54 protein-coding genes, 1 tRNA gene and 8 pseudogenes (2 of these 63 cut by a window edge) are annotated in these 57,671 nt (G+C 31.5%); 43 read left to right on the top strand and 20 right to left on the bottom strand.

Going from position 1 to position 57,671, the window contains the following annotated elements; all coding sequences use genetic code 11:
- The 3 genes and pseudogenes from MOV50_RS13425 to MOV50_RS13420 all read left to right on the top strand — a co-directional run.
- Nucleotides 1–92 carry the final stretch of a hypothetical protein gene (locus tag MOV50_RS13425; RefSeq protein ID WP_321778394.1) on the top strand. 301 nt of this gene lie to the left of the window's left edge, so only the last 92 of its 393 coding nucleotides appear in the window; its start codon lies beyond the left edge, outside the window; the stop codon is at nt 90–92.
- Between the two features lie 158 nt (nt 93–250).
- A pseudogene (locus MOV50_RS13555) lies at nt 251–454 on the top strand (RHS repeat-associated core domain-containing protein); the annotation flags it as partial.
- 24 nt (nt 455–478) lie between these two features.
- The gene (locus tag MOV50_RS13420) at nt 479–793 is read left to right on the top strand and encodes a phospholipase A2 (protein ID WP_321778393.1); all 315 of its coding nucleotides are present in this window, start codon (nt 479–481) and stop codon (nt 791–793) included.
- Nucleotides 794–878: 85 nt separating this feature from the next.
- Here MOV50_RS13420 and MOV50_RS13415 read toward each other — a convergent pair whose 3' ends face one another.
- The 3 genes from MOV50_RS13415 to MOV50_RS13405 form a co-directional block, all read right to left on the bottom strand.
- Nucleotides 879–2,084 (bottom strand): IS3 family transposase, encoded by a 1,206-nt coding sequence (locus MOV50_RS13415; RefSeq protein WP_321777475.1) that lies wholly within the window; start codon nt 2,082–2,084, stop codon nt 879–881.
- A 555-nt stretch (nt 2,085–2,639) separates the two neighbouring features.
- Nucleotides 2,640–2,867: a hypothetical protein gene (locus tag MOV50_RS13410; protein WP_321778392.1), complete on the bottom strand. Its 228-nt coding sequence runs from the start codon at nt 2,865–2,867 to the stop codon at nt 2,640–2,642.
- A gap of 14 nt (nt 2,868–2,881) precedes the next feature.
- The gene (locus MOV50_RS13405; protein WP_415846388.1) at nt 2,882–3,034 is read right to left on the bottom strand and encodes an IS3 family transposase; all 153 of its coding nucleotides are present in this window, start codon (nt 3,032–3,034) and stop codon (nt 2,882–2,884) included.
- 959 nt (nt 3,035–3,993) lie between these two features.
- Between MOV50_RS13405 and accD the strand changes: the two are divergent.
- From accD to MOV50_RS13365, 8 genes and pseudogenes are all read left to right on the top strand, one after another.
- Nucleotides 3,994–4,840, top strand: a pseudogene (accD, locus tag MOV50_RS13400) (acetyl-CoA carboxylase, carboxyltransferase subunit beta).
- Nucleotides 4,840–5,022: a hypothetical protein gene (locus MOV50_RS13395; RefSeq protein ID WP_321778391.1), complete on the top strand. Its 183-nt coding sequence runs from the start codon at nt 4,840–4,842 to the stop codon at nt 5,020–5,022. Before accD ends, MOV50_RS13395 begins: the two are co-directional and overlap by 1 nt.
- On the top strand, nt 4,995–5,402 hold the full coding sequence (locus MOV50_RS13390; protein WP_321779681.1) for a thiamine phosphate synthase: 408 nt from the start codon (nt 4,995–4,997) through the stop codon (nt 5,400–5,402). The genes MOV50_RS13395 and MOV50_RS13390 overlap by 28 nt, the downstream gene beginning before the upstream one ends.
- Nucleotides 5,399–5,857 (top strand): 23S rRNA (pseudouridine(1915)-N(3))-methyltransferase RlmH, encoded by a 459-nt coding sequence (locus MOV50_RS13385; RefSeq protein WP_321778390.1) that lies wholly within the window; start codon nt 5,399–5,401, stop codon nt 5,855–5,857. The genes MOV50_RS13390 and MOV50_RS13385 overlap by 4 nt, the downstream gene beginning before the upstream one ends.
- Nucleotides 5,858–5,866: 9 nt before the next feature.
- Nucleotides 5,867–6,217 (top strand): RNA polymerase-binding protein DksA, encoded by a 351-nt coding sequence (gene dksA, locus MOV50_RS13380; protein WP_321778389.1) that lies wholly within the window; start codon nt 5,867–5,869, stop codon nt 6,215–6,217.
- Between the two features lie 13 nt (nt 6,218–6,230).
- The gene (locus tag MOV50_RS13375) at nt 6,231–7,247 is read left to right on the top strand and encodes a hypothetical protein (protein WP_321778388.1); all 1,017 of its coding nucleotides are present in this window, start codon (nt 6,231–6,233) and stop codon (nt 7,245–7,247) included.
- Entirely contained in the window at nt 7,247–8,200 is a 954-nt protein-coding gene (dusB, locus tag MOV50_RS13370; protein ID WP_321778387.1) for a tRNA dihydrouridine synthase DusB, read from the top strand. The genes MOV50_RS13375 and dusB overlap by 1 nt, the downstream gene beginning before the upstream one ends.
- 10 nt (nt 8,201–8,210) lie before the next feature.
- A complete protein-coding gene (locus MOV50_RS13365) occupies nt 8,211–9,359 on the top strand; it encodes a hypothetical protein (protein ID WP_321778386.1) in 1,149 nt (382 codons plus the stop codon).
- Here the strand turns inward: MOV50_RS13365 and MOV50_RS13360 are convergent.
- Genes MOV50_RS13360 through MOV50_RS13350 form a run of 3 tightly spaced genes read right to left on the bottom strand, consistent with a single transcriptional unit; the run spans nt 9,356 to nt 10,988 of the window.
- Nucleotides 9,356–10,234, bottom strand: a complete 879-nt coding sequence (locus MOV50_RS13360) for an LPXTG cell wall anchor domain-containing protein (RefSeq protein WP_321778385.1) — start codon at nt 10,232–10,234, stop codon at nt 9,356–9,358. The two genes, MOV50_RS13365 and MOV50_RS13360, sit on opposite strands and share 4 nt — an antisense overlap.
- On the bottom strand, nt 10,231–10,569 hold the full coding sequence (fliN, locus tag MOV50_RS13355; RefSeq protein WP_415846387.1) for a flagellar motor switch protein FliN: 339 nt from the start codon (nt 10,567–10,569) through the stop codon (nt 10,231–10,233). The genes MOV50_RS13360 and fliN overlap by 4 nt, the downstream gene beginning before the upstream one ends.
- A complete protein-coding gene (locus tag MOV50_RS13350; RefSeq protein WP_321778384.1) occupies nt 10,566–10,988 on the bottom strand; it encodes a chemotaxis protein CheX in 423 nt (140 codons plus the stop codon). The genes fliN and MOV50_RS13350 overlap by 4 nt, the downstream gene beginning before the upstream one ends.
- Nucleotides 10,989–11,130: 142 nt before the next feature.
- Here MOV50_RS13350 and MOV50_RS13550 point away from each other — a divergent pair.
- From MOV50_RS13550 to MOV50_RS13315, 6 genes and pseudogenes are all read left to right on the top strand, one after another.
- A pseudogene (locus tag MOV50_RS13550) lies at nt 11,131–11,861 on the top strand (sulfite exporter TauE/SafE family protein).
- A 10-nt stretch (nt 11,862–11,871) separates the two neighbouring features.
- Nucleotides 11,872–14,709: an excinuclease ABC subunit UvrA gene (gene uvrA, locus MOV50_RS13335; protein ID WP_321778382.1), complete on the top strand. Its 2,838-nt coding sequence runs from the start codon at nt 11,872–11,874 to the stop codon at nt 14,707–14,709.
- Nucleotides 14,690–15,322, top strand: coding sequence for an NAD(P)H-dependent oxidoreductase (locus tag MOV50_RS13330; protein ID WP_321778381.1), 633 nt, complete (start codon nt 14,690–14,692; stop codon nt 15,320–15,322). Before uvrA ends, MOV50_RS13330 begins: the two co-directional genes overlap by 20 nt.
- Before the next feature lie 40 nt (nt 15,323–15,362).
- Nucleotides 15,363–16,430, top strand: coding sequence for an HD domain-containing phosphohydrolase (locus MOV50_RS13325; protein WP_321778380.1), 1,068 nt, complete (start codon nt 15,363–15,365; stop codon nt 16,428–16,430).
- On the top strand, nt 16,430–18,181 hold the full coding sequence (locus tag MOV50_RS13320; RefSeq protein WP_321778379.1) for an ATP-binding protein: 1,752 nt from the start codon (nt 16,430–16,432) through the stop codon (nt 18,179–18,181). The genes MOV50_RS13325 and MOV50_RS13320 overlap by 1 nt, the downstream gene beginning before the upstream one ends.
- A gap of 31 nt (nt 18,182–18,212) precedes the next feature.
- Nucleotides 18,213–19,129: pseudogene (locus MOV50_RS13315) on the top strand (manganese-dependent inorganic pyrophosphatase).
- Here the strand turns inward: MOV50_RS13315 and MOV50_RS13310 are convergent.
- Together MOV50_RS13310 and MOV50_RS13305 are read right to left on the bottom strand one after the other, a co-directional pair.
- Nucleotides 19,126–19,650: a flagellar basal body-associated FliL family protein gene (locus MOV50_RS13310; protein ID WP_321778378.1), complete on the bottom strand. Its 525-nt coding sequence runs from the start codon at nt 19,648–19,650 to the stop codon at nt 19,126–19,128. The pseudogene MOV50_RS13315 and the gene MOV50_RS13310 sit on opposite strands and share 4 nt — an antisense overlap.
- 8 nt (nt 19,651–19,658) lie before the next feature.
- A complete protein-coding gene (locus MOV50_RS13305; RefSeq protein ID WP_321778377.1) occupies nt 19,659–21,326 on the bottom strand; it encodes an AMP-binding protein in 1,668 nt (555 codons plus the stop codon).
- Nucleotides 21,327–21,424: 98 nt separating this feature from the next.
- Between MOV50_RS13305 and MOV50_RS13300 the strand changes: the two genes are divergently transcribed.
- Complete coding sequence (locus MOV50_RS13300) at nt 21,425–23,158, top strand: YgiQ family radical SAM protein (protein WP_321779678.1); 1,734 nt, start codon at nt 21,425–21,427, stop codon at nt 23,156–23,158.
- A 187-nt stretch (nt 23,159–23,345) separates the two neighbouring features.
- Here the strand turns inward: MOV50_RS13300 and MOV50_RS13295 are convergent, their stop codons facing one another.
- Complete coding sequence (locus MOV50_RS13295; protein WP_321778376.1) at nt 23,346–23,747, bottom strand: PAS domain-containing protein; 402 nt, start codon at nt 23,745–23,747, stop codon at nt 23,346–23,348.
- Nucleotides 23,748–23,879: 132 nt separating this feature from the next.
- Here MOV50_RS13295 and MOV50_RS13290 point away from each other — a divergent pair, with 132 nt between their 5' ends.
- The 17 genes and pseudogenes from MOV50_RS13290 (at nt 23,880) to MOV50_RS13215 (ending at nt 35,527) form a co-directional block, all read left to right on the top strand.
- On the top strand, nt 23,880–24,128 hold the full coding sequence (locus tag MOV50_RS13290) for an RNA-binding S4 domain-containing protein (protein ID WP_321778375.1): 249 nt from the start codon (nt 23,880–23,882) through the stop codon (nt 24,126–24,128).
- Nucleotides 24,125–25,111: an anthranilate phosphoribosyltransferase gene (gene trpD, locus MOV50_RS13285; protein WP_321778374.1), complete on the top strand. Its 987-nt coding sequence runs from the start codon at nt 24,125–24,127 to the stop codon at nt 25,109–25,111. Before MOV50_RS13290 ends, trpD begins: the two co-directional genes overlap by 4 nt.
- Nucleotides 25,108–25,527, top strand: a complete 420-nt coding sequence (gene tsaE, locus MOV50_RS13280; protein WP_321778373.1) for a tRNA (adenosine(37)-N6)-threonylcarbamoyltransferase complex ATPase subunit type 1 TsaE — start codon at nt 25,108–25,110, stop codon at nt 25,525–25,527. Before trpD ends, tsaE begins: the two co-directional genes overlap by 4 nt.
- Complete coding sequence (gene lptB, locus MOV50_RS13275) at nt 25,514–26,236, top strand: LPS export ABC transporter ATP-binding protein (RefSeq protein WP_321778372.1); 723 nt, start codon at nt 25,514–25,516, stop codon at nt 26,234–26,236. The genes tsaE and lptB overlap by 14 nt, the downstream gene beginning before the upstream one ends.
- Before the next feature lie 15 nt (nt 26,237–26,251).
- Nucleotides 26,252–27,520, top strand: a complete 1,269-nt coding sequence (locus MOV50_RS13270) for an RNA polymerase factor sigma-54 (protein ID WP_321778371.1) — start codon at nt 26,252–26,254, stop codon at nt 27,518–27,520.
- Nucleotides 27,502–27,945, top strand: a complete 444-nt coding sequence (locus MOV50_RS13265; RefSeq protein WP_321779677.1) for a DUF2400 family protein — start codon at nt 27,502–27,504, stop codon at nt 27,943–27,945. The genes MOV50_RS13270 and MOV50_RS13265 overlap by 19 nt, the downstream gene beginning before the upstream one ends.
- 53 nt (nt 27,946–27,998) lie before the next feature.
- Nucleotides 27,999–28,253: a DUF2400 family protein gene (locus tag MOV50_RS13260; RefSeq protein ID WP_321778370.1), complete on the top strand. Its 255-nt coding sequence runs from the start codon at nt 27,999–28,001 to the stop codon at nt 28,251–28,253.
- A gap of 58 nt (nt 28,254–28,311) precedes the next feature.
- On the top strand, nt 28,312–28,737 hold the full coding sequence (locus MOV50_RS13255; RefSeq protein WP_321778369.1) for a CoA-binding protein: 426 nt from the start codon (nt 28,312–28,314) through the stop codon (nt 28,735–28,737).
- An 8-nt stretch (nt 28,738–28,745) separates the two neighbouring features.
- A pseudogene (ilvA, locus tag MOV50_RS13250) lies at nt 28,746–29,947 on the top strand (threonine ammonia-lyase).
- 3 nt (nt 29,948–29,950) lie between these two features.
- A complete protein-coding gene (locus MOV50_RS13245) occupies nt 29,951–30,223 on the top strand; it encodes a hypothetical protein (RefSeq protein WP_321778368.1) in 273 nt (90 codons plus the stop codon).
- Nucleotides 30,220–30,279: pseudogene (locus tag MOV50_RS13545) on the top strand (hypothetical protein); the annotation flags it as partial. The gene MOV50_RS13245 and the pseudogene MOV50_RS13545, both read left to right, overlap by 4 nt.
- A gap of 6 nt (nt 30,280–30,285) precedes the next feature.
- Nucleotides 30,286–31,053: a hypothetical protein gene (locus tag MOV50_RS13240; RefSeq protein ID WP_321778367.1), complete on the top strand. Its 768-nt coding sequence runs from the start codon at nt 30,286–30,288 to the stop codon at nt 31,051–31,053.
- A gap of 55 nt (nt 31,054–31,108) precedes the next feature.
- Complete coding sequence (locus MOV50_RS13235) at nt 31,109–32,077, top strand: hypothetical protein (protein WP_321778366.1); 969 nt, start codon at nt 31,109–31,111, stop codon at nt 32,075–32,077.
- Between the two features lie 100 nt (nt 32,078–32,177).
- Entirely contained in the window at nt 32,178–33,872 is a 1,695-nt protein-coding gene (locus MOV50_RS13230) for an acetolactate synthase large subunit (protein WP_321778365.1), read from the top strand.
- Nucleotides 33,872–34,345, top strand: coding sequence for an acetolactate synthase small subunit (gene ilvN / locus MOV50_RS13225; RefSeq protein WP_415846373.1), 474 nt, complete (start codon nt 33,872–33,874; stop codon nt 34,343–34,345). Before MOV50_RS13230 ends, ilvN begins: the two co-directional genes overlap by 1 nt.
- Nucleotides 34,346–34,347: 2 nt before the next feature.
- Complete coding sequence (gene lpxD, locus MOV50_RS13220; protein ID WP_321778364.1) at nt 34,348–35,298, top strand: UDP-3-O-(3-hydroxymyristoyl)glucosamine N-acyltransferase; 951 nt, start codon at nt 34,348–34,350, stop codon at nt 35,296–35,298.
- Between the two features lie 25 nt (nt 35,299–35,323).
- Nucleotides 35,324–35,527 (top strand): hypothetical protein, encoded by a 204-nt coding sequence (locus MOV50_RS13215; RefSeq protein ID WP_321778363.1) that lies wholly within the window; start codon nt 35,324–35,326, stop codon nt 35,525–35,527.
- A gap of 21 nt (nt 35,528–35,548) precedes the next feature.
- Here MOV50_RS13215 and MOV50_RS13210 read toward each other — a convergent pair whose 3' ends face one another.
- The 10 genes and pseudogenes from MOV50_RS13210 to MOV50_RS13165 form a co-directional block, all read right to left on the bottom strand.
- Complete coding sequence (locus MOV50_RS13210; protein ID WP_321778362.1) at nt 35,549–36,718, bottom strand: pyridoxal phosphate-dependent aminotransferase; 1,170 nt, start codon at nt 36,716–36,718, stop codon at nt 35,549–35,551.
- A gap of 335 nt (nt 36,719–37,053) precedes the next feature.
- Nucleotides 37,054–37,755, bottom strand: coding sequence for a serine O-acetyltransferase (gene cysE, locus MOV50_RS13205; RefSeq protein WP_321778361.1), 702 nt, complete (start codon nt 37,753–37,755; stop codon nt 37,054–37,056).
- A gap of 20 nt (nt 37,756–37,775) precedes the next feature.
- Complete coding sequence (gene speA, locus MOV50_RS13200) at nt 37,776–39,605, bottom strand: biosynthetic arginine decarboxylase (RefSeq protein WP_321778360.1); 1,830 nt, start codon at nt 39,603–39,605, stop codon at nt 37,776–37,778.
- Nucleotides 39,606–39,613: 8 nt separating this feature from the next.
- Nucleotides 39,614–41,187: pseudogene (locus MOV50_RS13195) on the bottom strand (glutamate synthase-related protein).
- 152 nt (nt 41,188–41,339) lie between these two features.
- Nucleotides 41,340–42,554: a histidine--tRNA ligase gene (hisS, locus tag MOV50_RS13190; protein ID WP_321778359.1), complete on the bottom strand. Its 1,215-nt coding sequence runs from the start codon at nt 42,552–42,554 to the stop codon at nt 41,340–41,342.
- A complete protein-coding gene (gene tmk / locus MOV50_RS13185) occupies nt 42,547–43,131 on the bottom strand; it encodes a dTMP kinase (protein ID WP_321778358.1) in 585 nt (194 codons plus the stop codon). Before tmk ends, hisS begins: the two co-directional genes overlap by 8 nt.
- The gene (gene coaD, locus MOV50_RS13180) at nt 43,116–43,613 is read right to left on the bottom strand and encodes a pantetheine-phosphate adenylyltransferase (protein ID WP_321778357.1); all 498 of its coding nucleotides are present in this window, start codon (nt 43,611–43,613) and stop codon (nt 43,116–43,118) included. Before coaD ends, tmk begins: the two co-directional genes overlap by 16 nt.
- A 1-nt stretch (nt 43,614) precedes the next feature.
- Nucleotides 43,615–44,136, bottom strand: coding sequence for a UbiX family flavin prenyltransferase (locus MOV50_RS13175; protein WP_321778356.1), 522 nt, complete (start codon nt 44,134–44,136; stop codon nt 43,615–43,617).
- A complete protein-coding gene (flgA, locus tag MOV50_RS13170) occupies nt 44,133–45,002 on the bottom strand; it encodes a flagellar basal body P-ring formation chaperone FlgA (RefSeq protein WP_321778355.1) in 870 nt (289 codons plus the stop codon). The genes MOV50_RS13175 and flgA overlap by 4 nt, the downstream gene beginning before the upstream one ends.
- Before the next feature lie 291 nt (nt 45,003–45,293).
- Nucleotides 45,294–45,380: transfer RNA gene (locus tag MOV50_RS13165), tRNA-Leu, on the bottom strand.
- 191 nt (nt 45,381–45,571) lie between these two features.
- On the opposite strand from MOV50_RS13165, the gene MOV50_RS13160 reads away from it, so the two are divergent.
- From MOV50_RS13160 to acnB, 7 genes and pseudogenes are all read left to right on the top strand, one after another.
- Entirely contained in the window at nt 45,572–46,516 is a 945-nt protein-coding gene (locus MOV50_RS13160; RefSeq protein ID WP_321778354.1) for a CBASS cGAMP-activated phospholipase, read from the top strand.
- Between the two features lies 1 nt (nt 46,517).
- Complete coding sequence (locus MOV50_RS13155) at nt 46,518–47,843, top strand: nucleotide-binding domain-containing protein (protein ID WP_321778353.1); 1,326 nt, start codon at nt 46,518–46,520, stop codon at nt 47,841–47,843.
- Between the two features lie 3 nt (nt 47,844–47,846).
- Complete coding sequence (locus MOV50_RS13150) at nt 47,847–48,917, top strand: Fic family protein (RefSeq protein ID WP_321778352.1); 1,071 nt, start codon at nt 47,847–47,849, stop codon at nt 48,915–48,917.
- A 449-nt stretch (nt 48,918–49,366) separates the two neighbouring features.
- Nucleotides 49,367–50,071 carry a hypothetical protein gene (locus MOV50_RS13145; protein ID WP_321778351.1) on the top strand — a complete coding sequence of 235 codons (705 nt, stop codon included), beginning with the start codon at nt 49,367–49,369 and terminating at the stop codon, nt 50,069–50,071.
- 77 nt (nt 50,072–50,148) lie between these two features.
- Nucleotides 50,149–51,432 (top strand): hypothetical protein, encoded by a 1,284-nt coding sequence (locus MOV50_RS13140; protein ID WP_321778350.1) that lies wholly within the window; start codon nt 50,149–50,151, stop codon nt 51,430–51,432.
- A 124-nt stretch (nt 51,433–51,556) separates the two neighbouring features.
- Nucleotides 51,557–53,696 (top strand): annotated as a pseudogene (locus tag MOV50_RS13135) (DNA translocase FtsK 4TM domain-containing protein).
- Nucleotides 53,697–53,836: 140 nt separating this feature from the next.
- A complete protein-coding gene (gene acnB / locus MOV50_RS13130) occupies nt 53,837–56,404 on the top strand; it encodes a bifunctional aconitate hydratase 2/2-methylisocitrate dehydratase (RefSeq protein WP_321778349.1) in 2,568 nt (855 codons plus the stop codon).
- A 71-nt stretch (nt 56,405–56,475) separates the two neighbouring features.
- Here acnB and lolA read toward each other — a convergent pair whose 3' ends face one another.
- Nucleotides 56,476–56,991, bottom strand: coding sequence for a LolA-like outer membrane lipoprotein chaperone (lolA, locus tag MOV50_RS13125; RefSeq protein ID WP_321778348.1), 516 nt, complete (start codon nt 56,989–56,991; stop codon nt 56,476–56,478).
- Between the two features lie 93 nt (nt 56,992–57,084).
- Here lolA and secA point away from each other — a divergent pair, with 93 nt between their 5' ends.
- A protein-coding gene (secA, locus tag MOV50_RS13120; RefSeq protein WP_321778347.1) for a preprotein translocase subunit SecA crosses the window boundary here: on the top strand, nt 57,085–57,671 show its 5' end (the start). Its footprint extends 1,993 nt past the window's final position; 587 of the gene's 2,580 nt are visible here — the first part of the coding sequence; the start codon lies at nt 57,085–57,087; the stop codon falls past the right edge of the window.

Raw genomic sequence — 57,671 nt, 5'->3', positions numbered from 1 at the left:
CTTTTGAAGAATCGCATGATTATGTAGATTTAGATGAATATGTAGTTTTAGAAGATGCTAATTTTATTATTAGTTCAGATATTAATAATTAAATTACATTCAGTTGCCACTTCTTATAAAAATCCGGGGACAGTAAATTACACCCCGAGTGTTGAATATCCACTTTCTACCTACACTACGACCAAGTAGGAAGTCTAAGAGCAGTAAGTAACCAACAACACCAAATAGTAAAAGAAGTAACTTATGATACATTCAAGACACAAACCAAAACCTAAAAGTACCGTTTGGTTTCGCAGGTGGACTACAAGACCAAGACACAAACTTAGTTCACTTTGGATATAGAGAGTACGACCCACAAACAGGAAAGTGGACTGCTAAAGACCCGATAGACTTCGAGGGTGGAGATGCTAATCTTTATGGGTATGTACTGAATAATCCGGTTGGGTTTATTGATCCTAGTGGGTTGTTTTGGGGTGATATGTCTAATGCCGGAGATTTTACTTTCCCTTGTAGTAGTTGTGGTGCGAATGGAGGGCAAAGATTTCCAAATGGATATTTTGGAAATTGGAGTTTTGAAGAATCTTGTCAACGACACGATGAATGTTATAGTTTTCCAAATTCCAAAAAAAGTCAATGTGATAATAATTTTTTAGATCATATGAAATGGCAATGTAAAAATATAAAAGACCCTGGATTAAAGCAAATGTGTTTAAATCAAGCAAGTGCTTATTATTTTGCTGTTGATAGATTTGGAACTTCTGCACATAATAATGCTCAGGGAGGAGTAAAATAATGAATTATATACACTTTTTAGTGCATACAAGTATAATGGTTCCCTTTTTCAAGACCAGTAAAACAAGTTTTCTTATTTTACCTCTTTACGATACCAGTGGTAACAGTTTTGCTCCTTTAGGATCTAAATTATTGACAGCTTTATAATAAACTTCATTTGGAGTTTTATATCCAATCGCCGAATGTAATCTTTTTTTGTTGTAAGAGTTCATATATATTTTTATTGCTCGATTGAGAGATTTTATATTCTTATATTCATTCAGATAAATTTCTTCATACTTAATACTTCGCCAGAATCTTTCGATGCAAATATTATCAGTAGCTCTACCTTTTCCATCCATTGAAATTTTAATGTTGTGTTTTTTGAGAATATCAACATGAACTTTTGAAGTATATTGACTTCCCTGGTCTGTGTTAAATATCTCTGGTTTAGGATAAAATGCGAGTGCTTCATTTAACACACTTTTAACTAAGGAAATATCCATTGTGTTAGAAAGTTTCCATGAGAGTATTTTTTTACTATGCCAATCTATTATTGCGGCTAAATATACAAAGCCTTTTTCCAGTTTGATATAAGTAATATCTGTACTCCAGACTTGATTAGTTTTTTCAATTACAACACGTCCAGCATAATCTCTAAAATCTTTTAGGAGATATGGATACTTATAATGTTCTTTGTTTGCTGTAGTGGTCTTAGGCTTAGGATACAAGGCTTCTATACCCATATACTTCATAGCTTTCTTAACGAACTTTTTCCCTATGCTATACCCATCTCTTAAAAGTTGAGCATGAATTCTTCTACTTCCATATGATGGAAAGTCTGAATATATATTATTTATAGCATCTAATATTTTCAAGTCTTTACCTCTACTAAACGGTTTAGTTGGAGTATAGTACAAACTCGACTTACTTACCTGTAGCAATTGACACTGCTTATTCTGTGATAATTTATGCTTAGCATCAAGTAGAGTTTTTCTCTCTTTAGATGAGGCCAAGCTTTTTAGCTTTTCCACAAGAAAATCCTTCTCAACAATTGTCTCTCCAAGTTTTTTTGCAATTGCATCTTTTTCATATTTAAGAGTATCAATTTCATCTTTGTATTCTTTTACAACAGTACTTTTATCAAATGCTAATGACATATTCTCAAGAAACTGTTTTTTCCAATTTCTTAAACTTAGAGGTAGGACTTCATATCCACTAGCTATTTCATTAACAGTTTTTTCACCCTCTAAAACTTCCAGTACTACTTTTGCTTTAAAATTTGCACTATAACTTTTTCTTTTTGCATTCATATTTAATTCCTATATTCTCTATTTCAATTTTATCATTTTTGAAATAAGAAAACAAATTTTACTGGTTCAGTTTTAGGGGTTCATTATACAAGTGCTATTTTATTTATTGTTATATACATGTTGATTTCTTCAATAGGTTTTTTTTGGTTTGAAGTAGATAACAATACAGCCACTCTGTATGGAATTAGTGTTTTTAGTACTATCAGTATTTTTTGGGCATATCTTATATCTATAAAATTTATCTCTAATACTACAAACCTTGTATCTATTATTTTTTTAACTATAGTTTTATTGATAAATATATTTCTAGTGTTTATAAATTCTCAAAATATATTTGACATATTAATAGTTTTTTTTAGTATATATTTTATATATAGATTAAAACAAAAAATGAAATAATAAATAAAATCAATTAAAGGGAGGCTTCTCATCTCAAAAAGCCATCTCAGAAATCCAGAGAAATCCCAGAGAAATCCGGGGACAGAAGCTAAGGGTCAGTCGCCACCTTAAAAAAACATAACAATGATACCAAAAGTAACAAAAAAACCAATAATACTAGTCCATACTTTTAACCTCAGTATTTTTAAAATTCTTAATATACTGTTGATTATTTTTATATAGAGAATGAGCCACTAATATTATCTTTCTCATCACAGCTATTTGAGCTTGTGTCGTGTGTTTTCCATTGGCTTTTAATCTGTCATAAAATACTTTAAAGTTTTTATCATATCGTATTGCAGTCATCACTCCCATAAACTGGAGTGGTAACTTAAATTCATACACTTTTTGACTTATCTCTAAGCAGCTATTTCATTTTGTAACATTAAATTAATCTCCTCAAACCTTGAAGGAGATAAATTACCTAAATAACTATGTGACCTAGTTCTATTGTAATGGAATTCTATATATTCAAATATCTCGTATTTCGCTTGTTTTTTAGTATTAAATATATTATAATTATAGGAAATAATTACCTATTTGTCAAGTTGATTCCAAATAGTATGAGGATATCTTATTAAATGTGACTTAATGAAAAATACGGGGGTCTAAAAAGTACTTAAAAGTATGCTATATTGGTACTAAACAAAGGTTAATTTATAAATGGCTGTACCCCAAGGGCAGGCTACGCGCAAAAGTATATTTACAGAAGACAAATCTTAATACATTTAGCAAAAGATTATAAGCATAGCATCCCATGGATAAGAAAGCAAATATTTGTACCGCAAGGGCATAAGCAAATATGAACCTATCGAAAAAATTCATAATCCTCGACCAGTAGTTATTGTTTGTGATGCTACATTTTATGGTAAGAAAAAAGATGAGATGCCCCTTGAGGGTACAAACTTGGTACACTTGTATTCAAAGATATTTTATCAACTGAAGTTCTCCTATGGAAGCATGTTCAGAGTGAACTGACAAAAGACTATAAACAACTTCTTCAAAGACTTTTAGATATTGGATATAAGGTTTCTTGGCAGAAGAGACTATAAATCCTGATACCTTAAAAGAATCATTAACTCATCAAAAACTTGTATCAGCTTATAAAAGTTTTAGAACAAATTTACCTTCTACCCCAAGGGCAGGTTTCGCGCTCTTTTTACTTACAAGAATGAGAAAAATATTAAGATTCACAACACTACAAATGCTATAGATGGTAGAGCATTTTCTCCGATGAAAAAGCTACTTAAAATACATAATGGATTTACTAAAAGTTTGAAGTTGAAAATGGTTGATGACTATCTAGTCAGTTATAAGAAAAAATGATTATTTAGACCCCCGTATTTTTCATTAAGCCTTAAATACTAATAAAAATTTGGAAACAAATTTAGAAAATAATCGAGTATTGAAGCAATGAAAAAGTATAAATTTGATATAATCGCGTTGATTTTATTTAATTAAAGGATATTTTTTGAATTTACTTAGCATCTTTTCTTTTAACTCTGACAAAAAACAAATAACAAATACTGATTCATCTACTCACTGGGTAAAGTGTAAATCTTGCCAATCATTAATGTACTATAAAGAAGTAGAAAACCAAAACTATGTTTGCCCTAAATGTGATTATCATATTCGTATTGGCGTAAAAGAGCGTTTAGAACTATTAGCAGATGAAGATAGTTTTGAAGAATTTGACTCAAATTTAGCACCAGTTGATCCACTCAATTTTGTAGATAAAAAAATCTTACAAAAAGCGGATAGAAGAGGGTGAAGCTAAGACTGGTAGAAAATCATCAGTTGTTAGTGGTGAGATGAAAATCAATGGTGTTGATGTTCAAGTTGTGATTTTTGACTTTTCTTTTATGGGTGGTTCTCTTGGCTCTGTTGAAGGTGAAAAAATTGTAAGAGCAGTTCATAGAGCGATAGAAAATAAGCAAGGTTTGATTATCTTTAGTGCGAGCGGTGGAGCAAGAATGCAAGAGAGTACATTTTCTCTTTTACAAATGAGTAAAACATCAGCAGCACTTGCAAAGTTAGCAAAAAACAACCTTCCTTATATCTCTGTTTTAACTGACCCAACTATGGGTGGAGTAAGTGCTTCTTTTGCTACACTTGGAGATATTATCATCGCAGAACCAGGAGCACTTGTAGGTTTTGCTGGACAAAGAGTAATCGAGCAAACTATCGGAGAGGCTCTTCCAGATGGGTTTCAAAGAGCAGAGTTTTTACTTGAAAAAGGTGCTATTGATATGATTGTAAATAGAAACGATCTTAAAAAGACACTCTCAGACCTTCTTACCCTTCTTAAAGCTGCTTAATGCAACTTTATGCACTTTGTGATGAAGACTTACTAAATAGGCATAAACTCTCTCTAAGTGAGTTTATAAATATCGCAAAAGAGTATAATGCAGTTTTAATTCAATACCGAAATAAAAATATCGATATACCTTTCATAAAGCAGCAACTTATACAATACGAAAAAATTATGATGGTTTTTTAATTGTCAATGATGTTTATGAACTTATAGATTTCTGTGATGGAGTGCATCTTGGACAAGAAGATTTAAAAAGTATAGATGCCGATATTTTTAAAGCAGTAAAAATTGTTAGAAAAGTTATAGGAAGTGAAAAACTTCTTGGCATCTCTACTCATAATGAAAAAGAAGTTCTCCAAGCTAATGAGATGGACTTAAACTATATAGGTTTAGGTGCATATAGAGATACTACAACAAAAAAAGATATAAGCGGTGTACTTGGAAAGAGTATAGATGCTATTGCTTTAAAGTCAAAACATTTGGTTGGAGCTATTGGTGGGGTTGAGTTAAATGACAATTTTGATAATATTACCTATAATGTAATAGGCAGCGGTTTAATTAAATGAACATAGATATTATAAGTATTGCTAAAAAAGAGCGTTCAACTTACAACCCTTTATATAAAGAACTTACAAAAATGATAAGTCGCTTTGCAAAAGTGCAAGATATTGAAATATTTTCAAAAGATGTTGCAAAATCACACACTATTTCACCAAGTGCCTCAAAACAGGCTTATACAAAAGCTTTTGAACCATATAAAAGTAAAGGTTTTTGTATAAGTTTGCACCCAAAAGGAAAATTAATCGATAGTTTTGAATTTAGTAAGCTATTAAATGATAAAATGTCCATTAAATTTTTCATAGGTGGAGCTTATGGACTTGAGGAAGATTTTTTAAAAAATAGTAATGCTGTTATAAGTTTAGGAAATATTACAATGAGCCATAAAATAGCAAAAGCAGTTTTGTTAGAACAAATTTATAGGGGTTTTTCTATATTGAGTAACCACCCATATCATAAATAAGGATACTTAGTGCAAGCAAGTGAGTTAAGCTACTTCAAAGAAATTTTAGAAAGTAGAACAGTACAGATAGAAAAAAATATTTTAGGTGTAAATGATGAGCTTAGTCAGCTTAATGCTTTAGAGTTAAATGATGAAGGTGATCATGCCGCTGTTAATAATAATTCTTTGGTGGAGAGCGCAATAGTTTCTCAACAAGCAAAAGAATTAGCAGAGATTCAAGTAACACTAGGAAAAATTACTTCGGGGGAGTATGGTGTTTGTGAAATGTGTGAAGACCCTATAGGTTTTCAGCGTTTAAAAGTAAAACCTCATGCGATATACTGCATTGATTGTAGAGAAATAGTAGAAAAATCAAATTAATTAAAGGATAGATATGCAAATTAAAAGATATACAATAGCGTCATTTTTATTGATAGGCTTGATAGTAGCATATGTTTTTTCATATGTAACTCAAGAAACTATAGGACTTGAAGTATATGGAATTGTTTTACCAACTATGCCGATTGCATTTTGGATAGCAACAGCTCTTTTACTTTTCTATGTAGCAAGTGTTCTTCATATGATGTTTTATGCAATGATTGAAACTTTAAGACTTAGAAAGTATGACAAAGACTTTGGAAATCTTATAGATGATATTGCAGATGCATACCTTGGCAAAGATGATAGAAAGCATCTTTATAAAACTCCAAGATATACGCTACTTGGAAATATTATAGATCATACTACTTTATCTCCAACTGACGAATTAAGAGCAACTACCCAAAATAAAAAGCTTGATTCAGTTATAACTTCGCTAGAAAAAATAAATGCTGGTGAAGTTGTTGATTTGAAAAAATATGCACTTGACATAGAAAATCCTTTAGTAATTAAAAATGAAAGAAATAGATATGCAAAAGGTGATATCACTGCCCAGAGTATTTTACAAAATGAAGAAAAATACTCTAAAGTTTTACTAAAAGAAGTTTATAGCGAATATATCAAAGGTTGTGCTCTTAGTACAATAGAAACACACAAAGAATTTTTAGACAAAGAAACTATATATACTGTACTACAAAGAGTAAATAGTGGTGAGCATTCTTTAAATATCTCTAATGAAGCTATTATGTCACTTTTAAACACACTAGATTTAGATGCTAAAGATTTTATAAAAATCTCATCGGTTCTAGCAGTTGGTATGCTTCCTGAAGATAGAATGAAACTTTTTGAAGCTTTGGGTGAAAGTAATGAGTTAGCGCTAGAAGCTAGACTGTATACTCTTTTTGACTTAGAGATGCTTTCTCTTGGAAATGAGATATTAAGAAATTCACAAAGTGATGAGTATTTAAGATTTAAAGCTTATAGTGATTTAAAAGAATATGGTAAAAACTATAGCATTAATCAGTTTATTTAATGCTAGATAAACTCTCTTTTGATAAACCAATCTATGTCCTAGCACCTCTTGCTGGGTTCACAGATTTACCTTTTAGAAGTGTTGTGAAAAAATTTGGAGCAGATTTGACTGTGAGTGAGATGCTCAGTTCTAATGCTCTTGCTCATGGATCCCAAAAAACTATGCACATGTTGCAGAAATCCCCCATAGAAGACCCTTACTCAGTTCAAATTGCTGGTGCTGATGCGCAGATAGTAAAAAAAGCAGTAGAAATTTTAAATGAGCAAGATGGTATTGATATTATAGACCTAAATTGTGGTTGTCCTGTTCCTAAAGTTGTAGGACATGGAAGTGGCAGTTCACTTTTACTAAACCTTCCTTTAATGGGTGAAATTATAAAAACTATAAAAGATACTTCAAACAAATCTTTAACAAGTGTAAAAATCAGACTTGGTTTTGAGAAAAAAAATCATATAGAAATAGCAAAAATGGTAGAAGATAGCGGAGCTGATTTTTTAGCAGTTCATGGTAGAACTCGCGCTGGAAAATTTAAAGCCGCTGTTGATTATGATGCAATAAAAGAGATAAAAGAGTCCATCTCTATACCTGTTATAGCAAATGGAGATATAGACTCATACGAGAAAGCTCAGTGGGTCTTAGAGCATACGGGTTGTGATGGTGTTATGATAGGTAGAGGTGCTGTTGGTGCTCCTTGGATCTTTCATCAGCTAAGAGAGGGCGTAAAAGATATAGATAGCACTTTAAAGCATGAAATCATAATGGAACACTTTGACAAGATGATAGAGTTTTATGGTTCTCATGGTGTAGCAATGTTTAGAAAACATACTCACACTTACTCAAAAGGTTATCAGGGTGCTTCTGTTCTTAGAAATAGTGTCAATACTATCTCAGATATAGAAGAATATAGAGGTGTAATAGATGATTTTTTTCAAAATAATGAGTTGGTATCATAATGGATAAAAAATGCTAGAAATTTCAAAATCAATCAAAACTTTAAATGACAGTGATATAGCTGATAATATTTTTCACTATGATTACAATACTAAGCATCTACTCTCTTTAATTAAAAAAGGTATAGATGAAGAAGATACTCTTTTTTTAAGTTCATACCGCTCTTTTGAAGGTGAAGTTTATGAGAATTTTATATATGAAAAGCTTTTAAGATATGCTGTAGATAATCAAAGTATAGATAAGTTTATCTTAAAAGGTTTTCATCAAAACAAGCAAAAAGCATACGCAAACACTCTTTCTATAAGTGAAAAACAGCAGATAGTTTACAGAACAAAAAGTAGAGAAATTAGTGAATTTGACGCAATGTTTGTAACAAAAGATAAGGAGTTGTATTTTGTAGAGATGACTCTAGTTAAATCAGTTCTAAAACTAAGAAAACGATTAAGAAAGAAAAGAGCACTTTTGGAGATCATCTTCCCAGATTACGAGATAAAAGCTTTAATCATTTTAAATGAAGGTGCAACAGGGACAAAACAGTTTCCATCATTTTGTAAAGTATGGTTTACAAAAGAGTTTTCTGCAAAAAAGGTACTAGAGTACATAAGAGATAAAAATTCTAAAAAACTAGAGCCAATTCAAAAATTAAAATCTACAAAAATGATAGAAACGCACAATTTGAAAATATATCCATTTAGATACTACAATACAATGAGCTGGATTACTAGAACAATACGAGCACATAAAAAGCATATTTTAGACATTAACTTCTTGATGCAAGATGCAACTCAAAGATACCATGATTTATACAATAAATTTTATATCGGATATTTAAGTATACAAAGCGCTAAGTCTTTGCTAAAACTCCAAGAAGATGATTATGATGAAAAGCAAAGAGTTGTAGTTGCAGTTGAGAAAAAGTATAGTGATGAGATAGTTTTAACCTACTATATACAAAAAACTCGTAAACACTTACATCTTTACTCTTTTGACAAAGATGTATTGTCTAAAGAGAAAAAAGACCCTTATGGAATCACCGTAACTGAAGTTTTTCATATAAATAAAATGATGGATGATAGTTATGAGTTAAATATGCAAAATATCAAAGTGATTAAAAAGCTTCTAAAAGAGCGACACCTACGAGAAAAAAGTAAAACTTCTTAAACCTCGTAAGAGATAGAAGCAGCTTTTTCTTTGTATGCTTGAAGTGGCTCTTTCGCTTTTTCATCTAGAGATAAAAAATTATCAAGTTCTTTATGTCTGCTTTGAAGTATAGACTCAAAGTCCTCTTGCGTTACAGGTTTGTTATCTGTAAACTTATCAAGTAAAATATTGCTATTTCCCATCAATAGCAGATAACTTTGGTCTGCAAAGTCAAGCATTACAACACTATTTGTATTATCTATATTTTTTTGAAATCTAATCGATACATTATCAGTTTGTGGGGTTTGCGTTGATGAAATTTCTTCATTATCTTTAAACAACCATTTATTTGTATCTGGCTTAACTTTTTTTGCAGTTGCTTTTTTCTTTATAAATAGTAAAATAATTATTCCAAGTATAAGTATACCAATCACAAGATAGTAAGAACTGTTAATCTCTAAATTCTTTTTTGTTGGCAGAGTTGATAAGAAATTTGCAGTAGATGCTGCTTGTTCTTTTGTTGTTGCTTTTTTTATAGATGCTTTAGTGGTAAATCTAAGTCTTAGTCCATAAGCATCTGAGGTTTTAGATGCTATGAGTTTTACTGTATTTGGTACAGATGCTGTTATTTGTGTGTATCCAGCCATAGGAGTTATACTAAGTGTGTATAAAAATTGTGAAGAGAGTTTTTTTAGTTTTGAAGTTTCAATCTCAGCATCTTGTAGTTTTATGATAATTTTTGACTCTGTAATACTTTGTTTTATGATACCTTCATAAGGTGTATCAAAAGTTATCATAACATCTGCTCTATCTGTTCTGTCATAAATATTGTAACTTAAAATTTTTGAGGCATTAAGAACTAAAGGAAGTAAAAATATAAGTAAGAGTTTAATCATAAACGCTCTTTTGCAAGATGATATAAAACAGCACTAGAATCTAATATTTCATTTATACGAATTGCAAGATTTTTTTCATAAACCATAACCTCACCTTTACCTAAAATACGACCATTTACATAAGACTCAACACTTTCTCCTGCTGGTTTCTTTAAGTCAATAATCGAGCCTTTCTCATATTTTAAAATATCTGCAATTGTCGCTTGTGTTTCACCTAAATCTGCAACAAATTCTACTTCCATATCTAAAAGACCAGAGTAGTTCATCCAAGCTAATTCTTTTTTTTCATCGTAGGGAACTTTTTGAGGTTCATATTTTCTTATTTTTGCCACTATAATTCCTTTATCGCAATAATCATTTCATCATTTTCAATTTTTATAACTCTCGAATCATCATAAGTAAAATCAAAGCTGTCAATTTTTAAAAAATGTGGAGTTTGGATTGTGTAAGGATTTTTTTGTTCTTCTTCAGCAATAACTTTTGCACTTCCGACAATTAAGTTAGCTGTTTCAAGTGCCATATCTATCAAAGTTTCCTCATCACTATCATCTTCTTCTAAAAAAACTTTCGATATTCTTTGCATAAAATTAATATCAGATGCTAGATATACCCTATGCTTTTTACTATTTTCTTCTTCTATATCTATATAAGCAATAAGTGTTCTCTTTTTAGTTATACCTTCACTGACAGTGTGAGATTCACGAATTTGATGAATACAAAAGTTTTCTGAGGCTTGAATTATTGTTGTTAACATTTTTTACCTTTTTTAAGTTGCAAACCATAAATTATTTTCATTATACTTGATTGAATCTCAAATTAAAATTAAACCAAGTTTTGTAAAAGTATCCTAAAGTCTTATGCGGGTATAATTTCAAAAAAGTTTAAGTGGAATTTTGATGCTAGAGTTGCTATTTCTTGGTGCTATTGTTGGAGTGATTTCTGGTTTTTTTGGAATCGGTGGAGGAACTATCCTTGTGCCTCTCCTTTTAATGCTAGGTTATGAAACAAAAGTAGCCATAGGCATTACAGTTGTGCAAATGGTTTTTAGTTCAGTTTATGGAAGTTACTTAAACAACAAAAAAGGAACGCTTGATGTAGCCATGATAACCACTGTTGGAATTGGTGGTTTTATAGGTGCTTTATTTAGTGGAACTATTGTTTCAATATTTTCATCAAATACATTAGAAATAATATTTTACTTTTTGCTACATTTGCACTTGCAAGATTATTCTTTACTCCAAAAGAAGTTTTAACACAAAAAGAAGGAAATAGAAGTTTACTTTTTATAATTGGTTTACTTTTAGGTGCGATGAGTATGAGTATCGGAGTTGGTGGAAGTATAATTTTAGTTCCTATTTTGGTTGGATTTTTACATGTTCCACTTAAAAAAGCTATATCAGCAGGTCTATTTTTTGTGGTTTTTTCATCTGTTTCAGGACTAATTTCTCATTCATTAAGTGGTCATGTGGATTTTCACAGTGGTATTATAATTGGTTTAGCATCAATGTTTGGTGTTTATGTTGGCGTATATTTTAAAGATAGTGTAGATGCCATTTTACAAAAAAAGCTTTTAGTAGCTTTTTATTTGTTAGTAGTTTTATATTTAATAGTAAGAATATTTTTTTAAAAGGTTATAAGTGAAAAAAGATGTTATAAAAATTACAGGTGCTAGAGAAAATAATTTAAAAAATATAAATTTATCTATTCCTAAAAATGAATTAGTTGTAATGACTGGAATTAGTGGAAGTGGTAAATCTACTTTAGCTTTTGATACTTTGTATGCTGAAGGGCAGAGACGATATATGGAGTCTTTATCTTCTTATGCAAGACAATTTTTAGATAGAGTTGGAAAACCTGATGTAGATAAGATAGAAGGACTGACTCCTGCTATCGCGATAGACCAAAAAACAACTTCTAAAAATCCTCGCTCAACAGTTGGGACTATTACAGAAATATATGATTATTTTAGACTTTTGTATGCTAGAGTTGGTGTTCAGCATTGTCATAGATGTAAAAAAGTTATTTCTCAAATGTCCGCATCTGACATTATAGGTGAAGTTGCTAAGCTACCAGAGGGTTCAAAACTTGTTCTTTTAGCTCCTCTAGTGAGAGAAAAGAAAGGCTCTTTTGCAGACTTGTTAGAATCTCTTGTTCACAAGGGTTATGTAAGAGCTATGATAGATGGAGTGATGGTTAGACTTGATGAAGAGATAGAGTTAAGTAAAACTAAAAAGCATACTATTAAAGTTGTTGTAGATAGAGTTGTTGTAAAAGCAGAAAATAAAGAACGCATAGCATCTGATGTTGAAAAGGCTTTAAAAGAGAGTTACGGTGAACTTGAGATAGATATATTAAATCACAAAGAGATGGATATGAAAGTGTCTAGTATTCATTATAGTGAGCATAATGCTTGTTTTGACTGTAAGATAAGCTTTGACCCGCTAGAACCTCTTTCTTTTTCTTTTAACTCTCCTAAAGGTGCTTGTACTGAGTGTGATGGACTTGGTCTTCGTTATGCACTTGATTATGAAAAAATTATAGATATAGACTTGCCAATAGAAAAAGGTGGAGTTAAAATAGTATATGGCTTCAACAAAGGTTATTATTTTACATTTTTAAAAGGTTTTTGCGCTCATAATGATATAGATATAACAATTGCATATTCAGAGCTTGAGGAGCATCAAAAAAAGGCTATTTTGCATGGTAATCCAGAAGAAGTTACATTTCTTTGGAAAAACCATAAGGTAAAAAGAATTTTCCCCGGAATTGTTCGTATAGCATATGACATGTTTAAAGATGAAAAAGAGTTAGCAGATTATATGAGCGAAAAGGTTTGTAGTATTTGTAATTCTAATAGATTAAAACTAGAATCTTTAGCAGTTAGAGTAGGACAAAAAGGTATATCAGAACTTTTAGAGATGCCAATAGAGAAAACTTATGAATGGTTTGCAAACGAAGATAACTTTAAATATCTTGATGATCAAAATACTCAAGTAGCACAACCGATATTAAACGAGATACGAGAAAGACTTTACTTTTTGTTTGATGTTGGTCTTGGGTATATTACTTTAGGTCGAGATGCTAGAACCATTAGTGGTGGAGAGGCTCAAAGAATCCGTATTGCTTCACAGATTGGTAGTGGTTTAACAGGCGTTTTATATGTTTTAGATGAGCCAAGTATAGGACTTCACGAAAGAGATACAAAAAAACTTATTCGTACGCTTAGAAACCTTCAAGAAAAGGGTAATAGTGTAATAGTTGTTGAGCACGATAAAGAAACTATAGAAAATGCTGATTTTATTGTCGATATTGGTCCAGGTGCTGGTAGATTTGGTGGTGAGGTTGTTTTTGCTGGAACTCTTGATAAGCTTAAAAAAGCTAAAACTTTGACGGCTGATTATCTTTATGGAAGAAAACAAATAGAGTATTTTTATAGACGAAAACAAGAAAAATATATAGAGATTAAAAATGTAACAATTAACAATATAGAAAATTTAAGTGTAAAAATTCCGTTAAATAACTTTGTTTGTATAACTGGAGTTAGTGGAAGTGGAAAAAGTTCTCTTATGCTTCAAACTCTTTTGCCAACTGCAAGAGAGTTACTAAATCATGCAAGAAAAGTAAATAAAGTTGCAGGTGTTGAAATAACAGGACTAGATCAGGTTGATAAGGTGATTTATCTTGATCAAAGTCCAATAGGTAGGACACCTCGAAGTAATCCAGCAACTTATACAGGTGTTATGGATGAGATTAGAAATCTTTTTAGCCAGACAAAAGAAGCTCAAATAAGAGGTTACACTACTTCAAGATTTAGCTTTAATGTAAAAGGTGGACGATGCGAAAAGTGTCAAGGTGAAGGTGAGATTAAAATAGAGATGCACTTTTTGCCAGATATTATGGTTAAGTGTGACACTTGTCATGGAAAAAGATATAACCAACAAACTTTAGAAGTAAACTATAAAGGAAAAACTATAGCTGATGTTTTAGCTATGAGTGTTGATGAGGCTTATGAGTTTTTTAAAGCAATACCTAAGATAAATATAAAGATGCAAACACTTGTGGATGTTGGTCTTGGTTACATAACTCTTGGTCAAAATGCTGTAACACTTTCAGGTGGAGAGGCTCAAAGAATTAAACTAGGTAAAGAGTTGAGCCGTAAAGATACAGGAAAAACTCTATATATCTTAGATGAACCTACAACAGGATTGCATTTTGCAGATGTAGATAGGCTGACAAAAGTTCTTCATCACTTTGTAGAACTTGGAAATAGTGTACTGATAATTGAGCATAATTTAGATATGATTAAAAATGCTGACTGGGTTATAGATATGGGTCCAGAAGGTGGAAGTGGCGGTGGTCTTATTATCGCTGAGGGTTCACCTGAAGAGTTAGCATCTACACATACTAAAACTGGTAGTTATACTGGTGAATATTTGAAAAAGGAATTGGCACTACATGAAAACAAAAACATTTAAAGAAGCTATGGATTTTAGACATGCTTGTAAGATTTTTGATGAAAATAAAAAAATATCTGATGAAGATATGAAGTCTATTTTAGAAGCAGGGGTAAAATCTCCTTCTTCTTTTGGTATGGAAGCTTGGAAATTTTTAGTTATAACTAACGAAGATTTAAAAGCTAAACTAAGACCTGCTTGTTGGGATCAAGTTCAGATTACTTCCTGCTCTCATTTAGTGGTTGTTTTAGCAGGTATAGAGTCTGTAAAACCTGAATCTGGAATTCCTGAAAAAAGATTTGCTAGACGCGATATGCCACAAGAGAAGTTAGATTTTTATCTAAAATTATATGCAGACCATTTGACAGATACTTTAAGTAGTGATGACAATATATACGCATGGACAGCTAAACAGACTGCATTTGCTGGTGCAAATATGATGAGTGCTGCGGCTGTAATAAGTGTAGATTCTTGTCCTATTGAAGGTTTTGATAAAAATCAAGTTGAAGAGATTTTAAATATAGATAAAAGTAAATATAGATTATCAATGTTAATTCCGTTTGGATACAGAATTAATGAACAATCTACTCAATTAAGATTACCTTTTGAAGAGGTGGTAGAGTTTATTAACTAATATTATTATTTGTGCTTATTTTGGTTATAATGTTTTGAATATGAAAAAAAATCAAGTAGAATATAATATTTTAATAGTTGATGATGTGAGTGAGAATATAAAAGTTGCTATAAATATTCTTCAGCAAGATGAGTATAATTTCTCTTTTGCTTTGAATGGAGAACAAGCTTTGGAAGTTCTAAAAACTAAAAAGTTTGACTTAATACTATTAGATATTATGATGCCAGGAATTGATGGTTTTGAAGTGTGTGAGATTGTGAAAAAAACAACATCTTTAAAAGATATTCCCATTATATTTGTTACAGCAAAGGTTGACATAGAGTCTATTGAAAAAGGTTTTACTCTTGGAGCAGTTGATTATGTCACAAAACCATTTCATGCTATTGAGTTAAAATCAAGAGTAAAAAATCATTTAGAATTATATAGAGCAAAACAACAGTTAAAAGCTAACAACATTACTCTTTTTAATAAAATGCAAGACAACAAAGAAAAGCATTTTACAGACTTAGAACTTGCTCAAAAAGAGATTATATATATTCTTTCAGACATTATGGAAACGGGTAGTTCTGAAACTGCTAGTCATGTAAAGCGTGTAGCGCATATAGCGAAGCGATTAGCTCAACTAGAAGGTACTCTCAATAAAGATGAGATAAAGATTATCTTTTTAGCAACTCCACTTCATGACATAGGTAAGATTCTTATAGATGGAAAAATTCTTCATAAACCTGGTAAGCTTGATGATGATGAATTTAAAATTATGAAAGAGCATTCTGCTCACGCTTACAAAATTCTTGCAAAGTCAAATACAAAACTTATAAAAGCAGGTAGTATAATTGCCTATCAACATCATGAAAACTATGATGGAAGTGGTTATCCAAATGGCTTATTTGGAGATGATATTCATATTTATGGAAGAATTGTAGCTATAGCAGATGTTTTAGATGCTCTAACGCATAAAAGAGCATATAAAGAAGCTTGGAGTTTTGAGAAAGCGGCAAATCATATCATAGAGTTAAGCGGAACGAAATTTGACCCTAAACTTATAGTATGTTTTAGAGATAATTTAAAAGATTTTAGAAAAATTATTGAGCATTTTAAAGAAGATTAATGAATTTTGATAATAATATTTATATATATGTACTAGAGGCAGTTTTTATACTCATAATATTTTTATTTTTTTATAAAAATAAGCAAAAAGAAAATATACAACTAGTAGAAAAATTAAAAGAAGATATAAACCTTTTAAAAAATGAACAATCAGATATAAAAGAAGTTCTTGAGCAAAAAGATACAGGTTATATAAGTTCGGAAATTCAAAAAAGAGAATTTCTTGAAAAAGAGATTCAAGAACTACATCAAGTTGTTCAAGATACAAAAAACATAGCAAAAAATGCGAGTATGATAAAGTCTGAATTTTTAGCAAATGTAAGACATGAAGTAAGAACTCCTATGAATTCTATCTTAGTTTTTGCAGAGCTTTTAGAAAAAGACTTAAAAGATAAAAGACTTAATAGTTTTGCAAATAATATTCTTCATTCAGGAAAGAAACTTTTAACGCTATTGACAGATATTATAGAACTTTCAAAAATAGAATCTGGAACTTTTGAGATTACTGAAAGTGCTGTTGATGTAAAAAACTTTTTTTTAAATAGTATAGAAAATTTTAAAAGTAAAGCAAATAAAAAAGCCTTAGAATTAACTCTTGAAATAGATGATAATGTGCCTATATCTTTGATGATAGATCCATTGAGAGTAGGAGAAATTTTAAATAATTTACTCTCAAATGCTATAAAATTTACTCACAATGGTTTTGTAAAAGTAATAGTGAGTATTGATAATGTAGACGAAACAAATAATGTAGTTGATTTATCAATATCCATTGAAGATAGCGGCATCGGGATAGCGTATAAAAATCAAAATAAAATATTTGAAATATTTGAAACAAAAGAAAATTGTGATGATATTGAGTATCAAGGAACAGGATTAGGGCTTTCCATTAATAGAAAACTATCTAAAATAATGAATGGTTCTTTGAGTGTTAAGAGTAAAATTTCAGTTGGTTCTACTTTTACTTTAACTATTAAAAATGTTGAAATTGTTCTTTTTAACTCAAAAGAAGGAATTGATGAGACAAGTATAGATTTTTCTCTTATAAAACCACAAGGGGCAACAATACTTGTCATTTGTGACTCTGAGCTAGATCGTGATTTAACAAAAGAGAGTTTCAAAGATACAAAAACCACTGTTTTAGCTTTTAACAATGCAAGAAGTGCCATAGAAATTTTAAAAAAACAAAAAGTAGATTTAATACTTATAGATGTTAATATGCTTAGTAATGATGAGGGGGCGGTATCAAAAGTTATGAAAAAGGTTACCTCTGCACCTGTTGTAACCTTAACTGATATAAGACTTAAAGATATTGTATTTCAAGTTGGTGGAGTTAGACCGATAGGACATTTAAAAAAACCACTTATAAAAGTTGAACTATTTAGAGTTGTTTTAAAAATACTAAACTCACAAAGTGTTATATTAGATGAAGATGGTGGCTTAAAAGTTGAAAATAAACATGAGCATCTAGACAAAATAAATCTAATACAATTAAAAATATTTTTACATGTTCAAAAATTAGGTCTGCAAGATATATATAAAGAAGCGCTTAGTACAAATGACTTAAACACTATAAAAATCTTTGCAACAGAACTTTTAGAATTATCAATAAAACATAAACTAAAAGATATGATAGTTTATAGTGAGTTGCTTTTAAGCAAAGTAGAATTATTTGAAATAGATTCAATTAATGATATGTTAATTGATTATAAAGAAAAAATAAAAAAATATGAGTTAATGATAAAAAAATAGTATAATTACAAAAAATTATAAGGTTATAAATATGTCAATATATGTTTTCGGTCATACAAACCCAGATTCAGATTCTATTGTAGGAGCTATCTCTCTTGCTTATCTTAAAAATCAATTAGGCGAAGATTGTATTGCTACTCGTCAAGGTAATATTTCTCCTGAAACTGAATTTATTTTAAATAAGTTTGGAGCAGATATCCCTCAGCTTAAAACATCTTATGCGGGTGAAGAAGTATATATAGTTGATTTTTCAGACTTGGCACAAGCTCCAAAAGACATCAAAGAAGCTACGATTCTTGGCATCTATGATCATCACAAATTAGGTGATTTAACAACTTCTTCGCCACTAGAATGTTGGATTAGACCTATTGGTTGTTCAAACACAGTTATAAAAGAAGCATATGATTATTATGGAGTTAAAATCCCAAAAAATATTGCAGGGATGATGCTATGTGCAATTTTGAGTGATACAGTAATTTTCAAATCACCTACTTGTACAAAAGTAGATATGAAAATTGTTAAAGAATTAGCAAAAATCGCTGAAATACAAGACTATAAAGCACTTGGAATGGAGATGTTTATAGTTAAATCTGCCGTAGGTGGAGCGACTCCGAGAGAACTTACTACTCGTGATTATAAAGAGTTTGATATGGAAGTTCAAGACTAGGAGTAGGGCAACTTGAAGTTGTTGATTTAAGTGTTTTTGATAAAATCAAAGATGACCTTTTTGATGATATGAAAAAACTAAAAGAAGAAGGTGGACTTCATAGTGTAATACTTCTTTTAACAGATATCATGAAAGAAGGCTCTCAACTTCTAGTGGTTAGTGATGATGAGAGTAAAATAGAGTCTGCATTTAAAATTAAGCTAGAAAACTCTCAGGTATGGTTAGAGGGTGTTTTAAGTCGTAAAAAACAAGTGATACCATTTTTACAACCTCAATTTTAATTTATAATAAATTTATTAAAATATAAATCTTCTATCTCTCCATCAGAGAGATAGTTATTCATATTTTCAATCATTTTCTTTTTCATTCTTCTGTTAGCAACACTGGCATTGCGGCTATGAGAAATAACATTAATTACGCTATCTCTTAAAACAGCTGATTTTTTAATAATCTCTTTTTCAACACTTTTCATATTTAAAAAATTATTTGAGTTATTATTTTTATATTTTATAGATATGTTAGTTGTAAGTATTTTACCTCCAGAGATATTCATAGTAAAATCTCCTAAACTAGCCATATTTCCATTTTTAATTTTTGGTTTGATTGAATAGCGTCTTTCTTTTGCAATTTGATCTTTTAAATCAGAATGTGTATTCATTCTCGCTCTGGGATTGCTACTATCTATTTCGTCATATTTTTTGATTTTGGAAAAATCAGATTGTGATACACCGTAAGCAAGTATAAGTAAAATAATTACTCCTGAAACAAAAAGTATAAGTGTTTTAATCGCTTTTTTAAACATGACTTCTCCTATTGTATATATAAATATCTTTTTATTTTTTTCGTTGGTGTTTTAACAAAAGGTTCTATTTGCTCTACAAATTTACTTATTCTTGAAAAAGATGATATTTTTGAATTTACATCAACTCGCATCTCCTCTAAAAATTTTCCTATATCTTTTTTTACTTTTTCATCTGTTTGTTTATCTGCTTTAAATAAAGTGTCTATAAGTTCATAATCAAGATGTACTCTAGCTATAAGTTTAGAGTCTTGCTCCATAACTAAAGAATCCAAAACGGCTTCATTTTGATTTATTGTAGCTTCTACTTGTTCTGGGTAGATGTTTTCTCCACCTGAACCTATGATTACATTTTTACTTCTTCCACTTATAAATAAAAAACCTTCATCATCAAGGTGCCCTAAATCGCCCGTTAAAAACCACTCTCCATCCATGACTTCTTTTGTTTTTTCTTCATCTTTATAGTAACCCAGCATCACACTAGGTGATTTAACTATGATTTCTCCAGTTTTTGTATCTGGATTTGGGTCTTTTATCTTAATATCTACTCCATAAAAAGTTGTTCCTGTTGAGCGTACCTTTATTTTTCCATCAAGGACTGAACCACCTGCAATCAGAGGAGAAGTTTCAGTAAGACCATAACCTATAATATATGGAAATTCTGCTTCTATTAAAAATTGCTCAACAACAGGAGAAAGAGACGCTCCACCTATACCAAAAAATCTTATTCTTCCGCCAAAAGTTTCTAAAAGTTTTTTACCAGCAACTTTGTTTAGTTTTTTTCTAAAAAATGGGATTTTATATAAATTTTTCAAGATAAATGAACTATTGAATTTTGATAAAATTTTATTTTTATAAATTTTTTCAATAATTAATGGAACACTTACCATCATTGTTGGTTTTATAGTAGCAAAAGCTTTTAAAAGAACACTAGGTGTTGGTGCTTTGTTTATATAAAAAACACTTGCTCCATGAAGAAGCGGTACTAAAAGACCAACTGTACACTCTAAAGTGTGAGCCATTGGCAAGATAGAGAGAAAAACATCATTTTTTGCAATGCTAACTTTACAAAAAGATGAGAGGGCATTTGTGACAAGGTTTTTATGTGAGAGCATTACTCCTTTTGAATGTCCTGTTGTTCCCGAGGTATAGATAAGTGATGCCATATCATTTTCATCTGGTTTTGAAAGTTTATGAGATGATATTTTTTGTTTTATTTGAGAAATATAACTTTGGTTACTTAACTCTTCTATGAGATTTAATTTTTCTAAACTAATAGCAAATTTTAAAGTAGGCTCATTAGCTTCTTCAATAGTTGCTAAAAATTTATCTGATACAAAGATGGCTTTTGCTTCTGAATGCTTTATGATGTGATGTATATCTGAGGGATGAAAATCTGGCAATATAGGAACTATAACTCCTCCAAAATATGTAACAGCAAAATAAGCAATTGCCCAATTTGGCATATTTTCACTAAGAAGAACAACTTTATCCCCTTTGGAGATACCGTTTTCACGAAGTAGAGTTATAGTTTCTTTTACTCTTTTATCAAACTCAGAGTATTTAAAAGCGTCTTCACCTACATTTCCAAATGCATCTGAACTTGAATACAGTTCTATAGTTCTATCTAATACAGCACTTAGTGTAAAGTTTTCTAAATTTTTATAAGGGTAATTCATATCTAATCTCTTATTTTGGAAGTATCTTGTAATATTATACACATAAAGGTTAAATATTGAGTAGAAGAAGTAAAACTAAACAAGTAAAACGCGATACAATTGTTTTTAAAGAGAAAGATTTTTTACCAACAACTAGAGTAGAGATGGATGCTAGAGGTTGGGATTATTGTGATGTAATTCTTGTTAGTGGAGATGCTTACATAGATAGTCCATTTATTGGTGTTGCTATGGTTGGGCGTATGTTAGAGCGACTTGGTTACAAGGTTGGTATGATAGGTCAGCCCGATATAAAAAGTGCTAATGATATTATGAGACTTGGCGAACCTAAGCTTTTTTGGGGCGTAAGTGGAGGAAGTGTTGATAGTATGGTTTCTAACTATACTGCGACAAAAAAGTTTAGAAATTCGGATGATTATACCCCTGGTGGAAAAAATGATAGGCGACCAGATAGAGCTTTAAGTGTTTACTGTAACTTAATTAGAAGATATTTTAAAGATACTGTTCCTTTAGTTCTTGGTGGGATTGAAGCTTCTCTTAGACGAGTAACTCACTATGATTATTGGTCGAATAAACTTAAAAAACCTATTTTATTTGATTCAAAAGCTGATATTTTGATTTATGGTATGGGTGAAATAGCTTTAGAAGAACTAACTCGTGCGATTTCTTTAGGTGAGGACTATACAGATATACGAGGCATTTGTTATATCTCAAAAGAGCCTAAACATGAGTATATTCAACTTCCATCTCATGCTGAATGTTTAGAAGAAAAAGAAAAATATATAGACCTCTTTGATGATTTTTATGACAACAATGACCCTATCTCTGCCTCAGGTCTTTGTCAGGCTGTTGATACTCGTTTTCTTATTCAAAATTCACCTTGTGATTATCTAAATGAGCAAGAGATGGATGCAAATTCTAACTTACCATTTACAAGAGAACTTCACCCATATTATGCAAAGATGGGTAAGGTTAAATGTTTAGAAACCATAAAATTTTCTATCATGACTCATCATGGATGCTGGGGAGAGTGTAATTTTTGTGCTATTGGTGTTCATCAAGGTAGAACGATTAGAACTAGAACAGAAGGTAATATACTTGAGGAAGCTAAGCATTTTAACAACTACAAAGACTATAAGGGAATCATAAGTGATGTTGGTGGACCTACGGCGAATATGTACGGTTATGAATGCGGTAAAAAGCTAAAAAAAGGTACTTGTGATGATATCCGATGTGTAGATGCTGACAGACTTTGTAAGGTTATGCATGTTGACCATGGTAGAAATATAAACTTGCTTAGAAAGGTTAGAGAAGTTGAGGGTGTAAGAAAAGCTTTTGTAGCATCTGGAGTTAGATATGATTTGATAACAGCAGATAAAAAACATGGCTATTCTTACCTAAAAGAGATGGTTCAGCACCATATATCTGGACAAATGAAAGTTGCTCCTGAACATACACAACAGCATGTTTTAGAACTTATGGGTAAACCTGGAAAAGAAACGCTAGTTGATTTTAAAAAGATGTATGACAAACTAAACAAAGAAGAGGGTAAAAATCAATTTTTAACTTACTATCTTATTGCCGCTCATCCTGGCTGTGAAGAAAAAGATATGCATGAGTTAAAACGCTTTACTACTGATGAGTTAAAGATGAATCCTGAACAAGCTCAAGTTTTTACACCAACTCCTGGTACATACTCGGCAGTTATGTACTACACAGAGTTAGATCCAAAAACTCGTAAAAAGATATTTGTAGAAAAAGACACAAAACGAAAAGAAAAACAAAAACAAATAGTTGTAAAAAAAGACAATTTTAGCAGTGGATTTGCTTCATAATATTAATATTTTTTTATTTTTGATATTGTAGATGGAAGCAGATGTTTTATATCTTTTAGTTTAGCCATAAAAGATTCTTTTTGCTGGGTTAATTTTTCGATATATTCATCATAAGTTTTATCTTCTTTTATGAGAAAGTTTATAAGATGTGCTTGTGAAGCTATAAGACCTTTTTGTTTTTCTAAGGTTAGCAGTTCTTCATATAAGGTTCAATATGATTGATTGCATATTTTGATACAGCATGACTTAGTGCTAAGTAGCCGTTAAACTCTTTGCTTATCGGGTGGTATTTTGTTTTAAAAAGAGTAGTTGCCCAGTAATAATCTCCATTTTTTGTTGTATATTTTATAACACAAAGCATCTCTTCATCATTTTTTATACGGTCCCACATTAGTTCATATATAACTTGTGGCATATCTGGATGTAAGATTTTTTTATCCGACATTCCAATCAAAGTTGTTTGTGAGCATCCAATGACTTTTCTAAAGTAATGATTTGTATATCTGATAGTTCTTTTTAAATCTGCACGACTGATTAAAGATTTAATAGGGTCTAGTTTTATCTCTTTTAATTTAGTGTTAATAATCATGCACAATTATATAACATAAATGTTAAAGTTTACTAAATATATAAAATTAACGCTTATATATGCAAAAATTGTTCCAACTCTTAGATTCTTTTTAGTTTTAATACTCTACAATACAGTAAAAAAGAATAAATAATGAGAATAGATAAATTTTTAAATTCAGTAAATATAACAAAAAGACGCTCAGTGGCTCAGGATATGATAAGCAATAAGGTTGTTTTGATAAACGATAAAGTTGTTAAGGCTAGTAAAAATGTTGAAGTTGGAAATATTGTGAGCATAAACTATTTAAATGAAACAAAAAAATATGAAGTTTTAAAAATACCTACAACAAAATCTACTCCAAAATCACTTCAAGGTGAATATATAAAGGATGTACCATGACTTATGATGAAGTAAGAAAACAATTTAACGCGCTTTTTAATCAAGAAATGTCCAAAATACAAATGAAAGAGTTGTTGGTAGGAATGACACTAGATGCAAACACAAGTGTAGAAGCAATAGCTGCAGCTGCTAGTGTTATGCGAGAAAATGCAATACCATTACCTATAAGTGAAGAACTTCGCCTTAAATCTATGGATATTGTTGGAACAGGCGGAGATAAAATTGGTTCTTTTAATATCTCTTCAACTGTTTCTATCTTAGTAGCATCTGCTGGAGTTTATGTTGCAAAACATGGAAGTCGTTCTGTGACTTCAAAGTCTGGTAGTGCTGATATGTTTGAAAAACTAGGAGTTAGGCTAGACCTGTGTTTAAAAAATAGTGCGAAACTTTTAGAAGAATCAGGTTTTACATTTATGTTCGCACAAAATCATCATCCTGCTATGAGATTTATAATGCCTATTAGAAAAAGTATAAAAGATAAAACAATATTTAATATCTTAGGACCTTTAACAAATCCAGCAGGTGTTAAAAAATCACTTCTGGGTGTTTTTAATAAAAGCTTTGTGTCAAAAATGAATGAAGCTCTAAAGATAAATGGTTCAACTTCAATTATGGTTGTGAGTTCAAGAGAGGGAATGGATGAGATAAGCATTAGTGATATTACTTATGCATCTAGACTTTGTGAAGGAAGAATTCATGAGTTTGAAATAGACCCTCAGGAGTATGGAATAAGATTAGTTCCACTCAAAGCAATAGTTGGTGGAGATGCAACTTTTAATGCTGAAATTTTGCACAATATTTTTAATTCAAAAGCGACAGATGCACAAAGAGATATAGTATGTTTAAATGCCGCAGCTGCATTTATGATAGATGGATATGCAAGAGATATTCAAGATGGACTCGAAATTGCACAAAAAATGATAAAAACAGGAAAAGCCAAAGAGAAATTGAAACAAATCATAGATATTTCAAACAAATTATGATAAATTATCAATTAAATTTAGACCAACTTCACAAAATAGTTGAAGAAATTAGTGATAAATTTAAAAATGGAGTAGTTGTTTTACGAGGTGATTTAGCATCTGGAAAGACAACTTTAACAAAAGCTTTTGCTTTGCATCTAGGCATTAGTGAAGATGTGACTTCTCCAACATTTTCACTTCAGCAATGTTATGGGGATAAAGTTTTTCACTATGATATTTACAATCATGGACTAGAGCATTTTATATCACTAGGAATGCTTGAAGAGTTAGATAAAGATGGACTTCATTTTGTAGAGTGGGGTGATGAAAAATTGGTAGAAATTCTAAATTCTGCTGGTATGAATAATCTAACAATTACAATAACAAAAAATGAAAATAATAGTAGAAATTATAAGGTAGATTATGCACACGCTTAAAGCAGTCAAGTTAGTAAAAAAAATAAAAGATTTAGAGATTGTAAAAGGTATGAGTCTTGATGTAAAGAGTGGTGAAGTTGTTGGACTTCTTGGACCAAATGGAGCTGGGAAGACAACAACATTCTACATGATTTGTGGACTTGTTGAAGCTACTAGTGGTGAAGTTTTTTTTGATGGAGAAAACTTGTCAAATATGCCACTTCATCAAAGAGCGATTAAAGGTATCGGTTATTTACCTCAAGAAGCGTCTATCTTTAAAGATTTGAGTGTTGAAGATAACTTAATGGTTGCTGCTCAGGTAAATATAAAAGATAAAGCAGAACAAGAAAAAAGAATTTTAGAACTTCTTGATATGTTTAATATAGAACCAATTCGCTATCGCAAAGGGATTAGCCTTAGTGGTGGAGAAAGAAGGCGTGTAGAGATAGCAAGGGCCTTAGTAAATAAGCCAAAATTTTTACTTCTTGATGAACCTTTTGCAGGGGTTGACCCAATAGCAGTTATGGATATACAAAAAGTTATAAAACAACTTGTTTCTTATGGAATCGGGGTATTAATAACTGACCATAATGTTCGTGAAACTTTAGCTGTTTGTGATAGAGCGTATGTAATTAAAGCAGGTGAATTATTGGCATCTGGAACAAGTGATGAAATAGGACAAAATGCAGATGTTCGTAAACATTACCTAGGGGAGGAGTTTAAGCTTTAAGAGGCTTAATATATTATGGCGGCACTAAGGCAAACTCAAAGCGTTGAAACAAAGCATAAGCTTTCCAATACTTTACGAAATTGGTTGCCTATTTTACACTCAAGTTTAGGTGATTTAGGTGAGGCTATGGCTCCTTTTGTTGAGTCAAATCCAGTTATAGAAGTTGAGTCTGGTTATGAAGAAGAATTTGAGAAAAAGATACCTAAAAAAATTATAAGCGGACATGTAAGTAACTCAAGAACAGAACAGATAGAAGCCTTGACAATACAAAAAAAGTCACTTTACGAAGTTTTAGATGAGCAGATAGGAAAACCTCTTTTTCCCACACCTAAATCTCAAGAAATTGCCTACTTTGTTGTAGCCAATTTAGATGAAAATGGTTACTATGAAGGTGATACTGAGAATTTTTGCTCTTTAAATAATATGAGTGTTGAAGATTTTGAAAAAATTCGTTTAAGGTTTGCACATGTTGAGCCAGTTGGTATCGGAGCAAAAGATTTATCAGAGTCGTTCTTATTTCAGTTGGATAGTGCAGATATTAGCGATGAAGCTTACCCTTTATGTGTTGAAGTTATAAAAGATATGCAAGAGATTCATAATTATTCAAGTCAAAAGCATTTTAGTGAAGTTATGCGTGTTTTAGGTACTTTTAAAAACCCTCCGTCTATAGAGTATCAAGAAGAATCTGCTCAAGTTGTACCAGATTTGATGATATTTTTTAATGATGAAAACTCAATAGAGATAAAACTAAACGATGCTTATTACCCGACTATAAATATAGATACAAATTATGCAGTAAAACATGAATTTATAACTCAAAAAATAAAAGAAGCAAAAAGTTTAGTAGATGCTCTAGATATGAGGCGTGCGACACTTTATAAAGTTGGACTTATGATAATTGAGTATCAATATGAGTTTTTTACAGGTGGTCAGATTATGCCACTAACTTTAAAAACTTTAGCTGATGAGTTTGGTCATAACCCGTCCACTATTTCACGCGCTATTGCTAACAAGTATATAGCTTGTGATAGAGGTGTCCTTGCGATGAAAGAGTTTTTTACAACCGCAATAGATGATGATGTAAGTAACGCTGCTATAAAAGAGTTTTTAGTAGGTATAGTTAAGAAAGAAAGTCGTGAAAAACCACTTAGTGATATGAAACTATTAGACCTTATACAAGACAAGTTTAAAGTAAAAATGGTGAGACGAACTATTGCAAAATACAGAAAACAGTTAAATATAGCTGGTTCTAGTGAGAGGAAAAAATTATATCATCTGCATTAAAACAAAGACTTGATTTAGAAGTAAAAAAACGAAATACAATCGGTGAAGTATCAAAAGATAACTTAGACCCTATTTTAGTTGCACATAGATACAAAGACTCTACAATCTCTTTAATTTGTGCCTTATTCGCTTATGGAAATGTGAAACAAATAGTTAAGTTTTTAGATTCTCTTGATTTCTCTCTTTTGAGTAAAAGTGATGAAGAGATAGAAAAAGCCTTAGAAAATCATTACTATAGATTTCAAAAATCAAAAGATGTTATAGCACTTTTTATTGTTTTAAAACGCTTAAATAAAGAAAGTTCTTTAGAAGAGATTTTTAAAAACACCTATAATAAAAACAAAAGTGTTATAGAAGGTATTCACGCTCTTATAGAAAAGCTTTACTCTCTATATCCGCATACTTCCCAAGGTTATAATTTTTAATAGGTAAAGTTAGTAGAAAAACAAAAGGGGCAGGGGCATTAAAAAGATGGATGATGTTTCTTAGATGGATGGTTAGAAAAGATAACATCGATATGGGTTTATGGAAAAACATAAATAAAGCCGATTTAATCATGCCATTAGATACGCATACCTTTAATGTTTCTCTAAAACTAGGACTTCTTAAGAGAAAAACTTATGATCTTCAATCTGCTATAGAACTAACACAAACCCTTAAAATATTTGATAAAGATGACCCTCTAAAGTATGATTTTGCACTTTATCGTATAGGACAAGAGAAAATTTTATAATATCAAAGAAAATAATTGATATAATCCATAACAAATAATTTTTGATAAGGATAACTAAATGGAATGTGAATTCGCATCAGTAACTTCAAATAAACAAGAAATAAAAGAAATTTTTGATAAAACTAAAACTATTGCTATATTGGGGCTTTCTCCTGATGAGTCAAAAGCTAGTCATAGAGTTGCTAAATACCTTCAAGCACAAGGTTTTAAAATAGTTCCTATTTATCCAAAAGGTGACACTATTTTAGGTGAAAAAGTTTTTCGTTCATTAGCCGAAATACCTTTTAATGTTGATATGGTAGATATTTTTAGAAAACCAAAGGCTTTTGATGCGATTGTAGATGCCTGTATTGAGCGTGGGGATGTAAAAGTTTTTTGGGGTCAATTAGGTTTAGTGAATAATGAAGCAGCTCAAAAAGCTAAAGATGCAGGGATGAAGGTAGTTCAAAACCATTGTCCAAAATTGAGTTACAAAATAGAGTAGGATAGGGCTTGTTAAACTTAGAAAAAATATATCAAGCACAAAAGAGGATAGCAGATATAGTTGTTAAAACTCCTTTTTCCTATGCACCTTATTTAAGTGAACTTTCTGGCTCTGAAGTCTATTTAAAAAAAGAGAACCTTCAAGTTACTGGTGCCTTTAAAATTCGAGGTGCATATAATAAAATAGCATCCCTAAGTGATGCGCAACGTACTTGTGGTGTTGTAGCAGCGAGTGCAGGAAATCATGCACAAGGTGTTGCACTTTCTGCTTCTAAGTTTAGTATCAGAGCGGTTATTATTATGCCAGAATCTACTCCTCTTACAAAAGTAAATGGGGTAAAGTACTTTGGTGCAGAGGTTATTTTAGCTGGAGCTAATTATGATGAAGCATACGCATACGCTGTGGAGTATGGAAAAGAAAATGCATTAACCTTTATACATCCATTTGAAGATGAAGAGGTTATCGCAGGTCAAGGTACAGTTGCTCTTGATATCTTGAATGAATGTAATGATTTAGATGCTGTTGTAATTCCTGTTGGTGGCGGTGGTCTCATATCTGGTATGGCAATAGCATTAAAAGCATTGAATCCAAATATCGAAATAATTGGAGTAGGCGCAAGTGGTGCACCAGCTTTAAAAATTCATTTGACTTAAAATATGCAGTTGATTCTACAAGTGTCAGAACAATTGCAGATGGTATCGCTGTTCGTGATACATCTGAAATTACTTTAGCACATATGTTAGAAAATGTAGATAGATTTATAAGTGTCGATGATGAAGAAATAGCATCTGCTATTTTATTTTTACTAGAGAAGCAAAAACTTGTTGTAGAGGGTGCTGGAGCAGTTGGAATTGCAGCCTTGCTTCATAAGAAACTTGAATCATTAAAGGGTAAAAAAGTAGCAGTAGTTTTAAGTGGTGGAAACATGGATGTTACATTGCTTTCTGTTATTATCGAAAAAGGTCTTTTAAAATCTGGTAGAAAAATGAATGTAACAGTAACACTTATTGATAAACCAGGTTCACTCCATAGATTTACGGAAATATTACAAGAATTAAATGCTAATATTGTTCATATTGCCTATGATAGAACTTCTATCTCTCTTGATTATGGTGATGCAAATGTTACCGTACACATGGAAACAAAAGGTGATGAACATCAAGAAGAAATACGAAAAGTATTGAAAAATGAGGGATACTTAAGGGACTAAAACATGGATGTAGTAAAAAGTAAAGATTTTAATGAGCCAATCGTTCTTACAAAAATTCTTGATAATGGAAGTTTACTTGTAGTAGATGCAAAAACAACTATTAGATTTTTAGATAAAGACAGCTTAGAATTACTCAATGGTTTTAAGGCAAATATCAAACATCTACGATACAAAACTAATGTTGTAGCCTTTTCTTCTGATGGAGCTGTATTTGCAACTTTAAGCTCTGATTGTAAAGAATCTAGATTGTATAACGCTATAACAAAAAAGCGATAACAAAAGTAGATAGACATCATGGTGAAGTCTCTTGTGTTGGGATTGACAAGGGAAATAAATATATGTTTTCTTGTGGTGATGATGGGAAAACCTTTGTTATAGATATCAAGAGTGGTAAACTTGCTTTTACGCTTCCTGTCCATGTAGATACTGTTAATGATATAGTTTTTAGCTCAAATGGAAATTGGGTTGCAACTTGTTCATACGATAAAAGAATATCTATTTTTCAGCTCTCTATGATGACCCCAAAACATAAGCTCAAAGCACATGCTGCTCCTATTATGAAAATGGCATTTATTGGTCAAAATAAACTTTTTAGTGTAGATAAAAATTCAACAGGAATAATTTGGAATATCTATACTGCAAAGGTTATTGAAAGATTAGAGGGAATCCATGATGATGTTACACAGGTAGTAACTGCAGACAATGATCAATTTCTCTTCTTGGGTACAGCACTTGGATATATTATAGTGTATGATTTAAAAACATATAAGCAACTTTCACGAATGTATATAAAGTTAAAATCAAGTATAACTTCTCTTATTTTTGATGAAGAAACAAAATATCTCATAGTTTCATGTGAAGATGGTCGTTTATTGTACTACAACATTTACGAAGGTGAAGATCGTTTAAAAAGCTTACTAAAAGAAAAAAAATATGCTAGTATTCATTCATATGTAGAAGTTAATCCACTTTTAGCATATACAAAAATTTATCAATTAGTATCGAATCTTTGGGATAATACACTTAAAAAAGCTATCGTATATCTGCAAAAAAGTGATAAGAAAACGGCGATGAAATTATTTAACTTGTTTAAAAGACATACCTGAGAAAAATAGAATTATTCAACAAGTACTGAGCGAATATGAAGAGTATGATAAGTTTGTGAACCTTGCAAAAAATGGTAAGATAGTTTTAGCATATAGCTTAGTAAATAATCATCCTATGTATAAAGATTCAGAAATCTATAAATCCTTAGAAGAGAGATGGAAAAAAGCATTTTCCCTTGCACAAAAGTATGCAATGGATCCTAAAGGAACAGAAAAAGCAAGAGAAATACTTGCTCCGTATAGAGGCATTAGTGATAAAACTAAACTGATGCAAGAGTTACTTTCACAAGGTGAAGTATATAAAAGGTTTCGAGTAGCCCTTGGTCAAAAAGATTTTAAAATTGCCTTTGAATATATAAAACTTCATCCTTTTTTAAAAGAATTTCCAGAGTATATGACGATTATGAATTATGGAGATACTCTCTATATTAAATCTCAAGAATTTATTAATGCTGGAAATACACATGCCGCAATTAAAATGCTTAGAATATTAACAGATTTCCCTGATTTTAGTGTAGAGGTTAAAGATTTGATGATAGATATAGAATCAAAACAAAAATTCTTTAAAGCACTCAAAGATGAAGATATTCCTGCTGCTTACAATATGTTAGACCATTCCGATGACCTTCAAGAGACTGAAGATGGACAAATTTTACATGAACAATGGAGTAAAGACTTGAGTATTGCTAATATTTGTGCAGTTGAAGGAGATATAAAAGGTATAGAAAAAGCACTCGAGAGATATATGACAATTAGTTCAAAATACATGTCTTTAGGAAGTGTTTTTGGATGGAGTTATATGATTCAACTCGAACTTGCTATAAAGGCAAAAAAAGAACAAGCTGATATAGAAAATGGTATTAAAAATTATATTTTAAACTTTGGTTTAGAAGATCAAATTCTCTCTTTTTATGAAATTTTTAAATCTAAATTCCCATCTTCAAAATTAAACCTTGAGCTCCTTGTAAAGGGTGATTTAAGTATGTGGAGACCTTCCATGGTTGTTGATTCTATCTTAGATTAGGATTTAGTCTACAAGTTACATTCACTTTTAACCTAAAATATAGCTCTACTTAAGTATAATCATCCAATTTTTAAAATTACATTTTTTATAGGAGACTTATATGCAAATTTCTGGTGCACAGATGGTCATTGAAGCTTTAATCGCAGAGGGAGTAAACACAGTTTTTGGTTATCCGGGTGGAGCGATAATGAATGTCTATGATGAAATTTATAAACAAGATGGCTTTGTTCATATTTTAAATAGACATGAACAAGCATCTATTCACGCGGCTGAAGGTTATGCAAAAGCTAGTGGTAAAGTTGGTGTTGCTATGATTACATCAGGACCTGGTTTTACAAATGCAGTAACAGGTTTAGCAGACGCATACATGGATTCTATCCCTTTGGTTGTAATTTCTGGACAGGTTCCAATGAGTTTAATCGGTACTGATGGTTTTCAAGAAATAGATGCGGTTGGAATCTCACGTCCTTGTACAAAGCATAATTACCTTGTAACAGATGCAGCTGATTTAGCACGTATTTTAAAAGAAGCATTTTATATAGCACGTTCTGGTCGTCCTGGTCCTGTGCATGTGGATATTCCAAAAGATGTAACGGCTCAAATAGCCGAGTTTGATTACGATGTCCAACTTCAATTAGAGACATATAAACCTCATACTAAAGGTAATCCTCGTCAAATTAAAAAAGCTATTGAAGCTATTGCTAAAGCAAAGCGTCCTCTTTTTTATCTTGGTGGTGGAATTATTAATGCAAATGCAGCTTATGAAGTAAGAGACTTTATTCATAAAACTGGAATCCCTGCTGTTGAAACATTTATGGCGAGAGGTGTTCTTTCTTATGATGATGATTTACTTATCGGAATGTTAGGAATGCATGGTTCATATGCTTCAAATATGGCGATGAGTGAAACAGATTTAGTTATTGCTCTTGGCGCAAGATTTGATGACCGTGTAACTGGTAAATTATCAGAATTTGCTAAAAATGCTGGAGTTATTCATGTAGATATTGATCCAGCATCTATATCAAAACTAATAAACGCAGATTACCCAATAGTTGGTGATGTTAAAAATGTTGTTGTTGATATGTTAGAGTTGATTTCTAAAATAAATTCTGATAAATATCAACCTTGGAGAGAAACAGTTGAGAATTTTGCACAGCTTCATCCATTAACTTATCATGAAGATAGTGATCGTCTTAAGCCTCAATGGGTTATCGAGCGTGTTGGTCAACTTCTAGGTGATGATGCAAATATTTCAACAGATGTTGGACAGCATCAGATGTGGACAGGTCAATTTTATCCATTTACTCGTCCTCGTCAGTTTATAAGTTCTGGTGGACTTGGAACTATGGGTTTTGGTTTTCCTGCAGCTATGGGTGTTAAGGCAGCATCTCCAGATAAAGTTAGTATAAACTTTACGGGAGATGGTTCAATTCTTATGAACTGTCAAGAATTAATGACAGCGGTTGAGCAGAAATTACCAGTAATCAATATTATATTAAATAATAACTTTCTTGGAATGGTTCGTCAATGGCAAACACTTTTTTATGATAAACGACATAGTGAAACAGACTTAAGTGTTCAACCAGATTTTGTAAAATTATCAGAAGCTTTTGGTGGACTTGGTTATAGAGTTCATACAAAAGAAGAGTTTGATGCAGCCCTAAAAGATGCAATAGAAAAAAATATTGTTACTTTTATAGAGGTTATTGTTCATAGAATGGAAAATGTTATGCCAATGGTACCAGCAGGTGGAAGCCTGTTTAATATGATGCTACTAGAGAAAAAGGAGAAATAATGGCTGATAATGAAAGAAGAGTTATATCGGTTATTGTTATTAATGAGGCGAGTGTTTTATCTCGTATAACAGACCTTTTTTCTGGTCGTGGATACAATATCACATCTTTAACTGTTGCTCCTATTCCTGATAGTAAATACTCAAGGTTAACTATTGTGACTTCTGGATCTGTTCGTGTTATAGAACAAATTACAAAACAACTACACAAACTTGTTCCAGTTTTGAGAGTTTATGAACATGCTGATTTAGTGGAAAAAGAGATGGCATTGATAAAATTTCCAATAAGTGAAAATATTACAGATATAAACACTCTATGTGAAGCATACAATGGAAAAATTGTTAATGTTGGAGAAAATGTTATTATTGCTATGGTTGCAGATGAACCAAAAAGAATAGAAAACTTTTTAAGAATCATTAAAAGATACAATCCAAAAGAGATTGTTGTTAGTGGTGCTGTTGCACTAGAGAGATAGATATGAAACTAAGTGCTATTGCTTCTATATTAGAGTGTAAAGTGAATTTTAAAGATATAAATATAAATGGAATGAACGCTTTAAAAGATGCAAAAGCTGATGAAGTTTCTTTTGTAGCAAACTCAAAATATGTTAAAGATATTCAAACTACAAAAGCTGGAGCTGTTATAGTTCCAGACTCTTTAGTTGAGTATGTTCCAGAGGCTTGTATAGCCTTGGTAGTTGAAAATTCATACTGGTCAATGGCAATTCTTTCAAAGTACTTTGCACCACCTGTTGAGGATGAAAAACTCCTAGATGCTTTGATAGGTGATGGTAGTAAAATATCTTCTAAAGCCGAAATCGCAAAAGGTGCTAAGATTGGTAATAATTGTACGATTTTGGCTCATGTTTATGTTGGTTGTGAGGCTGTTGTAGGTGATAATACAATCATCTATCCTAATGTAACTGTTTATAGAGATTGCCATATTGGGAGTGATTGTATTATCCATTCTAACACTGCTATTGGTGCTGATGGTTTTGGTTTTGCTACAAATGCTCAAGGTGAACATAAAAAAATATATCAAAATGGAAATGTTATTATAGAAGATGATGTTGAGATTGGTAGTAATGTAAGTGTTGATAGGGCTGTTTTTGGTTCTACGCTTATTAAAAAAGGTGTTCGCATTGATAATCTTGTTCAGATTGGACACAACTGCGAGATAGGCGAATACAGTGTGTTTGTTGCTCAATCAGGAAGTGCTGGTTCAACGAAACTTGGGCGAAATGTTGTTGTTGGTGGGCAGTCTGCATTTGCAGGTCATTTAGAAATAGCACCATTTTCTACTTTTGCAGCAAGAAGTGGAATAACTAAAAATATTACTAAAAGTGGCTTAACTTTTTCTGGCTTTCCTTTGATGGAGCATAAGTTATGGCTAAAACTTCAGGTTAAAATAGCTAGACTATTGAAATAGGAATAAATTAAACTAAGGAATTATTATGTCAAAAACAATTGCATTAAGCGGAACTAAAAAAGGTATTATATCAGTTACTAAACTAGAAGAACCATATGGTAAAGATAGTCATACAGTTGCTAGTATAGGAATTTCTTTATCTGGAAAGGCAGATGCTCCTGAGTGGAAAGTTCATATTCCACTTGATAACTTAGATGAAGTTATCGAAGCTCTTACAGCTTTAAAGTAGGTTAAAACCTACTTTAAATTTTTATACTTTTAACTCTTTGACAAATTCTGCTATTCTAGCAATACCTGTGCGAATAGTATTTATATCGGTCGCAAAACTCATTCTAAAGTAACCATCACTACCAAAAGCAACACCTGGAACAACAGCAACCAATTTTTTATCAAGTAAATCTTTTGCAAATGAAAGAGAATCAGAAGAAACATCTTTAATATTTACAAATAGGTAAAATGCACCATCTGGTTTTACAACACTTAGTCCATCTATTTCATTAATAAGTTTCATTGCCTCATCTCTTCTTTTGATGAATTCTTCTCTCATCATTGCTATATCAGCATCTGCACTTCCATCTAAACCAGCGATAGCTGCTTTTTGAGTGATAGAGTTGATGTTTGATGTACTTTGAGATTGTAGTTTCTTAGTTGCTTTGATAAGATCTGTGTCATATGCTGCCATATAACCAAATCTCCATCCAGTCATTGCAACTGATTTACTTAGACCATTGATAGTTACAGTTCTTTTAAACATATCTTCACTTACAGATGCTACAGAAGTAAACTCACCTTCATAAGTTAGTTTTTCATACATCTCATCACTTGCAACTATAATATCTGTACCTTCTAAAACTTTTCCAAGTTCTGTAAGTTCATCTTTTGTGTATATGGAACCAGTTGGGTTAGATGGTGTAGTTAGAATTAGCATCTTTGTTTTAGGAGTGATAGCATTTTTAAGTTGCTCAGGTGTTATTTTAAATGAATCATAATCATGTGTATGAATTTCAATAACTTTACCACCACAATAATTTACTAATTCAGGATATGTAACCCAGTAAGGAGCAGGAATGATAACTTCGGCACCATCTTCAATTGTTGCAGAAAAAAGGTTAAATAAAGAGTGTTTAGCACCATTGTTAACTATAATTTGATTAGGAGCATAAGTTAAACCATTATCTCTTTTTAGCTTATTGGCAATAGCTTCTCTTAGTTCAATGATTCCATCAACAGCTGTGTATTTTGTAAAGTCAGCATTAATTGCAGCGATAGCAGCATCTTTAATTACTTGTGGCGTTCCAAAATCAGGCTCACCAGCAGAAAAACTAAGAATATCTTTACCTTGAGCTTTTAACTCCCCAGCAAGTGTTGTAATAGCAATCGTGATTGATTCAGATAGTATGTTTACGCGATTAGTTAGCATGTAAATCTCCATTGTTTTAATAGTTGAACCCTCTGCACAATTACATGTTCTCAGCAGAACAAAAGATGGACTATTACAAGGCGAAGTTACGCAGGAGCTATGTGTAGCTTCAAGTGGCTTCAACGAAGTAAGAGTTTATCTTTTGTTGTGCCCAAAGGGAGGGTTTTTTAAAAGCAATCTTGCACATAATTTTTCATCGTCTTAGCTAAGGCTAAAACTGCCCGAAGGAAATGCCCTTGGGTACAAAAAAAGTTATGCACAATCTTACCTTTTAAAAACTCTCTGAGAATATGTAATTGTGCAGAGGATTCAACCGCATTATACTAAAAAATAGTTTAACTTTTCATGGCTTTAATAAAAGATTCGTAGATATATTCTAACTCTAAATCTTTTTCTAACACATCGGTATTGTCTTTTACTAAAACATGTTCAAGAATAGCAACCCTTTTGAGTAAATACTCAAACATCTCTTTATTTATATCAGGAAGCATATTGTGCATAAAAGGGTCGTTGCATCTACCTTTTTCTATAACATGAGCAGGAATTCCAATAGCAGTAGCATTATTTGGTACTTCTTTTACAACAACAGAGTTTGCACCGATTTTAGCATATTCTCCTATGATGATATTACCAAGTATTTTAGCTCCAGCACCTAAAACAGCACCTTGTCTAATAGTAGGATGTCTTTTGCCTAAGTCAAGAGATACTCCACCTAATGTCACTCCTTGATATATTAATACATCATCTTCTATAATAGTTGTTTCACCAATCACAACACCTGTACCATGATCAATAAAAACTCTTTTACCAATGCGTGCTGCAGGATGAATATCAATATGTGTAAATATTTGAGTTAAACCCATAAGAATTCTTGCGATTTTTGTAAAGCCAGAATTATAAAGTTTGTGTGCAACTCTATACCACGCAATAGCCCAAACACCAGGGTAGTTAAAAAGAAAATCTATTTTTGAGTTTAAAGCAGGGTCATTTTTGTAAGCGTTTGAAAAGTCTTCTCTTATATCAGCGTAAAGTCCCAAGTTAAGTATCCTAAAAGTTATTAATTTGTTGTTCGTAAGTAACCGTTTTGTTCCACGAAAGTTTCTAGTTTTGCAAGTGTATCATTTTTTTCTTTTTCTGTGATAAAATTACTTGATAACAAGTCTTGTTTAAGTTTTTGTAAAATATTATTTTCGTTGTACCCGATTGATTTTAAGATTTGCAAAATATTTTTTGATTCAAAACTATTTTGTATTTTATAACCCTCGTCATCTATCTTTATTGTGTATTCACTTGGATGCGTAAAAAGATTATGATTCATTCCTAGAGTTTCTTGATAAGCTCCAACATTAAAAAAAGCTAAAAAATAATCTTCTTCATTTAAGTTTATGTCGTGAAGATATAGAGGTTTTTGAGGATCAAAACAAATTTCTCCATCACTATCACATGTTATATCCCATAAGGAGGCTGCTCTTCTTGGAGTTGAGTTTAAATGGTGGATAGGCATAATAGGAAAATGTTGTTTCAAACCCCAGTAATCAGGTAGGCTTTGGAAAATAGAAACATTAACAAGGTATCTTTCTTGAAGTTTTACTTGTAGTTGTTTTAGCTCATCATTATTATGAGTATGAGTTAGATATAGAGCTTTTTTAATGATATTGTGAACAAGTATCTCTGCATTAGAGCGGTCTTGTAGGTCTATGTAACCTAAATCAAAAAGAGTAAATAGTGATTCCATATGATCAAGCGCATCGTGAAGATACTCTATTGCATTTTTATTGTTTAATGATTTGTTTAAATCTTCTAACTCTTCTATAAGCGGAGGATTTTTTTCTTTTAAATTTAAAAGGCTTTCTTGATAATCTTGAGTAAATAACTCTAGCACAGGTGCTACTAAAACACAATGAGATGCAGCAATATATCTTCCAGATTCTGTAAAAATATTTGGATGGGCTACATTTTTTACATTCATAATCTCTTTAAGTAAAAAAACTACACTACTTGAAAATTCTTCTATTGAGTAATTGTGAGATTTAGTGTGTGTATGTTGGTCGTATTCTACAGCTAAACCACCACCAATATTTATACTGCAAAGAGATGAAGCACCCATTTTTTTAAGTTCAGCATAAATATTCCCCGCTTCTCTTAGTGCTTTTTTAAGTGGTGCTATATCTGTCATTTGTGAGCCAATATGAAAATGAAGCATTGTAAAATAGTTTAATAAATTTGACTCTTTTAGCAAAGAAATAGCTTTTATAATTTCTGTTGATGTTAAACCAAACTTAGAGTCCATTCCGCCACTTTTTGCCCAGATGCCACTTCCGCTAGAGTGAAGTTTAACTCTTATACCTATATTTGGTACACGCAAAGAAGATTCTCTTGCTACTTCTAAAATGGTTTTTAGTTCACCTAAACCTTCAATAGTTATAGTTATATTGTGTCCACTTTGTGCAGCGATAAAACCAAGGGTAATCATCTCTTTATCTTTAAAACCATTTACAGTTATGTTTGACTTTAGTTTTGATTGACTCATGGCTAAAACTAATTCTGCTTTACTGCCTGCTTCGAGTCCATAGTTAAACTCAGCACCTTGTTTAGTTATGGCATCTACGGCCCATGGGAATTGATTTACTTTTAGAGGGAAGACAGCATTAAAGCTACCTTGATAATTATTTTCTTTTATTGCTTTGTGAAAATATGAATATAAATTTTTTATTTGTTTTTTTATTAAGTGAGGAAACCTAAGTAAGATAGGTCCTCTTACATCATTTGAACGAATCTTTTTAATTATTTCAAGTATAGAAGGCATACTTTTGTAATTTAGTTTTATCTCAGAATTTTCAATTATATAGTTTTTATTTGACCATACATCTAACCCAAAATTTTCCAAACAAGACCTTATATATGAAGTTTATGATGAAAATATTTATCTATATCAAAATAAATTTCTCCGTTTTGATTTTTAAAAGTTAAGTTCGACTTACTTAAATCACACATTTTTTCAACACCCATGACAGCACATACAACTTTCATCCCTTTTATTAGGTTTGTATGGTAATTACCAATCTCTTTACCTTCTTTAACAACTAAATAAGAGGCTCTCTTTTTCTCATCTTGAGTCGCCATTCCAACAGGGCAAACATGAGAACCAAATCCAGAACACATTTGAGCACGAATACAGCCACCACTCATCATAAAACCTCTAGCAATTCCTATGGCATCTGCTCCCATTGCAAGTGTTATGATTGCATCATCAGGAGTCAATATTTTACCACTAGCTATGATTTTTAAATCTCTACGAATATTATGTTTTTTAAGCATTGTATCTAGTAAATAAAGAGCATTATTGGTAGTTAATCCAACCGATTCCATAAGTTCTAGTGGTGCAGTTGCACTTCCACCTTCTCCGCTATCTACTGATATGAAGTCTGGTGTATTTTTGCCTTGTGCTTTTCTTGCTGCAATTTCTTTAACTAAATCTTCAACTGCATTAGCATCTGAAATAACTATTTTAAAACCAACGGGCTTCCCTGATAGTTTTTGTAATCTATGGACAAAATCAAGAAGATGCTTTGTTGTATCTGCAAAAGGAAATCTATTTGGAGAAAAACATTTTTACCTTCTTCAACACCTCTATAATAAGCAATATCAGCAGTAACTTTTGCAGCAGCAAGTTTCCCCCCAGTCTGTTTTGCCCCTTGAGCAATTTTTATTTCAGTCATACGACAAAATTTCATAACTTTTTGGTATTTTAAATCATTAAATTTACCTGTTTCATCTCTAACTCCAAAAAGTCCTGAACTCATTTGAAAAATCATATTTGGAATATCGCTTGGAACTTCTTTTGGAAAATCTTCAATAGGTGCTTTCCAGTTTACACGAAATAAAGCATGTGAATTTGTAGCATAGATATAAGTGTTTTGAGTTCTTTTATTTAATAAGGCAGTTCTATACCACTTTAAAGCTCGCGCTCGATTGAAAAAGAATTCTCCAAGTTTAAAAACAAACTCAGCTTTTGGTGTACTTTGTACAACTTCTAAGTATTTTGCATTTTTTATATCTGGTTGATGAGTAAAGAGATGGTTTGAAGTAAGTGAACCTTCTCCTGTGTTTATAGTTAGGTTTGAGTTAGCCCCAGCGATAGAAAAAGCTCGAACAGCCTCTGGACTTAGTGCTCCATCGCTCATAGCAGAACGGATGATAGGCGTATGAGAAACAAAAGGAAACTCTCTATTTTCACCAAAAGTAACTGATGTTTCATTGCTTACTTCATCATCATTTAGTACATTTGTTGAATGTTTTATGATAAATCTTGAACCAGAAAATGGCTGAGTTACTGAAAATGATTTATAGTTTGGTTTGTCTTTTGCAGCTGTATATACCCAATCAACTTTATCTTTAGAATCATAAAAAGTTTCTTCTGCAAAATATTGTCTAAGTGGCTCTCTTAGTGTTTCAAAAAAGTACCTCATTCGTCCAATTACAGGATAATTAATAAGCAAGGCATGTCTTCTTTGAACATGTTTGTCATATACATAAAGCATAACTAAACCTATTAAACCAACCAGCAAGAAAAACTCAATGAAGTCAATAAAAATTGACCATACGGCATGTAGTGTATCTATCATTTAAAATCCCCTATATTAATTGTCTTTTCTGTTTTATCTTCTAAATTTTTCATCCAAATAGTATTGTCTTTTAATTCATTTGAACCTATTATACAGCAAAATCTTGCATTTGCTTTGTCTGCTGCTTTTAAATGCTTTTGTAAGTTCTTAGCTTTGTAGTCAATAGTAGTTTTAACTGTTTTTCTTTTACTTTGAGCAAGTCTTACAACCAAATCAACAGCTTCTACATCCATCGCGCCAATATAATAACCTTCTCTAAAAGTATCAGGCATAACGATGAGTTCCATTAACCTTTCTATCCCCATAGCAAAACCAACAGCAGGAGTAGGGCGACCATCTAAAAACTCAACAAGTCTGTCGTATCGTCCACCACCTGCGATTGCACTTTGACTTCCTATGTTATCACTCACAAACTCAAAAGCTGTTTTAGAATAGTAATCAAGCCCTCTTACTAAGTTTGTATCTATTTCATACTCTATGTCATTATCTTGTAAGATTTTCTTAAGAGCACTAAAATCATCTTCACAACCTTCACAAAGATTATTTAAAAGCTTTGGAGCATCTTTATATAAGTTTTGACAATTTTCATTTTTACAATCAAGAACTCTTATAGGATTTGTATTTTTTCTTCTTTTACAGTCTTCGCATATATTATTTTCGTGTAAGTCTAAAAATGAGATTAGAGATTCACGATATTGAGGCATACAGTTGTTATCGCCTAAGGAGTTTAGTTGAAGTTTGTACCCAATCCCAAGAGTTTGTAAGATGTCCGCAACCATCATTATCATAGTAGCATCTTCATAAACACTATCTACTCCAAAACTCTCAACACCAAACTGATGAAACTCTCTAAGTCTTCCTTTTTGAGGTCGCTCATAGCGAAACATAGGTCCGTGATAAAAAAATCTATGAGTGCCACCAGCTTTATCAAGCTTTTTTTGTATAAATGCACGAACTACTCCAGCTGTTCCTTCTGGACGAAGACAAACATCATTCTTACCTTTGTCTATAAACTGATACATCTCTTTTCCAACGATATCACTACTTTCTCCAACTGAACGCTTAAAAAGTGCTGTTTCTTCAAGAAGAGGTGTTTCTATAAAGTGGTAACCATAGTTTTGTGCTATCTTAGTTGCTGTGTCTATGAAGTAAGTAAATCTTTGATAGTCTTCACTTAAAATATCATTCATTCCTCTTAGTGATTTAATCATCCATTTCCTTCATGTTGTCTAGTATTATTTTTGTTATATCTTCTATACTTTTTGTTGCATCTATTGTTATTAAGTCCAGTTTTAGGAGCTTTGCAGCCTCTATGATGGAATTTTGAATCTCTAATAGATACTCCGAACCTCTAAGTTCTATTCCATCTAGCTCTTTTTGTGAAAGTCTAAACTCTAGCTCTTCTTTGGTAAGCTTTAAAAGAAAAACTTTTTGAGGATAGATGCCATTAGTTGCAAATCTATTTAGATGCAATATCGCAGTTTGGCTTATCTCATCTTGAATCAAAGCATAAGCAACACCACTAACAACACTTCTGTCTGATATGATAACTTTATCTAGATTTGGCTCAACAACTTCTTGTATATGTTCTGCTCTATCTGCTAAAAAAAGTAAAAATTCTGCTTTTTTACTTTTGGCTTTTGCACTTAAAACTATATCTCTAATTTTTTCGCCAATTTCTGTGCCACCTGGTTCTTTGGTGATTATAGCATCTGGAAAATGTTTGCGTAGCATCTGTATTTGCGTACTTTTGCCAGATGTATCGATGCCCTCTATCGCAATGTACATGAGTTCATACTCCCTATGATTTCTTGTACCTTTTTTGGAAGGAGGTGCTCTGTTTTAGCATTGAATTTTAAAAGGTTTCGTACACTTGATGAACTTATAAAAGCATGTTTAAGTTTTGGCATAAGATAAACAGTTTCAATAGAATCATCTAAAGAGTTGTTAAGATAACCAAGTTGTAGTTCAAACTCAAAATCACTTATTGCTCTTAATCCGCGAATAAGAATAGTTGCCCCACGCTCTTTTGCTAACTCAACAGTTAGATTATCAAAACCAACAACACTTATATTTTCAAGCCCTTTTATGGCTTCCTTCGTCATTTCTATGCGTTCATTGAGCGTAAACATAGGTTTTTTATCTACTGATATTGCAACAGCAATAATAACTTCATCAAAAAGCTTTAGAGCTCTTTCTATTATGTCAAAGTGACCATTAGTTATTGGGTCAAAAGTCCCAGGATATAGAGCGATTTTATGAGTTTTCATTTTATTCCCATCGTTTATATAAATTATTTTGTATTCCAAGAAGGTCAAACCATTTACCAATAATGAAATTTTCCATTTCATCTAATGTTTGTTGTTCCGAGTAGTATGCCATAACAGGAGGAGCTATGATGACTCCTAATTGTGCTAGTTTTTGCATATTTTCTAAAGCAATAGCAGAAAACGGCATCTCTCTTGGAGCTAAAATGAGTGTTTTTTGTTCTTTTATCATTACACTTGCACATCTTGTTACAAGATTATCAGAAATTCCACAAGCAATTTTTGCAAGGGTATTCATGCTACATGGTGCAATTAGCATAGCATCTACGCCAAAAGACCCAGATGCTACGCTTGCTGAGATATTTTCATTGTCGTGTACTATAATATTGTTTTCTTTTTCTAAAACAATATTTGAATTTTTTGTCATTATGAAATGTTTATCAAGGTCTTTTGGAAGCAGTTCTAAAGCTTTTAAACCTAAGTTTACTCCACTCGCTCCACTAATTGCAATAACAACTTTTCTCATCTAATCTCCGCTTGATTTCTACCTGTTACTATAACTTTTATTCTTTTTCCATTTGACTTTTGAACTCTTATAATACTATTTAACTTCCCATTATCTAAGGCTAAGGCGTTAAAGCTAATTGACATATTATTTTTATTTAGGCTTATGTTTACGAAAGAGTTTTTCTTTACTAAGCTTAATTTTTGTATATCTTTAAAAGTTATAATTTTATTATTTTTTATATTGTATTTACTTTCAAAAGTGTGTGGCTGTAAGTTTTGTAAAGGCTTTGCCATAAATTTATCTAATATTATACTCTTTTTTGTGATATTTATACCTGATAGTTCAGTATTTTTTTTTATTTTTTCTTTTGAAAAGTAAACTGGAAGTTTTGCATAAATATTGTAATTAAAAAATATTTTTTTATTTTTTGGTGTTTTTATACTAACTAAATCACTTTTAGAGAGATGACTTTTTGACTGTATGTAGATACTATACTCGTCAGGTAGCGATGCTAAATAACTTCTAGGAAGAATTTCTACTTTTGTGATATTTATGATTTCATACTTGTTTAAATAATGATTTTTTATAAATGAAGCAATTTTTGAAGTGTCGATGGGACTTTTAATAATAAATTTAACATATTTACTCTTTAATGTAATATCTGTATATCCATGTTTTTTTAATCTATTTAATAATTCTTTGGAACTTACTTTTTTTGTGTGCCTGCTTGAAGGAATGTTATATAAAATCACATTTTTAGAACTATTTTCAATTAAGGTAGATAAGTATATTTCGTTTGAATTTATGTAATAGGTGCTTTTTAGAGCATGATTTGCATATATTTGAGAAGTTAGTAAAATAAAAAAAATAAATTTGGTTAACATTTAGTTAAGGTTCCCCACTTTTTTATATTTAAAAATATTACTATAACAATAAGTGGTACCAGAGAGGGGATTTGAACCCCTAAGCCGTGAGGCAGCGGATTTTAAATCCTGAACTCAACCCCTAAAACAAGAGGTTTAAAGAGCCTCTGTGCAATAACTGTGCAATAAGTGGTTGAAACCAAACTTAAAACCTAGTTGCGGTGTACCGACAAATGGTAGTGTCTTTTGCTGTAATACGAAATTATACATTAAGATTTATTTACTTGGAATTTATTTTTGAAGTTTACGAGATGGTACCGCTACTCGGACTTGAACCGAGAAGCCCGTAAAGGCGGCAGATTTTGAATCTGCTGAGTTTACCAATTTCTCCATAGCGGCGTATGTTGAAAACTTGAAATGGAAGTATGCCAAAAGATACCTAAATATATTCATAAATGAATATATTTTTCTGTGTTAAAAATTTAAAGGTATAATACATTAATAAGTAAGAAATAGATTTTATAAGTTAAGTATTTTTCCTAACAATACTTGCACCTTAGAAAAATTTAACAAGATATAAGGAAAGAATATTGAGCCATAATTTTAGAATTTTATCTATTGACGGGGGAGGAATAAGAGGAATTTATTCTGCTCTAATTTTAAAAGAAATAGAAGATAAATTTGAAATTAAAATTCATGAGCATTTTGATTTAATAGCTGGTACAAGTACAGGCTCAATACTTGCGTCTGCACTTGCTATAGATATTCCATTGAGTGAAGTTATAGATTTATATAAAAATGAAGGCTCCCAAATATTTAACTTTCGTAAACTAGGATTTATGGGATTATTTAAAAGTCGCTATAGAAGCGATCATTTAAAAAAATTGTTAGAAGAAAAGTTTCAAAATAAAACATTGTCAGATCCTTCAATTAAAACAAGGCTCTTAATCCCTACAACTGATATATCTAATGGAGACGTTCATATAATAAAGTCATATTACATAAGTGAATTTAAATGTGATAAAGATAGAAAAATTCAAGACGCAGTTTTATCTTCTTGTTCTGCACCTTTATATTTTAATCCTAATAGAATGGAAAACTACTTGTTAGCAGACGGTGGTTTGTGGGCAAACAATCCTTCTTTGGTTGCATTAACTGAAGGCATGGGAAAAATCAAAAAAACAGGTAATATTGAAAAAATCACCTTGGATAACACTAAGCTTCTTTCTATTGGCACAGGTATAGGACATAAGTATTATGATATTAAGCATTCAGATAGTGATAGTTGGGGATTTCTAAGGAAATGGAATAGTAGTAAACTGATTGATACAATTTTGAATTTACAGTCAATTAATGTTCATAATACTGTAAACTTTATGTTACCAGCAGATAACTATTTAAGAATAAATTTTGAATCAGATACTGATTTGTCATTAGACAGTGTTAAAATAATATCTCAGCTTGAAGCTAAAGCGGCTAAAGACTTTACTCATAACAGTGATAATATTTTAAAGCTATTGGGGATAAAGGTTTAGTATGCAACAGGTAGGTTTTTTTACTCAATTTATGAATGACGAAGTGAATCTTAATCCAGCTAGGATTAAAATTTTAAATCAAAAAAGAACAACTATTCAAACATTCATACAAAATAGTGATTCTTTTAAAGATATGTATATAGATATGTTTTCACAAGGATCATATAAACATAAGACTATTATAAAGCCACCAAAAGCGAATAAAGAGTTTGACGCAGATATTTTACTTCACTTAGAACCTTCTGAAGCATGGGAATATAATCCTAAAATGTATATAAACGAGCTTTTTAATATATTTAAGACTACTGATAGGTATAAAGATATAGTTATAAAAAACACTCGTTGTATCACTTTGAATTATGTAGGTAACTTCCATGTTGATATTGTCCCAATTGTTAAGAGAAAAGGTCATTTTTATATCATAAATAAATATGATAATATGTTTGAAAAAACAAACCCAATTGAATACATAAATTGGTTAATCTCTAAAAATCAAGATAGTAATTATCAGTTACGTAAAGTGATAAGACTTTTTAAATATATTAGAGATATTAAACAAACTTTTACTGCAAAATCTATACTCTTAAATACAATGTTAGCTAATCAAGTTTATCAAACTGATTCAGCAGAAAAATATATAAATCTACCTACCTCTTTTAAATTGATTATAAATAGGCTAAATGATTTTTTACAAGCGAATTATTTTATGCCAAATATACATAATCCAAAAATGCCAGAAGAAAATTTTATGAGAAATTGGACTCAAGAACAATATCTTAATTTCAGAAAAATAATTTTTTCATATACAGAAAAAACTAACGACGCTTATAATGAAGAAGATAAGAAAAAAAGTATCAAAAAATGGAAGTCTGTATTTGGGAGTAAATTTCCTGAGTTTACTAGAAGTACTAAGCTTGAAGCAAGCAATGAGAACTATTCGTCTGAAGAAGAGTTTATAACAGACATAGTGGATTCAGTATCTTTAGACTATAAATTAAAAATTAACTGTATGGTTAAAGGACAAAATGGAATTAGAGATATGCTTCTAAATATGGTTCCTATTTTAAGAGCAGAGAAAAAACTAGAATTTTTTATTGAGAGTTTGGATTCAGATATTACTATTGGATATGAAATCTATTGGAAAGTGAAGAATGAAGGTAATGAAGCTAAAAAGGCTAATAAACTAAGAGGCTCCATTTTTAAAGGCAAGAAAAGTCATATAGAACCCACTAAGTATAAGGGAAGACATTATGTTGAATGTTATCTTATAAAAGACAGGATATTGATAGCTACGGATAGGATTGACGTACCTATAGAAATAGGATAAATAATGCAAGAATTTATACCAAATAACTTACCATTAGAGATTGACATTGAAACAAAAGCTATTCTTAAAAAATCTATCAAAGCGAATAAAGCGCTTGCAAAACTTAATGGTGTGGCTAAAATTATTCCTAATCAAGCGATTTTAATAAACTCATTGATTTTACAAGAAGCAAAAGATAGTTCAGAGATTGAAAATATCATTACGACTCATGACGAGCTTTTTCAATCAGGTTTAGATATGTCAAGTATTTCTCATGCTACAAAAGAGGTACAAAGTTACAGTAGGGCATTGCTTAAGGGTTTTGACTTGGTTCGTGAGCATTCTCTGCTTCTAACTCGTCATATCGTTGATATTCAAGAAGAGCTTGAGGGCAATGTCGCTGGTATACGAAAACAAGCTGGAACAGTTCTCAAAAACCAAGCAACTGGTGAAGTGATTCATACTCCACCTCAAGACGAAGCGACAATTAGAATACTTCTTGATAATCTTGAACAGTATATGAATACTGAAGACGACGTGGATCCTCTTATAAAAATGGCAGTTATTCATTATCAGTTTGAATCTATTCACCCATTTTATGACGGTAATGGTAGAACAGGTAGGATTATCAACATTTTATACCTTATTTTAAATGACCTTTTGGATCTTCCTATTTTATATTTGAGTAGTTATATTATAAAACATAAAGCTGACTACTATAGACTTTTACAAGAGGTGAGAACCAAAGACGCTTGGCATGAGTGGATCTTATATATGCTTGACGGTGTTGAGTATATTGCACTAGGGCAAATTCAACTTATCAATGATATTAAAGAGCTTATGGATAGTACAAAAGAGAAGTTAAGAATAGAATTGCCTAAAATATATTCCAAAGATTTATTAGAAGTACTTTTTATTCACCCATATACCAAGATTGATATGTTAGTAAATACTCTTTACTTACATAGAGATACTGCTAGTAGACATTTAAAAGCTATTGAAAAAATAGGAATACTTAAGAGTGTGAAAATTAAAAATAGTAAATATTTTGTCAATATAAAATTATTTGAATTGCTCCAAAAAGGTATGTCGTAAAATAGCATTTATTACAATACATGAAATATCTATGTCGTAAAAATTAAATAAATACGACATATTGTAAAATCTATGCTGAAAATTACTGAAAAAAGTGTGCAATAGCGATAAAAAGAGTAGCGCTAGGTGTGCAGGATTTGTGCAATAAGTTTACAGAATGACAATAAAATGGAAGTTTTGAGAGTAAAATTTGATAGGTTTAAAAGTTGGAAAGTCGTAATATAGGGCTTTTAAAATATATGATTTTATTGAAACTTGGGGGCACGGACTTTTGAATCCGCCGTATATACCATTCCACCACTCTGGCCTAAGGAATGATATTAATTTATTACTTAAAAGTAAATAACTTTTAGCCGATATTCAAGCATATAGTTTATTACTTGTAGAATGGAACTTATTTTGCTAGAAGATATAAAGTAGTAATTATTTAGCACAAATGGAGGTGCGTTATGCGAATCACATCAAGTATGTATTATGATAATTTATATGGACCCAACAACTCAAAATTGAGTGACAAACTTTTTAATGTAAACAGACAAATAGCATCTGGACTGAAAATTCAGTATGCAAAAGATGATGTAAGAACATTTGCAGAAACAATGATTTTAGATAATGAACTATCAAGCTTAGGACAAGTTAAAAAAAGTACTCAAAGCGGTTATAAGGTTTCAAATCAAACAGATGTTATTCTAAATGAGTTTACTAAAACTATGACTAGGATGAGGAAGCTTTTGGTTAGTGCAGCAAATGGCACGCATAGTGATACATCGTTAGATGCTATTGCAAATGAACTTCGAGTAATTGAAGAGCATTTTAAAAATTTATCAAATACATCTATAAATGGACAATATCTTTTTTCTGGAACAGCAGTTGATATAAAACCTATTTCACCAGATGGAACATACAATGGTAACAGTGGTTCTTTAAACTCTTTTTTAGGTTCAAGAACTAAGCAAAAATACAATATTTCTGGAGGTCAGCTGTTTTTTGGAGAAGAAGTATTAACCAAAAGAAAGATAACAACAAATGTAGAGCAAAGTAATGTATCTAAAAAGTATGATTTTGCGACAGGAACTGATAACAAAACTATTTCTTCGCCACTGGCTAGCAAGGATACTATTCGTGATTTTATGGAGATACAGATGCTAACATAGATTCTATAACGGAAAAGCATCATTTTTATTTAAGAGGAACTACCAGTAATGGTACTTCTTTTAAAAGCAAAATATCTATGAAAGATACAGATACTGTTGATGAGTTGTTAAGCAGAATAGGTCAAGCATATGGAAATACTGCAAATTTAAAGGTTGTTAATGTGTCACTAAATTCTTCTGGTCAAATTGTAGTGGAAGATAAAATTAAAGGTTCTAGTAGACTTGACTTTCATATGGTTGGGGCGGTTGACTTTGATACAACTGGCGCAGATGCTGCAAATGTTACAGATATAGATGATTTGGATTCTGGTGAAGCTAATTTTAAAAATATTATGAATACTCTGAGTACTGGTGGTACCCCAGGCTTGTATGTAAAAGAATTTATTAAGTCAGGTTTCACATCTGCTAGCACTGGTTCAAATCCAGTGGCAACAAATATTGAAGGTTTGCTTCATGACAGAACACAATTTAGTAAAGAAGGTTCTAAATTATCTTCAAATGTATCTCAAATAATTAAAGGTACAAATGCTTTTGCTAGTGATTCAACAAAATTACATGAAGTTTTTTCTGGTATTACATATAATACTGATGGAACTTATGCAAGTGGCTTAGATGGAAAAGTATTAAAGCTTACGGGTGTTGATATTAATGGCTCAAACTATGATGTAGATATCAACCTTTCAGATTCTGGTTCAACTTTTAGTGTTGGTGGAAATACTTATGATATATTTAATGTGGCAAGTGTCAGAACTGGAACTCCAGCAGGAGAGTTAACATATAAACAGTTAATGGATGTTGTAAATATGGTAGTTACAAATAATCTTCCAACAGCTTCTCCAGCTGGTACAGCAGCTCAGTATGACGCAGCAGTTGAAAATGCTAATACAAAAGGAGGTACATTTTTAAGTTATGATGGAAAAATTAATTTTAAAGAATTAGGTTCAACAAGTACACAAGCCAAGTTATCTCTTTATGATTCAAATAGTGATGATTTTTCTGGTACAGTATCATCTGTAGGAACTTTCAATTCAAATAATGCTTTAACTATTCGTGATCCAAAAACAGACTTTTTTAAACAACTAAATGAAATGATTAGAGCAGTTGAAGATCATAAAACTTACCCAGATGCTTCAAGTGGTAAGCAAAGAAATATAGGTATAGAAAATGCAATAACCATGATAGATGATTTACAAAATCATATCAGTAGATCTCACGCTATGGTAGGCTCACAGTCAAATGCCCTTTCTTCTTCACTAGCGAGAACAAAGCTTATAGAAATAAGCACAATGACTCTGCGTTCACAGGTTGTAGATATAGATTTAGCGGAGTCTACTTTAGAGCTAAAAAAAATTATCAATTAATTATGAGAGTATGTTAATGACAGTTAGTAGGGTGTCAAAACTTAGTTTAGTCAATTATTTATAAAATTTTTGGCTATACTTCAACTATTCAAACAATTATTTATATTTTTAAAGGCAAATTAACTTGAAAGAAGCTCTATTTATTGCTACATTTGGAATTTTAATCTACTTAAGTTTTGCTACTATTTTTGGTCAAAGTGGTCTTATAGGAAGTTATGGTGCTGTTTTCTCAAACTATAATCATCTATATTTTGGATACATTTCTTATATATATCTATTTTTATTTCTAATTCCTTTGTATTACTTATATAAAAACTCTTCATTTAATCTTCGTAAATTTGAAGTTACCATTGCTTCTTTCTTACTACTCTTTTCTTTTCTTTTATCACAGTCTATGCTTGTAGAAAATGGATTTAGAGGAATGATTGGTGCAAATTTTACAGATTTTTTATCTCCATATATAGGTCTTTTTGGGCTTTGGGTTTTTTGGTTTATTATAAGTGCTGTATCTATTCTTATCTTTGCAGATAAAAGCATGAAAGAAGTTGCTCTTGTAATAGTTAAAAAATTTAAAAAAAGAAAAAAAACTTGATGATTTTATATATGAAAATAAAACTACCCCAGAAGAAAAAAGCTTAAATAGCGAGTATGATGAACCAGCTTATTTGCGAAAAGATAATCATAAAGAAGTTGTACAAGTTCAAGAGCAAGAAGAAAAACAAACACAAGAAGAAGATAAAAATACAAATACCATACTAGACATCGCTAAAAAAGTTAAAGAGCAAAAAAATGCTTTAATAGTTGATGAGTTGGAAGAAAATACTAAATTGCTTGAAAATATAGAAAAAGGAAAGGTGGAAAAACCTAAAAACTTCAACCTTCCTTCTGTGGACTTTTTGCAAAAAGCAGATACTACAAAACATAATATTGACGAGAGTGAACTTGATGACAAAATACGATACTTGATAGAAAAACTTGCTCATTTTAAGATAGATGGGGATGTTGTTAGAACTTATGCTGGTCCTGTTGTTTCTACCTTTGAGTTTAAACCTGCTGCAAATGTAAAAGTTAGTAAAATCTTAAACCTTCAAGATGATTTAGCCATGGCTCTCTCAGCTGAAACTATCCGTATTCAGGCACCAATCCCAGGTAAAGATGTTGTAGGTATTGAGATACCAAATGACACTGTTGATACTATATATCTTAGAGAACTACTTGATTCTAAACTTTTTAAAGACTCATCTTCTCCTCTTACTATCGCACTTGGAAAAGATATAGTTGGTAAACCTTTCATAACAGACCTTAAAAAACTTCCTCATCTTCTTATTGCGGGGACAACAGGAAGTGGAAAAAGTGTTGGTATAAATGCTATGATCCTTTCACTTTTATATAAAAATTCTCCAGATCAGCTTAGACTTTTGATGATTGATCCTAAGATGCTTGAATTTTCTATATATAATGATATTCCACATCTTCTTACCCCAGTTATAACGAAACCAAAACAAGCAATAGTCGCTTTAAATAATATGGTTAATGAGATGGAAAGACGCTATGAACTAATGGCTGAAACAAGAACAAAAAATATAGAAAACTATAATGAAAAAGTGAAGCGGGAAGGAGGAGAAAACTTCCCATACATCGTTGTTGTCATTGATGAGTTAGCGGATTTGATGATGACAAGTGGGAAAGAAGTTGAACACTCCATAGCTAGACTCGCTCAAATGGCGAGAGCATCTGGAATACATTTAATAGTTGCTACACAAAGACCATCTGTCGATGTTGTAACAGGACTAATAAAAGCAAATTTACCTTCAAGAATATCATATAGAGTAGGGCAAAAAGTTGATTCTAAAATTATACTAGATCAGATGGGTGCTGAATCTTTACTCGGTCGTGGAGATATGTTATTTACTCCACCAGGATCAACTGGGTTAGTTCGTCTTCATGCTCCGTGGAGTACGGAAGATGAGATAGAAAAAATAGTAGAGTTTATAAAATCTCAAAGAGAGCCTAACTACGATAAAAGTTTTTTAGTTGAAGAAGACTTAGATGCAAATGAATCAAAAAGAGAATCATATGCAGAGTTAGATTCGTTATATGACGAAGCAAAATATGTGATAATTACAGACAGAAAAACATCTATTTCGTATCTTCAAAGAAAACTACAAATAGGTTATAACCGTTCAGCAAGGATAATAGAGCAGCTTGAGAGTGAAGGTGTTTTATCTTCAACTAACACAAAAGGTGTTCGAGAAATTCTTTAATATTCTTTACTATTTATTTTTGTTTATGTTACAATTCTTAACACATCAAAAAATAAAGCTACAATAAGTAACACTAATCATTTCTATATAATTTTTTTAGATATAATCCTTCTTATAAATTTAATAAAATAAGGATTATTATGGCGTTTATTGAAGACTATAAAGTACATACGGCACAAAGAGAAGACGAGGGTGTTCCTCCATTAGCTCTAACTGCTGAACAAACAGCTGAACTTGTTGAATTATTAAAAGCTTCACCTATTGCGGAGCAAGATTATTTAATGGATATTTTCCAAGATAAAATTCCTGCTGGTGTTGATGATGCTGCTTATGTAAAAGCTGCATTTTTAAATGATGTAGTACAAGGAAATGTTGCTTGTGATGCTATAAATGCTGTAAAAGCATGTGAGATTTTAGGTCTTATGCTTGGTGGATTTAATGTTACTCCATTAGTTGAAGCACTTAAACTTGATGCTGATGTTGCAAACAGTGCTGCTGAACAACTTAAAAACACAATCCTAGTATATGATGTATTTAATGATGTAAAAGCACTTATGGATTCTGGAAATGCTAAGGCTAAAGAGGTTATTGAATCTTGGGCAAATGGCGAATGGTTCACAAACAAACCTGCAATGTCTAAAGAGATTACAGTAACAGTATATAAGATTCCAGGTGAAACAAATACTGATGATTTATCTCCAGCATCTGAAGCTTTTACAAGAGCAGATATTCCTGTTCACGCAAAAGCATTTTTAGTTAGCAGAATGGAAAATCCACTGCAAATGATAGAAAAACTAAAAGAAAAAGGTTACCCATTAGCATATGTTGGTGATGTTGTTGGTACTGGTTCTTCTCGTAAATCTGGTATTAACTCTGTTCAATGGCATATGGGTGTTGATATTAAAGGTATTCCAAATAAAAGAACAGGTGGTATCGTTATTGGTGATATTATTGCTCCAATCTTCTTCAATACTGCAGAAGATTCAGGATGTATCCCTATTCAAGCACCAACTTCAGAACTAAATACAGGTGATGTTATCACAGTTAAACCATTTGACGGTACAATTGAGAAAGATGGAAAAGTAGTTTCTACTTATGAACTTGCTCCAAATACTCTTCCTGATGAGATGAGAGCAGGTGGTCGTATTCCACTTATTATCGGTAAAGGTCTTACTGCAAAAGCTAGAGAAGCATTGGGCTTAGATGCTGGAGATTTATTTATGACTCCTGCTCAACCTGCTGATAATGGAAAAGGCTTCACATTGGCACAAAAAATGGTTGGTCGTGCTTGTGGTGTTGAAGGTATAAAACCAAATGTTTACTGTGAGCCAATTGCTACAACTGTAGGTTCTCAAGATACAACAGGTCCAATGACTAGAGATGAAGTAAAAGAACTTGCTGCTCTGAATTTTGGCGCAGATATGGTTATGCAATCATTCTGTCATACTGCTGCTTATCCAAAGCCAGCAGATATAAATCTTCAACATACTCTTCCAAAATTTTGGACTGAAAGAAAAGGTTTTATACTTCGTCCAGGTGATGGAGTAATTCACTCTTGGTTAAATAGACTTTGTATGCCAGATACAGTAGGTACGGGTGGAGATTCACATACTCGTTTCCCAATTGGTATATCTTTTCCAGCTGGTTCTGGTCTTGTAGCATTTGCTGGTGTAACTGGTATGATGCCACTTACTATGCCAGAGTCTGTTCTTGTTAGATTTAAAGGTAGTTTGCAACCAGGTATCACTCTTCGTGATATGGTAAATGCTATTCCTCATCAAGCAATTAAAGATGGCTTATTAACTGTCGCTAAAGCTGGCAAGAAAAATATCTTTGCTGGTCGTGTTTTAGAGATTGAAGGTCTTCCAGATTTAAAAGTTGAACAAGCATTTGAGCTTTCAGATGCATCAGCAGAGCGTTCAGCTGCTGCTTGTGCTGTTAGTCTTAATAAAGAGCCAATTATTGAGTACTTAGAATCAAATATAGTACTAATAGAAGAGTTGATTTCTCAAGGTTATCAAGACGCTGCAACTCTACAAAGAAGAGCTGATAAAATGAAAGCATGGATTGCTAATCCTGAGCTTTTAAAAGCTGACGCAGATGCAGAGTATGCAGCAATTATTGAAATAGATATGGATAAGATTACTGAGCCAATTTTAGCTTGTCCAAATGATCCAGATGATGTTAAATCATTAAGTGAAATTCATGCGCAGGGTATGCATACAAAAATTGATGAAGTATTTGTTGGTTCTTGCATGACAAATATCGGTCTTTTCCGTGCTGCTGGTGAAATTCTTAAAGGTGAGGGTGCAGTTGCAAACAAGCTTTGGATTTGTCCTCCAACAAAAATGGATGAGAAAACTCTTCAAGAAGAGGGTTATTACTCTGTATTTGGTATGGCTGGGGCTAGAACAGAAATCCCAGGTTGTTCTTTATGTATGGGTAACCAAGCTTCAGTTGCTGTTAATGCTTATGTATTCTCAACTTCAACAAGAAACTTTGATAACAGACTAGGTAAAGGTTCTCAAGTTTATCTTGGGTCTGCTGAACTTGCAGCTGTTGTAGCTCTTAAAGGTGAATTACCTTCAGCTTCTGAGTATCTTGAAATAGTTAAAGATAAAATCAAACCAGAAATGACTGATGAGATTTATAAATATCTTAACTTTAATAAAATCAGTAAAGAAGAACTATCTGCAATGATTAAATAAAAAAAGGGCTTCTGGCACTAAATGCCGATGCCCCCGTCGCTAAAGCGTTAAGTGGGGTATGCCCTTTTTTTTTAATCTCTTATAACATCAAAGTCTAAAGGATATTTTGGAATAAATATTTTTTTATCAATTTTTTTATTTTGCTCCTGATTACTAAAAATTATTTTAACATTATTTTCAAATTCATCAATATATGAGATAGATTCAATAATATCTTTGTTTATAGTAATGATAAATCTTGATTCTCTATATTTTGCCTCATAAGTATTTTCATTTATCTTTTTTGCACTTTTTATCATTCTAAAAAAATCAAAATCAGACTCTATATTTCTTATAATAACTTGCTCTATTTCAGGTTCAACTATTACAACTCTAAACCTATTGATATAAACATCTTTTTTTATTGGCTTATAGTAGTTCCAAAGAGCATTTTGCGGGGCAGATGCTACAATATGACCTTCATAAACTAAAGACTTTTTTTTATCATCTGTTATGGTTTGAGTAAAGTTTGCTTCAAAAGATTTTAGTGCATCTATAGATGCAAAACTAAGACTTGAAGATAGAAGTAGCGTTAAAATATATTTCATAAAATTCCTTGTTTTAGAAATTATATCAAATTTATGCAAATTGTAATTATTACTATGCTAAAATAAAAGTAATTTTAATAATAAGGTATGCGAATGCTACAAGCATTAATGGGTAAAATTTTTGGTACTTCAAATGATCGAGAGTTAAAAAAATATTCAAAAAGAGTAAAAAATATAAATGCATTGGAAGCTCAATATGAAGCTTTAAGTGATGATGAATTAAAAAAAGCATTTGATGAGATAAGAGATGCTGTTAAAAATGAAGAGAAAACTTTAAATGATGTACTTGAGGACTCTTTTGCAATAACAAGAGAAGTAAGTAAAAGAGTTTTAGAGATGAGGCACTTTGATGTTCAGCTGATTGGTGGAATGGTTTTACATGAAGGTAGAATAGCTGAAATGAAAACAGGTGAGGGTAAAACACTTGTTGCGACACTAGCTATTGTTTTAAATGCTTTAAGTGCTAAAGGTGTTCATTTAGTGACAGTAAATGATTATCTAGCATCTAGAGATGCCATAGAAATGGGTGTACTCTATACCTTCTTAGGATTTTCTGTTGGAACAGTTCTTGAAAGTAATGCAACCCCAGAAGAAAAGATACAAGCATATTGTTGTGATATAACATATGGAACAAATAATGAGTTCGGATTTGATTATCTAAGAGATAACATGAGCTATTC

The sequence above is a fragment of the Sulfurimonas sp. genome (assembly GCF_029027585.1).
Taxonomy (GTDB): Bacteria; Campylobacterota; Campylobacteria; order Campylobacterales; family Sulfurimonadaceae; genus Sulfurimonas.
The sequence above is the reverse complement of the archived record's forward strand: the minus strand, read 5'-3'. Positions and strand labels throughout refer to the sequence as shown.

What these genes read in the sequence shown, in the direction of transcription:
- MOV50_RS13320 (WP_321778379.1), top strand. Translation starts at nt 16,430, where the DNA reads ATGAATTTTGATAATAATATTTATATATATGTACTAGAGGCAGTTTTT.
- MOV50_RS13155 (WP_321778353.1), top strand. Translation starts at nt 46,518, where the DNA reads ATGCAACAGGTAGGTTTTTTTACTCAATTTATGAATGACGAAGTGAAT.
- MOV50_RS13150 (WP_321778352.1), top strand. Translation starts at nt 47,847, where the DNA reads ATGCAAGAATTTATACCAAATAACTTACCATTAGAGATTGACATTGAA.
- MOV50_RS13325 (WP_321778380.1), top strand. Translation starts at nt 15,363, where the DNA reads ATGAAAAAAAATCAAGTAGAATATAATATTTTAATAGTTGATGATGTG.
- lptB (WP_321778372.1), top strand. Translation starts at nt 25,514, where the DNA reads ATGCACACGCTTAAAGCAGTCAAGTTAGTAAAAAAAATAAAAGATTTA.
- MOV50_RS13240 (WP_321778367.1), top strand. Translation starts at nt 30,286, where the DNA reads ATGTTTTCTTGTGGTGATGATGGGAAAACCTTTGTTATAGATATCAAG.
- coaD (WP_321778357.1), bottom strand. Translation starts at nt 43,613, where the DNA reads ATGAAAACTCATAAAATCGCTCTATATCCTGGGACTTTTGACCCAATA.
- tmk (WP_321778358.1), bottom strand. Translation starts at nt 43,131, where the DNA reads ATGTACATTGCGATAGAGGGCATCGATACATCTGGCAAAAGTACGCAA.
- MOV50_RS13360 (WP_321778385.1), bottom strand. Translation starts at nt 10,234, where the DNA reads ATGATTAAACTCTTACTTATATTTTTACTTCCTTTAGTTCTTAATGCC.
- MOV50_RS13385 (WP_321778390.1), top strand. Translation starts at nt 5,399, where the DNA reads ATGAACATAGATATTATAAGTATTGCTAAAAAAGAGCGTTCAACTTAC.
- MOV50_RS13140 (WP_321778350.1), top strand. Translation starts at nt 50,149, where the DNA reads ATGAAAGATACAGATACTGTTGATGAGTTGTTAAGCAGAATAGGTCAA.
- MOV50_RS13145 (WP_321778351.1), top strand. Translation starts at nt 49,367, where the DNA reads ATGCGAATCACATCAAGTATGTATTATGATAATTTATATGGACCCAAC.
- hisS (WP_321778359.1), bottom strand. Translation starts at nt 42,554, where the DNA reads ATGATTAAATCACTAAGAGGAATGAATGATATTTTAAGTGAAGACTAT.
- MOV50_RS13305 (WP_321778377.1), bottom strand. Translation starts at nt 21,326, where the DNA reads ATGAATTACCCTTATAAAAATTTAGAAAACTTTACACTAAGTGCTGTA.
- MOV50_RS13255 (WP_321778369.1), top strand. Translation starts at nt 28,312, where the DNA reads ATGGAATGTGAATTCGCATCAGTAACTTCAAATAAACAAGAAATAAAA.
- ilvN (WP_415846373.1), top strand. Translation starts at nt 33,872, where the DNA reads ATGGCTGATAATGAAAGAAGAGTTATATCGGTTATTGTTATTAATGAG.
- MOV50_RS13270 (WP_321778371.1), top strand. Translation starts at nt 26,252, where the DNA reads ATGGCGGCACTAAGGCAAACTCAAAGCGTTGAAACAAAGCATAAGCTT.
- MOV50_RS13175 (WP_321778356.1), bottom strand. Translation starts at nt 44,136, where the DNA reads ATGAGAAAAGTTGTTATTGCAATTAGTGGAGCGAGTGGAGTAAACTTA.
- acnB (WP_321778349.1), top strand. Translation starts at nt 53,837, where the DNA reads ATGGCGTTTATTGAAGACTATAAAGTACATACGGCACAAAGAGAAGAC.
- MOV50_RS13330 (WP_321778381.1), top strand. Translation starts at nt 14,690, where the DNA reads ATGAAAACAAAAACATTTAAAGAAGCTATGGATTTTAGACATGCTTGT.
- MOV50_RS13395 (WP_321778391.1), top strand. Translation starts at nt 4,840, where the DNA reads ATGCAACTTTATGCACTTTGTGATGAAGACTTACTAAATAGGCATAAA.
- MOV50_RS13230 (WP_321778365.1), top strand. Translation starts at nt 32,178, where the DNA reads ATGCAAATTTCTGGTGCACAGATGGTCATTGAAGCTTTAATCGCAGAG.
- MOV50_RS13350 (WP_321778384.1), bottom strand. Translation starts at nt 10,988, where the DNA reads ATGTTAACAACAATAATTCAAGCCTCAGAAAACTTTTGTATTCATCAA.
- MOV50_RS13260 (WP_321778370.1), top strand. Translation starts at nt 27,999, where the DNA reads ATGTTTCTTAGATGGATGGTTAGAAAAGATAACATCGATATGGGTTTA.
- flgA (WP_321778355.1), bottom strand. Translation starts at nt 45,002, where the DNA reads ATGTTAACCAAATTTATTTTTTTTATTTTACTAACTTCTCAAATATAT.
- lolA (WP_321778348.1), bottom strand. Translation starts at nt 56,991, where the DNA reads ATGAAATATATTTTAACGCTACTTCTATCTTCAAGTCTTAGTTTTGCA.
- MOV50_RS13420 (WP_321778393.1), top strand. Translation starts at nt 479, where the DNA reads ATGTCTAATGCCGGAGATTTTACTTTCCCTTGTAGTAGTTGTGGTGCG.
- MOV50_RS13245 (WP_321778368.1), top strand. Translation starts at nt 29,951, where the DNA reads ATGGATGTAGTAAAAAGTAAAGATTTTAATGAGCCAATCGTTCTTACA.
- MOV50_RS13295 (WP_321778376.1), bottom strand. Translation starts at nt 23,747, where the DNA reads ATGATTATTAACACTAAATTAAAAGAGATAAAACTAGACCCTATTAAA.
- trpD (WP_321778374.1), top strand. Translation starts at nt 24,125, where the DNA reads ATGACTTATGATGAAGTAAGAAAACAATTTAACGCGCTTTTTAATCAA.
- MOV50_RS13365 (WP_321778386.1), top strand. Translation starts at nt 8,211, where the DNA reads ATGCTAGAAATTTCAAAATCAATCAAAACTTTAAATGACAGTGATATA.
- dusB (WP_321778387.1), top strand. Translation starts at nt 7,247, where the DNA reads ATGCTAGATAAACTCTCTTTTGATAAACCAATCTATGTCCTAGCACCT.
- MOV50_RS13290 (WP_321778375.1), top strand. Translation starts at nt 23,880, where the DNA reads ATGAGAATAGATAAATTTTTAAATTCAGTAAATATAACAAAAAGACGC.
- MOV50_RS13215 (WP_321778363.1), top strand. Translation starts at nt 35,324, where the DNA reads ATGTCAAAAACAATTGCATTAAGCGGAACTAAAAAAGGTATTATATCA.
- MOV50_RS13310 (WP_321778378.1), bottom strand. Translation starts at nt 19,650, where the DNA reads ATGTTTAAAAAAGCGATTAAAACACTTATACTTTTTGTTTCAGGAGTA.
- MOV50_RS13375 (WP_321778388.1), top strand. Translation starts at nt 6,231, where the DNA reads ATGCAAATTAAAAGATATACAATAGCGTCATTTTTATTGATAGGCTTG.
- MOV50_RS13415 (WP_321777475.1), bottom strand. Translation starts at nt 2,084, where the DNA reads ATGAATGCAAAAAGAAAAAGTTATAGTGCAAATTTTAAAGCAAAAGTA.
- MOV50_RS13210 (WP_321778362.1), bottom strand. Translation starts at nt 36,718, where the DNA reads ATGCTAACTAATCGCGTAAACATACTATCTGAATCAATCACGATTGCT.
- tsaE (WP_321778373.1), top strand. Translation starts at nt 25,108, where the DNA reads ATGATAAATTATCAATTAAATTTAGACCAACTTCACAAAATAGTTGAA.
- lpxD (WP_321778364.1), top strand. Translation starts at nt 34,348, where the DNA reads ATGAAACTAAGTGCTATTGCTTCTATATTAGAGTGTAAAGTGAATTTT.